Annotated in this window: 54 protein-coding genes and 1 pseudogene (1 of these 55 running past the window's edge); 25 read left to right on the forward strand and 30 right to left on the reverse strand. The window is 34.0% G+C overall.

What is annotated here, in order from left to right; translation table 11 throughout:
- Nucleotides 1-261 precede the first annotated feature (261 nt).
- The 13 genes and pseudogenes from B0I10_RS09825 to B0I10_RS09885 form a co-directional block, all read right to left on the reverse strand.
- Nucleotides 262-1,563, reverse strand: a complete 1,302-nt coding sequence (locus tag B0I10_RS09825; protein ID WP_146740338.1) for a hypothetical protein — start codon at nt 1,561-1,563, stop codon at nt 262-264.
- A 177-nt stretch (nt 1,564-1,740) separates the two neighbouring features.
- Nucleotides 1,741-2,535, reverse strand: coding sequence for a hypothetical protein (locus B0I10_RS09830; protein WP_146740339.1), 795 nt, complete (start codon nt 2,533-2,535; stop codon nt 1,741-1,743).
- A gap of 172 nt (nt 2,536-2,707) precedes the next feature.
- Nucleotides 2,708-3,283 (reverse strand): hypothetical protein, encoded by a 576-nt coding sequence (locus B0I10_RS09835; protein WP_112086342.1) that lies wholly within the window; start codon nt 3,281-3,283, stop codon nt 2,708-2,710.
- Nucleotides 3,284-3,375: 92 nt separating this feature from the next.
- The gene (locus tag B0I10_RS09840) at nt 3,376-5,103 is read right to left on the reverse strand and encodes a tyrosine-type recombinase/integrase (RefSeq protein WP_112086343.1); all 1,728 of its coding nucleotides are present in this window, start codon (nt 5,101-5,103) and stop codon (nt 3,376-3,378) included.
- 88 nt (nt 5,104-5,191) lie between these two features.
- Nucleotides 5,192-5,359: pseudogene (locus B0I10_RS15805) on the reverse strand (four helix bundle protein); the annotation flags it as partial.
- A 201-nt stretch (nt 5,360-5,560) separates the two neighbouring features.
- Complete coding sequence (locus B0I10_RS09850; protein ID WP_112086344.1) at nt 5,561-6,280, reverse strand: hypothetical protein; 720 nt, start codon at nt 6,278-6,280, stop codon at nt 5,561-5,563.
- Between the two features lie 490 nt (nt 6,281-6,770).
- Nucleotides 6,771-7,925 (reverse strand): sodium ion-translocating decarboxylase subunit beta, encoded by a 1,155-nt coding sequence (locus tag B0I10_RS09855; protein WP_112086345.1) that lies wholly within the window; start codon nt 7,923-7,925, stop codon nt 6,771-6,773.
- Nucleotides 7,926-7,931: 6 nt separating this feature from the next.
- The gene (locus tag B0I10_RS09860) at nt 7,932-8,372 is read right to left on the reverse strand and encodes a biotin/lipoyl-containing protein (RefSeq protein WP_112086346.1); all 441 of its coding nucleotides are present in this window, start codon (nt 8,370-8,372) and stop codon (nt 7,932-7,934) included.
- Nucleotides 8,373-8,378: 6 nt separating this feature from the next.
- Nucleotides 8,379-8,762, reverse strand: a complete 384-nt coding sequence (locus B0I10_RS09865) for an OadG family protein (RefSeq protein ID WP_112086347.1) — start codon at nt 8,760-8,762, stop codon at nt 8,379-8,381.
- A 1-nt stretch (nt 8,763) separates the two neighbouring features.
- The gene (locus B0I10_RS09870) at nt 8,764-10,323 is read right to left on the reverse strand and encodes an acyl-CoA carboxylase subunit beta (RefSeq protein ID WP_112086348.1); all 1,560 of its coding nucleotides are present in this window, start codon (nt 10,321-10,323) and stop codon (nt 8,764-8,766) included.
- Between the two features lie 10 nt (nt 10,324-10,333).
- Nucleotides 10,334-10,744 (reverse strand): methylmalonyl-CoA epimerase, encoded by a 411-nt coding sequence (gene mce, locus B0I10_RS09875; protein ID WP_112086349.1) that lies wholly within the window; start codon nt 10,742-10,744, stop codon nt 10,334-10,336.
- A 401-nt stretch (nt 10,745-11,145) separates the two neighbouring features.
- Nucleotides 11,146-11,766 (reverse strand): matrixin family metalloprotease, encoded by a 621-nt coding sequence (locus B0I10_RS09880; RefSeq protein WP_112086350.1) that lies wholly within the window; start codon nt 11,764-11,766, stop codon nt 11,146-11,148.
- A 30-nt stretch (nt 11,767-11,796) separates the two neighbouring features.
- On the reverse strand, nt 11,797-13,773 hold the full coding sequence (locus B0I10_RS09885; protein WP_112086351.1) for an alpha-ketoacid dehydrogenase subunit alpha/beta: 1,977 nt from the start codon (nt 13,771-13,773) through the stop codon (nt 11,797-11,799).
- Nucleotides 13,774-13,962: 189 nt separating this feature from the next.
- On the opposite strand from B0I10_RS09885, the gene B0I10_RS09890 reads away from it, so the two are divergent.
- From B0I10_RS09890 to B0I10_RS09940, 11 genes are all read left to right on the forward strand, one after another.
- A complete protein-coding gene (locus B0I10_RS09890; protein WP_112086352.1) occupies nt 13,963-14,913 on the forward strand; it encodes an isopenicillin N synthase family dioxygenase in 951 nt (316 codons plus the stop codon).
- Nucleotides 14,914-15,104: 191 nt separating this feature from the next.
- Nucleotides 15,105-15,512 carry a GxxExxY protein gene (locus B0I10_RS09895; protein WP_112086353.1) on the forward strand — a complete coding sequence of 136 codons (408 nt, stop codon included), beginning with the start codon at nt 15,105-15,107 and terminating at the stop codon, nt 15,510-15,512.
- Nucleotides 15,513-16,389: 877 nt separating this feature from the next.
- Nucleotides 16,390-16,725, forward strand: a complete 336-nt coding sequence (locus tag B0I10_RS09900) for a translation initiation factor (RefSeq protein ID WP_112086354.1) — start codon at nt 16,390-16,392, stop codon at nt 16,723-16,725.
- 108 nt (nt 16,726-16,833) lie between these two features.
- Nucleotides 16,834-17,706 (forward strand): nucleoside phosphorylase, encoded by an 873-nt coding sequence (locus B0I10_RS09905; protein ID WP_112086355.1) that lies wholly within the window; start codon nt 16,834-16,836, stop codon nt 17,704-17,706.
- Between the two features lie 82 nt (nt 17,707-17,788).
- Nucleotides 17,789-18,325: a GNAT family N-acetyltransferase gene (locus B0I10_RS09910; protein WP_112086356.1), complete on the forward strand. Its 537-nt coding sequence runs from the start codon at nt 17,789-17,791 to the stop codon at nt 18,323-18,325.
- Nucleotides 18,326-18,404: 79 nt separating this feature from the next.
- On the forward strand, nt 18,405-20,081 hold the full coding sequence (locus tag B0I10_RS09915) for a S41 family peptidase (RefSeq protein ID WP_112086357.1): 1,677 nt from the start codon (nt 18,405-18,407) through the stop codon (nt 20,079-20,081).
- Between the two features lie 2 nt (nt 20,082-20,083).
- Nucleotides 20,084-20,725, forward strand: a complete 642-nt coding sequence (locus B0I10_RS09920; RefSeq protein ID WP_112086358.1) for a hypothetical protein — start codon at nt 20,084-20,086, stop codon at nt 20,723-20,725.
- 39 nt (nt 20,726-20,764) lie between these two features.
- Nucleotides 20,765-21,616, forward strand: coding sequence for a substrate-binding domain-containing protein (locus tag B0I10_RS09925; RefSeq protein ID WP_112086359.1), 852 nt, complete (start codon nt 20,765-20,767; stop codon nt 21,614-21,616).
- A 21-nt stretch (nt 21,617-21,637) separates the two neighbouring features.
- Nucleotides 21,638-22,570, forward strand: a complete 933-nt coding sequence (locus B0I10_RS09930) for a transglutaminase domain-containing protein (RefSeq protein WP_112086360.1) — start codon at nt 21,638-21,640, stop codon at nt 22,568-22,570.
- A 78-nt stretch (nt 22,571-22,648) separates the two neighbouring features.
- On the forward strand, nt 22,649-23,218 hold the full coding sequence (locus B0I10_RS09935) for a DUF3575 domain-containing protein (RefSeq protein WP_112086361.1): 570 nt from the start codon (nt 22,649-22,651) through the stop codon (nt 23,216-23,218).
- A 10-nt stretch (nt 23,219-23,228) separates the two neighbouring features.
- Nucleotides 23,229-23,804, forward strand: coding sequence for a hypothetical protein (locus tag B0I10_RS09940; protein ID WP_112086362.1), 576 nt, complete (start codon nt 23,229-23,231; stop codon nt 23,802-23,804).
- Here the strand turns inward: B0I10_RS09940 and corA are convergent.
- On the reverse strand, nt 23,801-24,877 hold the full coding sequence (gene corA / locus B0I10_RS09945; RefSeq protein WP_112086363.1) for a magnesium/cobalt transporter CorA: 1,077 nt from the start codon (nt 24,875-24,877) through the stop codon (nt 23,801-23,803). The genes B0I10_RS09940 and corA overlap by 4 nt on opposite strands.
- Nucleotides 24,878-24,945: 68 nt before the next feature.
- Here corA and hutI point away from each other — a divergent pair, with 68 nt between their 5' ends.
- Nucleotides 24,946-26,181, forward strand: coding sequence for an imidazolonepropionase (gene hutI / locus B0I10_RS09950; protein WP_112086364.1), 1,236 nt, complete (start codon nt 24,946-24,948; stop codon nt 26,179-26,181).
- A gap of 153 nt (nt 26,182-26,334) precedes the next feature.
- Here the strand turns inward: hutI and B0I10_RS09955 are convergent, their stop codons facing one another.
- Nucleotides 26,335-27,222 carry a hypothetical protein gene (locus B0I10_RS09955; RefSeq protein WP_112086365.1) on the reverse strand — a complete coding sequence of 296 codons (888 nt, stop codon included), beginning with the start codon at nt 27,220-27,222 and terminating at the stop codon, nt 26,335-26,337.
- A gap of 106 nt (nt 27,223-27,328) precedes the next feature.
- Between B0I10_RS09955 and B0I10_RS09960 the strand changes: the two genes are divergently transcribed.
- The 4 genes from B0I10_RS09960 to pepT all read left to right on the forward strand — a co-directional run bounded on the left by B0I10_RS09960 (nt 27,329) and on the right by pepT (nt 33,437).
- Nucleotides 27,329-28,369, forward strand: coding sequence for a formimidoylglutamase (locus B0I10_RS09960; RefSeq protein WP_112086366.1), 1,041 nt, complete (start codon nt 27,329-27,331; stop codon nt 28,367-28,369).
- Nucleotides 28,370-28,723: 354 nt separating this feature from the next.
- Nucleotides 28,724-29,104 (forward strand): PH domain-containing protein, encoded by a 381-nt coding sequence (locus B0I10_RS09965; RefSeq protein ID WP_112086367.1) that lies wholly within the window; start codon nt 28,724-28,726, stop codon nt 29,102-29,104.
- Between the two features lie 137 nt (nt 29,105-29,241).
- On the forward strand, nt 29,242-31,932 hold the full coding sequence (locus tag B0I10_RS09970) for a T9SS type A sorting domain-containing protein (RefSeq protein ID WP_112086368.1): 2,691 nt from the start codon (nt 29,242-29,244) through the stop codon (nt 31,930-31,932).
- A gap of 263 nt (nt 31,933-32,195) precedes the next feature.
- On the forward strand, nt 32,196-33,437 hold the full coding sequence (gene pepT / locus B0I10_RS09975) for a peptidase T (RefSeq protein WP_112086369.1): 1,242 nt from the start codon (nt 32,196-32,198) through the stop codon (nt 33,435-33,437).
- 249 nt (nt 33,438-33,686) lie between these two features.
- On the opposite strand, the gene yajC is transcribed toward pepT, so the two are convergent.
- The 4 genes from yajC to B0I10_RS09995 form a co-directional block, all read right to left on the reverse strand.
- Nucleotides 33,687-33,962: a preprotein translocase subunit YajC gene (gene yajC, locus B0I10_RS09980; RefSeq protein WP_112086370.1), complete on the reverse strand. Its 276-nt coding sequence runs from the start codon at nt 33,960-33,962 to the stop codon at nt 33,687-33,689.
- Between the two features lies 1 nt (nt 33,963).
- Nucleotides 33,964-34,524 (reverse strand): DUF1573 domain-containing protein, encoded by a 561-nt coding sequence (locus B0I10_RS09985; protein WP_112086371.1) that lies wholly within the window; start codon nt 34,522-34,524, stop codon nt 33,964-33,966.
- 18 nt (nt 34,525-34,542) lie between these two features.
- Nucleotides 34,543-35,487 (reverse strand): transcription antitermination protein NusB, encoded by a 945-nt coding sequence (locus tag B0I10_RS09990; protein ID WP_245942975.1) that lies wholly within the window; start codon nt 35,485-35,487, stop codon nt 34,543-34,545.
- A 75-nt stretch (nt 35,488-35,562) separates the two neighbouring features.
- Nucleotides 35,563-36,666 (reverse strand): Glu/Leu/Phe/Val family dehydrogenase, encoded by a 1,104-nt coding sequence (locus tag B0I10_RS09995; RefSeq protein ID WP_112086372.1) that lies wholly within the window; start codon nt 36,664-36,666, stop codon nt 35,563-35,565.
- A gap of 202 nt (nt 36,667-36,868) precedes the next feature.
- On the opposite strand from B0I10_RS09995, the gene B0I10_RS10000 reads away from it, so the two are divergent.
- Nucleotides 36,869-38,629 carry an ABC transporter ATP-binding protein gene (locus tag B0I10_RS10000; protein WP_112086373.1) on the forward strand — a complete coding sequence of 587 codons (1,761 nt, stop codon included), beginning with the start codon at nt 36,869-36,871 and terminating at the stop codon, nt 38,627-38,629.
- A 68-nt stretch (nt 38,630-38,697) separates the two neighbouring features.
- Nucleotides 38,698-39,075, forward strand: a complete 378-nt coding sequence (locus tag B0I10_RS10005) for a PUR family DNA/RNA-binding protein (RefSeq protein ID WP_112086374.1) — start codon at nt 38,698-38,700, stop codon at nt 39,073-39,075.
- 56 nt (nt 39,076-39,131) lie between these two features.
- On the opposite strand, the gene B0I10_RS10010 is transcribed toward B0I10_RS10005, so the two are convergent.
- Nucleotides 39,132-40,172, reverse strand: a complete 1,041-nt coding sequence (locus tag B0I10_RS10010; RefSeq protein ID WP_112086375.1) for an RluA family pseudouridine synthase — start codon at nt 40,170-40,172, stop codon at nt 39,132-39,134.
- The gene (locus tag B0I10_RS10015; RefSeq protein ID WP_112086376.1) at nt 40,165-40,779 is read right to left on the reverse strand and encodes a PASTA domain-containing protein; all 615 of its coding nucleotides are present in this window, start codon (nt 40,777-40,779) and stop codon (nt 40,165-40,167) included. The genes B0I10_RS10010 and B0I10_RS10015 overlap by 8 nt, the downstream gene beginning before the upstream one ends.
- A 105-nt stretch (nt 40,780-40,884) precedes the next feature.
- On the opposite strand from B0I10_RS10015, the gene B0I10_RS10020 reads away from it, so the two are divergent.
- Both B0I10_RS10020 and coaD read left to right on the forward strand, forming a co-directional pair.
- Nucleotides 40,885-41,859: a D-alanine--D-alanine ligase gene (locus B0I10_RS10020; RefSeq protein ID WP_112086377.1), complete on the forward strand. Its 975-nt coding sequence runs from the start codon at nt 40,885-40,887 to the stop codon at nt 41,857-41,859.
- Nucleotides 41,860-41,866: 7 nt separating this feature from the next.
- Nucleotides 41,867-42,319, forward strand: coding sequence for a pantetheine-phosphate adenylyltransferase (coaD, locus tag B0I10_RS10025; protein WP_112086378.1), 453 nt, complete (start codon nt 41,867-41,869; stop codon nt 42,317-42,319).
- Between the two features lie 63 nt (nt 42,320-42,382).
- Here the strand turns inward: coaD and B0I10_RS10030 are convergent, their stop codons facing one another.
- Nucleotides 42,383-43,729, reverse strand: a complete 1,347-nt coding sequence (locus B0I10_RS10030) for a DEAD/DEAH box helicase (RefSeq protein ID WP_112086379.1) — start codon at nt 43,727-43,729, stop codon at nt 42,383-42,385.
- Nucleotides 43,730-43,978: 249 nt separating this feature from the next.
- Here B0I10_RS10030 and B0I10_RS10035 point away from each other — a divergent pair, with 249 nt between their 5' ends.
- On the forward strand, nt 43,979-45,706 hold the full coding sequence (locus B0I10_RS10035; RefSeq protein ID WP_112086380.1) for a M14 family metallopeptidase: 1,728 nt from the start codon (nt 43,979-43,981) through the stop codon (nt 45,704-45,706).
- Here the strand turns inward: B0I10_RS10035 and B0I10_RS10040 are convergent, their stop codons facing one another.
- Entirely contained in the window at nt 45,707-46,303 is a 597-nt protein-coding gene (locus tag B0I10_RS10040; protein WP_112086381.1) for an NUDIX hydrolase, read from the reverse strand. It abuts the gene before it with no gap.
- 7 nt (nt 46,304-46,310) lie between these two features.
- Between B0I10_RS10040 and pyrE the strand changes: the two genes are divergently transcribed.
- The 3 genes from pyrE to B0I10_RS10055 all read left to right on the forward strand — a co-directional run bounded on the left by pyrE (nt 46,311) and on the right by B0I10_RS10055 (nt 48,878).
- Nucleotides 46,311-46,958: an orotate phosphoribosyltransferase gene (pyrE, locus tag B0I10_RS10045; protein WP_112086382.1), complete on the forward strand. Its 648-nt coding sequence runs from the start codon at nt 46,311-46,313 to the stop codon at nt 46,956-46,958.
- Nucleotides 46,959-47,057: 99 nt separating this feature from the next.
- A complete protein-coding gene (locus tag B0I10_RS10050) occupies nt 47,058-47,450 on the forward strand; it encodes an SRPBCC family protein (RefSeq protein ID WP_112086383.1) in 393 nt (130 codons plus the stop codon).
- A 72-nt stretch (nt 47,451-47,522) separates the two neighbouring features.
- Entirely contained in the window at nt 47,523-48,878 is a 1,356-nt protein-coding gene (locus tag B0I10_RS10055; RefSeq protein WP_112086384.1) for a M28 family peptidase, read from the forward strand.
- Here B0I10_RS10055 and B0I10_RS10060 read toward each other — a convergent pair.
- The 7 genes from B0I10_RS10060 to B0I10_RS10090 all read right to left on the reverse strand — a co-directional run bounded on the left by B0I10_RS10060 (nt 48,875) and on the right by B0I10_RS10090 (nt 57,459).
- Nucleotides 48,875-51,880: a glycoside hydrolase family 3 N-terminal domain-containing protein gene (locus B0I10_RS10060; RefSeq protein ID WP_112086385.1), complete on the reverse strand. Its 3,006-nt coding sequence runs from the start codon at nt 51,878-51,880 to the stop codon at nt 48,875-48,877. The two genes, B0I10_RS10055 and B0I10_RS10060, sit on opposite strands and share 4 nt — an antisense overlap.
- A 127-nt stretch (nt 51,881-52,007) precedes the next feature.
- Nucleotides 52,008-52,490 (reverse strand): ABC transporter ATPase, encoded by a 483-nt coding sequence (locus tag B0I10_RS10065; RefSeq protein WP_112086386.1) that lies wholly within the window; start codon nt 52,488-52,490, stop codon nt 52,008-52,010.
- 85 nt (nt 52,491-52,575) lie between these two features.
- The gene (locus B0I10_RS10070) at nt 52,576-53,367 is read right to left on the reverse strand and encodes a (Fe-S)-binding protein (protein ID WP_112086387.1); all 792 of its coding nucleotides are present in this window, start codon (nt 53,365-53,367) and stop codon (nt 52,576-52,578) included.
- A gap of 93 nt (nt 53,368-53,460) precedes the next feature.
- Nucleotides 53,461-53,907: an LNS2 domain-containing protein gene (locus tag B0I10_RS10075; RefSeq protein WP_112086388.1), complete on the reverse strand. Its 447-nt coding sequence runs from the start codon at nt 53,905-53,907 to the stop codon at nt 53,461-53,463.
- Nucleotides 53,908-53,987: 80 nt separating this feature from the next.
- Nucleotides 53,988-55,313 (reverse strand): (Fe-S)-binding protein, encoded by a 1,326-nt coding sequence (locus B0I10_RS10080; RefSeq protein WP_112086389.1) that lies wholly within the window; start codon nt 55,311-55,313, stop codon nt 53,988-53,990.
- 5 nt (nt 55,314-55,318) lie between these two features.
- Nucleotides 55,319-56,284 carry an MlaD family protein gene (locus B0I10_RS10085; protein ID WP_112086390.1) on the reverse strand — a complete coding sequence of 322 codons (966 nt, stop codon included), beginning with the start codon at nt 56,282-56,284 and terminating at the stop codon, nt 55,319-55,321.
- A 41-nt stretch (nt 56,285-56,325) separates the two neighbouring features.
- Nucleotides 56,326-57,459, reverse strand: a complete 1,134-nt coding sequence (locus tag B0I10_RS10090) for an N-acetylmuramoyl-L-alanine amidase family protein (protein ID WP_112086391.1) — start codon at nt 57,457-57,459, stop codon at nt 56,326-56,328.
- Between the two features lie 83 nt (nt 57,460-57,542).
- Between B0I10_RS10090 and B0I10_RS10095 the strand changes: the two genes are divergently transcribed.
- Nucleotides 57,543-57,671, forward strand: partial view of a putative LPS assembly protein LptD gene (locus tag B0I10_RS10095; RefSeq protein ID WP_112086392.1) — the beginning only. The gene runs 2,595 nt beyond the window's last position; 129 of the gene's 2,724 nt are visible here — the first part of the coding sequence; the start codon lies at nt 57,543-57,545; its stop codon lies beyond the right edge, outside the window.

The following is a 57,671-nucleotide window of genomic DNA, read 5'->3' on the forward strand; positions in this document are numbered from 1 at the left end:
CTGAGCTTTAAGAATTTAAAAAGAAAAAACTATGAAATAAAAGAGTAATAGACACGTGGCATTATTGAAAAAGTTAGAACAACTTTTTCATGTCCCATGCCTTCGGCGGACAAAAAGTTGTTACCAACTTTTCCAACAAGCCATTGGAACGGATAACCTTACTCGAAAAAAAACCAATATATAACCCTTATTCAAAGTTGTTGAAAACTTTATGATGCTTTACATAGGAACCTGTGTTAGCAGATGGTTTTATTATTTAAGTTATCTATAATATTTTATACTTTCACCATTATAGTATCCAATTCCATCATTTTTGGTTAGAAATAGAATTTCTTTTTCACTTATAAATTCAAACTTAATCACATTTAAATGTAAACAATAGTCTTTCTCATATTGTGAATTACAAGTTAGTTTTGGACTAAAAAATAGTTTTTTTGAAAAAGAACAATCTAAATTGTTTAAAGTATAAAAACCTTTAGAGCTAAAGAAGTAAAGTTTATTATCAAATTTATTAAATGTAATTGGTCCTAATTTATTAATTTCATTTTCGGTCAATATTTTTTCTCTCAATTCTCTGTCATCATTTTTAAATCCCATAAAGTTTCTTGCAAAAGCAAACTTATATTTTTCATCTTCAAGAATTTCCTGATCAAAGCATGATTTATAATAATCTTTTTCTTTTTTTGAAATTTTCACGATTGTACCATCAACATAATAATGAAAGTCTTTTTCGGCAGCATAAATCATTGTATGACCACCTCCACTTGAAGTTATGAATAAGTCGTCGGTATTATTATAAGCAACTCCTTTGGCTACACTTGAAATACTTAAATTATATGGATATTTATAAATTGTATCTCTTTCTGTTACTTTAATTATTTTTGGATATTTTTCCTTTAGTTTTGTGAAATAGTCATTTCTGTCTTTATATTTAATCGCATCATCAAGTCTTAACCAATCATCGTAAATGAATTCTTTTTTATTTAAATCAAAAAAGCAAACATTTCCTCCCCATTCTCCTTCATCATAGGCAAACCAAATAAAATTCATTTTATCTAAATAAATGTAATCAGGTTCAATTAATATTGTTCCTGTGTATTTTGCTCTAACTTTTCCATAAAAATTGGTTTCCCTTTTAGGTATATAATCTTTTTTGTTGTAGTAAATAGATTTGTTGGAATATATTATATATTCATCTTTTGTATTTATTAATACAGAAAATATTTCTGCATCGATTTTATCAATCTGTTTTACTTTATGTTTGTTATTTAGTATAAATATTTTTCCATCTTTACTTCCAAATACTAATTCGTCATTTGATTTTTTCGCTATTGCAGTAATGTTATTTTTAATTAATTTGAAATTATCTTTTTGTAAATCAATTTCAATTAAATCATTATTTTGAGATATAGCATATAATTTATTTTTTACTGACACAAAATCTTTATATTCGGAATTCAATAATTTTATTTGAGTTATTGAAACGCTATCATTTTGAAAATTACTTTGTGCAATTCCCAAAAAGCTGAAGAGACAAAAAAGATATTTAATATAGAATTTCATTGGGGATATTTTTTACGCTTTTTTGGGGAAACTATCTGCTAACGTTAGGTCGCTTGGCGATGTGGCGGATTAAGGAAGCCTAAACTTTCGGTTAATGACTAATTTTACAAGTACAAAACCAACTTCAAATTAAGCCTAAACCCGCCATATTGCCAAACGGCGGTTGGGCGATGTTTTTTATATTTTCCAATTATTTTTCAAGGCTTCTAATTTCGGAACAAGACAAGATTTTGTTTCGTCATTTTCAGAGACAAATACTTTAATTTTATCTTCTACTTTTTTCTCAACCATTATTGAGAAATCTGTTGTTTTAGATTTACCGAATATTTTTTGTCCATTTCTATTTTCGTAATAATAATTAATTAAAATACTTTGTCCAATACCTGAAATTGGCAAACCTGAATTTGGAACCATTGAGATTAATGTTGCTTCTTTAACAACACCATTTTTGTAAAGATTATAATCTCGTAAAGCAGGAATTAAACCAATAAATGAAAATATAGAACCCAGAATAAAAAAGATTAAAGGTAAAATATAGAACACATAAAATGGAAAAGTAAATGATTCCAAATTTTGAATTTTTGATTGATTCTCAAAAGTTTTAATTTTTATTTCGCTTCCAATTTTCATTGCATTAGTTTTCTCTAAATCCATAGTTTGGAATTTATCAGATTTAGTTAAACCGTTCTCTAAATATTCATAACTAATTCTCAATGGATGTTCACCATTTATTGTAACATTATTTACTGGTCTTAAATCTGTGATTTTTGCATTTATTTCTGTTCCATTTTGTTCAATTTTTTCAAAATCATATTTTTCATAAGGTTCAATAAATGATTTTGTCATAAACAAAATACTTGGCAGAATAATAAATAATGATGAAAATACAAATACAATTCCAAGAATTGAAAACGGTCTTCTACTTTTAATAAGCGTAATTAAATTCGAAAAAGTTACTTCTCTTTTGTTCATTTTTATCTATGGTTTAATTTTTACGTTTTTTCTCGGGCAAAATATCGCCCAACGTTTTGCCGCTTTGCGAAGGCGGGGATTTTCAGCACTAAACCTCATTAAATGCACAAAGCTTGAATTTAACACTTCACTGTCATAGAAGCACGAAACCCCCGCTTTTGCAAAACGGCTGTTAGCAAATCGGTTTAATTATATATTTCTTTAAAAATCTTTCAACTTCAGTAATTTCAGAAGTATTTAATTCCAAGTGTTGTAAAGTAATATTTTTTTCATCTTCAGTTGTAAATTTAATTTTCTCTTCATTAATTTCAAACGTTCTAATTTTATTAACATCAATATTTTGTTTAATCTTTCCGTTTTCAAAATTCAGATTTTCATTTTCAACTTTTATGAATGAATTTGGAATAAAATTTAATCCTTGAAGAATTTGTGTAACACCAAAAATGAAAAAAATTATTACTCCAATTTTTTCGGTTTCAGTTACAAAATAAAAAAATACTGAAAATAAGCAAAAAATTGAACCAAGAATAAATGGTATTAAGTTGTAATAACTATCATTTTTAGTTCTAATTCTTATTTCATTTTTAGGTTTTTCCTTTAAATATTTTTTAGTTTTATAAATGTCATAAATACTTGCAATTATCCATATTAAAGGGAAGAAATAGTAACCTACAAAATCGGTTGAAACATACAAAATAATAAGTAATACACCTGTAATTTCAAATATTGAATATTTTCCAAATTTCATATGTGATTTTGTTTTTTTACGGTTTTTCAAAAACTGTTTGCTAACTAGTAAATATCATCAAATATATACAACTTTTTTAACCTTTTCAAAAATTAATCAAGTTTTTTCTTATAACTATCAGCCGTTAAACGATCCAACGGACTTTCAATCTTATTAACAGCACTAGCACTAATATGCGTGTAAATTGTGGTAGTCTTAATACTCGAATGACCCAAAAACTGCTGGATATACCGAATATCTGTCCCGTTTTCAAGTAAATGTGTCGCAAAACTGTGTCGCAACGTATGCACAGTAGCCCGCTTTTCTAAACCCGACTTCTTCAACGCGTCACGCATTACTGCTTGAACACTTCCCACACTATAAGGCTCTCCGGCAAATTGACCCTCAAAAACGTACTTTTTCGTTTGATACAGACTGCGGTAATATTCCAACGAACTTACAATGGAATAAGGCAACATCACCATCCTATCCTTTTTGCCTTTTGCGTTGCGAATGTGAATTTTATGCTCAGAAAATAAAATATCCCGCCATTCTAACGTTACAATCTCACTCACTCGCAATCCTGCCCCATAGCCAATCAATAAAAGCAGTTTGTGTTTTGGGTTATCCACAACCCTAAAAATCTGTAAACACTCCTCCATCGTCAAAACCGACGGAAGTTTCTTCTCTTTCTTTGGTCGTGGTAATTTTAATTCGTAGCCTGGAATATGTAAAACTTGCTGATAATAAAATAACAAGGCGTTCACCATTGAATGCCCCGAGGCCGCACTCAACCCCCGCTCCATTAACGATGATAAATACTTTACCGTTTCCTGATAACTAATTTCTTTCGGGTTTCGATAGCCATGATCACGCAAAAACTGCAAAAAACTGTGTGAATACGTCCGCAAAGTAGAACTGCTGTAATTTAAGGCCAACAACATATCAACCATGCCCGAAACATACACATGAGCTGCTTCAGGAACCTGTTCAAACAAGCGTGACTTCGTCTGACTCAAGTCGAGCTGCTTCCGATTCACCACGTTTCGCTTGTGCAAATAACCCTCGGGCAACTCAGAGCTAATTAGTATGCGATTGGGCTCAAAATGCAATAACAAAGCATCATAAACCTGCGGTGTAGCCGGCAATAAATAACAAGATCTAACCTTGCTGTAACGAGCCATCGACAAACGCTTTACCTTCTCTCGAATCACCAAAATAGCCGGAACATAAACCTCCATCCATTTTGAATCCTCCTGATGAACTCGCAAAACAATCGACTTTCCCTCAAAAACAACTTCTTTTTCTAAATAATCTTCCGGAAAAAAAGCAGTTACTTCCAAAATGCGTTCCAACGCTTCCTTCACTTTTGGATTTCGCATAGCCATGTACACTTTATAAGTCGAATGCCAATAAACCCCTTTAACTAATTTTAATTGATTCACAACCGCTTGAACATAGCGGATTTTAAAAACCCAATATTTCCCTAAATTAGGCAATAATTCTAACCGCAACTTCTGGGCTAACGAAGTTTCATTCGTGCTATGTTCAGGTTTGTTTAAAGAGGTTGTTAAACCTAACTGAAGTTCGCTTTTGGCTATGGGTGGAAGGTCACGGCTACTTATTTCGCCGGCCACCGGTTGGGCTATAATAAAATTGGGAAATACTGTTTTTAACGCTTTGTAGGCTTCCACCGTATAATCAATATACCAACATTTGAGTGTATTGCTGTAACAGGCTCCAATCGTTTTTACTTGTTGCTGAATGGCGTAATTCTTTTCAAAAAAGAGTCCGATACGAACTGCTCCCCGATGTTCTATTTTTCTGATAGTTAATGTCATATGGCGTATAAATAAATACAAATATAAAAAATAATTTGAATCCGAATAAAAAAAACTACCATGTTACTAAAAAGTAAGTCATTGATATTCAATGATGCTGAAAAAAATACGCGAACACTATTAAATCACTTTCGATGTGAAAAACAGTTTCTAAACAACTAGACCATGAATAGGTGGGAAATTTTATAAAATCTGCTTTATATCTTTTTCTACCATAAACTTCGACAATATTTGTTGTTACAGAATCAGAAGATCTTCTTAACTGACTTCCTTATTCATACATTTCATATTTAGGTAAAAGTAAAGAATAACAATGTGACAAATAAAACAATTCCAATCCCAAATTATATATATCTAAATCTTTATAACTCTTCGTTTAGCTCATTTTTGTTCAACCTACAACACACCTACAACCCACAACCTACAACCTACAACCCACAACCCACAACCCACAACATCAACCCAATCCACAAAACACCACTTCCACCGCCTTTTCCTTCCCCCGCACCGGCGTAAAAGTCCCATCCAACTCCTCAAACGACTGCAACTCCACAATAAAAAGTAACACCCCTTCCCCATTCGGCTCAACCGTCGGAAAAGGATACCGCAACAACCGCTTACGTGCCCTTTCTATATGCCAATCACCGGAATACAGTTGCCCGTTCATCTCCGTAAAGTCATAGTTGACCACATGCATGCGAATACCCACACATTGCAATCCCAAAGGCTTTTGAATAAGAGCCAACCGCAACTGCTTCTTTTTCACTTCCGAAGTAAACACAAAACCACTGTCAGGATTAAATCCATACCCTTGCATCTGTTGTAAAACATCCGCTTGCTCAAAAGCACTGGCTAATAAGCGTTCGCCTCGCTCGTGTTGTGTATCAAAAACCATCAACGACCGCATTTTCTTGGTGAGGGAGTTCACAACCGCTAAATTATTTTCCCTTGGCAAAATACCGTTCAATAAATCACGTAACCCTTTACAACTTTTCGAAACACGTCCAAATTCACTCGCATTGTGCCGACAGTTCGCATACTTGGGCGATTTTTTTAACGCCTTGCTCGTAAAGCCACTTTGGGTGCGAATGATGTAATCGTGTTCTAATTTATAAATCACTAATCCTCCTCCTATTCGCTTCGGGATTGGATAACCGGTAGGGATGATTTTAGCCATATTCGTAGGTATTGATTTTCCTAGGGTTTCTTCGGGTTTTGTTCGGGATTGGTTCGGTGTTGTGGTACCCTTGCAACAGAACTCGCGTCATTCCGCTACACAAAAATAGACCTATTTTCGAATTAACATGCTCTTTATCTGTACTTCATAATAACAAAGTTTTGAACAAATTTATTTCCATCATCGTCAAAAAATGAAATGAAACCCTAAAAAAATGAGGTAAATTCAACTGCGTCAGGGCTCTTAAAAAAGACGTTACGAATACCTTGAAAAGCAGCAATAGATTCTGCTAAAAGTCGGGCGAATTCATAAAAAACTTCAAAATAAAAAGAACAAGAAAAATACCTAGCTACCGCTAGCTCCATGTCATCCCCGGATCAAAGCCAGATCGAAGCCGTAGTTGTGGTACCCTTTGGTAAAATCCTATCCCTTACACCCGTGCCATTCCATCAACCTTTAATCAATAACTAGTGTACAGGTAATCCCGCACCTAACCCAAAAAACTCAACAACACCCCGGCTGCGATCGCACTACCAATTACTCCGGCAACATTGGGTCCCATAGCATGCATCAGTAAGTGATTAGTTTTATCATATTCTAAACCAACCACTTGCGAAACCCTCGCACTATCCGGCACAGCTGAAACACCTGAATTTCCAATCAAAGGGTTAATTTTATTGCCTTCTTTCAAGAATAAATTAAACAGTTTAGTAAACAAAACACCTGATGTAGTAGCAATGATAAAAGAAACGGCTCCAATAGCAAAAATACCCACTGAATTTCCGGTTAAAAAAGTGGTGGCTTGGGTAGAAGCCCCTACAGTTAATCCGATTAAAATAGTTACAATATCGATCAAAGAACCTTTGGCCGTATCGGCTAAACGTTTCGTTACGCCACTTTCTTTTAATAAATTACCAAAAAATAACATTCCTAACAACGGCAGACCACTCGGAACAATAAAAGTAGTAAGCAATAGGCCAAAAATGGGAAACATGACCTTCTCATTTCTTGAAACAACACGCGGCGGTTTCATCCGAATTAACCGTTCTTTTGGAGTAGTTAATAACCGCATGATTGGAGGTTGAATAACAGGCACCAAAGCCATGTATGAGTAAGCTGAAATAGCAATCGCTCCCATTAATTCGGGGGCCAATTTAGAAGATAAAAAGATAGCGGTCGGACCATCGGCACCGCCAATAATAGCAATAGCACCTGCTTGCTCCGGCAAGAACCCTAACGCCAAAGAAGCCATATATGCTCCAAAAATACCAAATTGAGCTGCCGCACCAATTAACATCAATTTCGGATTGGAAATTAAAGCCGAAAAGTCAGTCATCGCCCCAATTCCCAAGAATATCAGGGGCGGATAAATACCTTTCATCACCCCAAAATAAAGGTAATTCAACACACTGCCTTCTTCATAAATGCCAATTTGCAAACCGGGAAAAAAAGGAACGTTTCCAATTAAAATTCCAAATCCAATAGGAACCAATAACATGGGTTCATATTCTTTAAAAATAGCTAAGTAGATAAAGACCAACCCGATTACAATCATGACAGCATGACCAACCGTAAAATTAGCAAAAGCGGTATATGTGAAAAAAAGCTGTAAATGTTCTACTAAAAAACGCCAAAACTCGTTCATGATTACTTATTTTATGGTCATTAAAATATCGCCCTCCATAACAGCGTCGCCGGGAGTAAAATGAATGGCTTCCACTACTCCTGTCTTATCCGCTGGAATGCTGTTTTCCATTTTCATGGCTTCTAATGTGAGTAGTTCTTGTGATATCGACACTGTATCACCCACTTTCACGTGCAGTTTCAAAATAACTCCGGGCAGAGGTGATTTAATGGTTCCACCACCCTTAGGGGCTGCTGGATGACTTGTCTTTGCGATGGTTTCTGATGAATCGGTGGAAGGAACGGCTACAGAGCGAACTATTTTTGGGGTTTTAGTTACCGACGATTTCTTTTCTAACTCAACCGTATAGGCAGTTCCGTTTACTTGAACATGTGCTACATCCTCTTCCAAATTATCAATCACTACTTCGTAGCGGTTTCCATTTATTTTAAAATTAAATTTTTTCATCGCTTTTTATTTTAATTCTTTACGCATTCCATAGATTTTTGAACTCCAAGGAGAATAATTGCGGTTAATTTTTTTGATGGTTAATAAAGCCGTTTCATGGTCGTGCAATTCTTGTTGATACAAATGAATAGCCAATGCCACTGCTGCTCCCAATTCTAATGTAGCTGCACTGTTGTTAGCGATCGGATTATTTTCTTTGGATGCCTTACTTCTGAAATCATAGGCAAAAAGTTTGGCAATATTCTTAAAGGTAAAGTATAAAATTACCAACGAAAGAAACACAACTGACATCGCTACCAATGTCATTCCAATCCCATAAGGGTCTAATCGGGCAAACTCCGCAGCATCTTTGTGCGTACTTACTTGTACTAAAACGAATAATTGGTTCATACTACAATGGTAAATTAGAGTGTTTTTTGGGTGGATTCACCACTTTTTTAGTAGCCAACGATTGAAGAGCTCGAATGATTCGAAAACGTGTATTGCGTGGCTCAATTATATCATCAATGTAACCATAACTGGCTGCATTATAGGGGTTAGCAAACTTCAGTTTATATTCTTCTGTTTTATCAGCAATAAATTGAGCTCTTTCCTCTGAATTTTCAATTTGCATGTATTCCTTTTGGTAGAGAATTTCAATCGCTCCTTTTGGACCCATCACTGCAATTTCGGCATTGGGCCAAGCATAATTGATATCGCCACGCAAATGTTTAGAACTCATCACATCATAAGCTCCACCATAGGCTTTTCGGAGAATAATAGTGACTTTGGGAACTGTTGCTTCGCCATAAGCAAATAGTAGTTTTGCACCATGAATGATGATACCGCCGTATTCTTGCGTTGTTCCGGGTAAAAATCCAGGTACATCCACTAACGTTACGAGTGGAATATTAAATGCATCGCAAAAACGGACAAATCGAGCTGCTTTTCGGGAAGCGTTACTATCTAACACTCCCGCTAAATAACTCGGTTGATTCGCAACAATTCCAACCGGTTGTCCGTTAAATTTGGCATAACCCACCACGATATTTGGGGCATAATGACGGTGGACTTCAAAAAACTCATTCTCATCGGCAATGGCGTGAATAACATCTTTAACATCATAGGGTTTATTTGGATTTTCAGGGATTATTGTGTTCAAACTATCTTCAAATCGATCGATCGGATCTAAACAAACTGAAAGAGGCGGTTCTTCCAGATTATTCTGCGGAAGATAACTCAACAATTTCCGGATGAGTAATAACCCTTCTTGTTCGTCTTCGGCAATAAAATGTGTTACACCCGATTTGGTTCCGTGTACCATGGCTCCTCCTAATTCTTCATCGGTAACCACTTCTCCGGTAACGGTTTTCACTACTTTCGGACCCGTTACAAACATATAGCTGTTTTTCTTGGTCATCATAATAAAATCAGTTAACGCAGGCGAATAAACAGCACCGCCGGCACAAGGCCCGAAAACAGCTGAAATTTGCGGAATCACACCGGAAGCCATAATGTTGCGTTGAAAGACTTCGGCATAGCCGGCTAAACTAGTTACTCCTTCTTGAATTCTAGCTCCGCCACTATCGTTAATGCCGATGATTGGAGCTCCCATTTTGAGAGCCATGTCCATCACTTTACATATTTTTTGAGCAAATGTTTCTGATAATGAACCTCCAAAAACCGTAAAGTCTTGCGAAAAAACATAGACTAACCGAGCATCAATTGTTCCAAATCCAGTAACAACGCCATCGCCTAAATATTTTTGTTCTTCCAAACCAAAATTAGTACTACGGTGCGTGACAAACATATCAAACTCTTCAAAACTGTTTTCATCCAGCAAGAGTTCAATTCGCTCACGTGCGGTTAATTTTCCTTTGGCATGTTGCGTATCAATTCGTTTTTGACCACCGCCTAATTTAGCTTCTGCACGTTTGTCTAATAAGGTTTTAAGTTGGTTTGTACTTTCCATTAGTGTAGATTTACAAATTATTATTTTCGCAAAGTTCCAGCAACACACCATGCGTTGCTTTCGGATGCAAAAAGGCGATGTCTAATCCTTCTGCTCCTTTTCTCGGCGTTTTATCAATTAACTGAACGCCTTTCGTTTCTAACTCCGTTAAATTTTGTTGAATGTCTTTTACAGCAATGGCTAAATGATGGATGCCTTCACCTTTCTTTTCGATAAATTTTCCAATGGGACCTTCGGGGTCAGTAGATTCCAGTAATTCAATTTTAGATTGTCCGATTTGAAAGAAGGCCGTTTTTACTTTCTGTTCTTTCACTTCTTCAATGTTGTAGCATTTGAGTCCGAGCATGTTTTCCCAAAAAGGAATAGCTTCATCTAAGCTTTTAACAGCAATTCCAATATGTTCTATGTGTGATAAATTCATGACCTTATTTTATTTAAAATATACAACAAAGTTAGATTGATATAAGATGTTAAAATCTGATAATTGTCAGGTTTATGTAAGCAAGTAGTAAAATAAAACAATAAAGGCAAACTCAAACGTTTGCGGTTGAAAAAGGAAAATATTAATAAAAAAAAGAGACCAAAGTCTCTCTTTATTAATACGCCACCAACTCCACCAACTCTTTTTCAAATCGTTCTTTTGGTAAATATTGATCTTCCAATGCTTTCACGAAAGGAATCGGCGATTCTAACCTACTCACTCTTCGCACAGGACCATCAAAATGTTCAAAATAATTTTACATTATCGAAAGATTGACGGTAATGGATGAATTTATCACAGTGAATAAAAAAAAATGACAACCTGAAATCTTATTGCCTTTCTTATTTGATTTGATTTGAACACTTTTTACATAAAGCAAGTTGGGCTTTATCTATCGTAGCAACACTTTCAACCGCATCAGTCATCACGCATTTTTTATCAGGACAATGTGGCAAACCTAAATTATGCCCGAATTCGTGAACAGTAACTTTTTTTAATCGCATAAAATGGACTGCTTTATTTTTATGTTGAATTCTAAAGGTAGAAACCACACAACTTTCCCCCGGACAATAAGCCAAACCCATAATTCCCCAATCTTGGTATTTGTGAATAGGTTCTTTTATTTTTCCATTTTCTTTCTTAGAAGTTGAAATGTCTTTTTCGGTTAAACCAATGATGTAATCTAATGAATCGGCAAGTTCAACCTTTTGAAGTTTAATAATTTTATCCGCTCTATAACGTGGCGATTTCACTTTAGTAAAGGTTGAAATGTGATGTGATTTTTTAGGTAAAATAATCGTTTCAACACTATAGAATGTATGAATAATTTTTGCGACAGTGTCTGTTTTGGCTTTTGAAAAATCAGCATACGGTTGAATGCCAACTTTAATTTCATTTGTTGAACTTTTCTCGCATGCAACCCATAAAAAAGAAAAAATACAAAAATAAGCGATTGACCTCATTCCATTTTTTATTAAACATGCAAAAGAAAATTAATACGCCACCAACTCCAACAATTCTTTTTCAAATCGTTCTTTTGGTAAATATTGATCTTCCAATGCTTTCACGAACGGAATCGGTGATTCTAAACTTCCCACTCTTCGCACAGGTCCGTCTAAATGCTCAAAACAATTCTCCATAATCATCGACGAGATATCGCTTGAAATTCCACCAAAAATAGTATCTTCTTGCAAGATGATACATTTGTTTGTTTTCTTCACAGATGCGTAAATCGCTTCGGTATCCAAAGGTTGTAAGGTGCGTAAGTCTAATACATCGGCACTAATTTCAGGATGTTTCGCTAATGTTTCAAGAGCCCAATGCACACCGGCACCAAACGAAATAATGGTGACTTGCGTACCTTCTTTCAATAATGCTGCTTTTCCAAACGGAATGGTGTAATAATCCGTCGGTACCTCTTGATAAACACTTCTGTATAATTGTTTATGCTCAAAAAACATCACCGGATTCGGGTCGTTAATAGCCGTGTTCAATAAGCCTTTCACATCATAAGGAAAAGCGGGATAAACCACTTTTAAACCCGGTGTTTTAGTAAACCAAGCTTCGTTCGTTTGCGAGTGAAATGGTCCGGCTTGCGTTCCGCCGCCACAAGGCATACGAACCACAACATCGGCTTTTTCATTCCATCGGTAATGTTGTTTTGCCAATAAATTCACTATGGGATTGAACCCCGTCGACACGAAATCGGCAAACTGCATTTCTACAATGGCTTTGTGTCCGTTGATGGATAATCCCATTCCGGCAGAAACAACGGCACTTTCACAGATTGGCGTATTTCGCACACGCTCTTTTCCAAAAAGTTTTACAAAACCATCGGTCACTTTAAATGCTCCACCGTATTCGGCAATGTCTTGACCCATAATCACCAAGTTGGGATGACGTTCCATCGACTGCTTCAAACTTTGCGTAATGGCATCAATCACACGGACATTTTCAGTTTTATCCGAATGTGTAAATTCCTCAAAATCATATGGTTTGTAAACGTCATTTAATTCTTCACTTAAATCAGCTTCAAAATCCGGCTCATTAAAAACCAAACGGATGTGTTCATCCATTTCTTGTTTATAAGCTGTTCGAATGGCATCGTCATACGCATTGGTGAGTAAGCCAATTTCTTTTAAATATTCTTTATAATTCTCAATCGGATCTTTTTGAGCCCACTCATCCATTAAGTCTTGCGGAACATATTTGGTTCCACTCGCCTCTTCGTGACCTCGCATTCTAAACGTCAAAAACTCCAATAAAATCGGTCTTGGGTTTTCTAGCAATGAAGCCTTTAATTCCGCTACTTTTGTAAAAACTTCTAAAATATTATTTCCATCAATAATATGACTTTCCATGCCGTAGCCAATGCCTTTATCGGCCAAATTTGTACAACGGTATTGTTCATTAGTGGGTGTTGAAAGTCCGTAACCATTGTTTTCAATCACAAACAAAACAGGCAAGTCCCAAACGGCTGCAATGTTTAGTGCTTCGTGAAAATCGCCTTCACTAGTGGCACCTTCTCCCGTAAAAACCGCAGTAACTTTGCCATTCTTTTGAAGTTTATTGGCCAAGGCAATTCCGTCTGCCACACCTAATTGCGGCCCCAAATGCGAGATCATTCCGATGATTTTATATTCTTGTGTTCCAAAATGAAACGAACGGTCGCGACCTTTGGTAAAACCGCTTTTCTTTCCTTGCCATTGAGCAAAAAGACGTTGCAACGGAATATCTCTAGTGGTAAAAACACCTAAATTTCGATGCATTGGCAAAATGTATTCGTCTCTATCCAACGCGGAAGTAATTCCTACCGAAATCGCTTCCTGACCAATGCCGGAAAACCATTTGGAAATCTTACCTTGACGAAGCAAGATCAGCATTTTTTCTTCAATTAAACGCGGTTTCAGTAAACGAATATACAAATCTAGAAGCGTGGTGTCGGAAAGATTTTTTCTGTCGAAAAGCATAGTTTGGGTGTTTTAAAACGCTCCCAAAAGTACAAAAAATAACAAATCGCAATCATTTTGTGATACTTTTTTATAAAACGATTTCGTTACTGTTGATAACTTTCAATTTTGCAATCTAAAATATTTATTTACATTTGTATTTACAAGCATTCAACTCACTTTGAGTTATTAACAAATAATAATTTTAGTATGCAAAACATTCCTAGTGTTGACTTGCGTGATTTCCTGTCGGATGATCCGACACGTAAACAAAAATTTGTAAATGAAATCGGAAAAGCTTTCGAAGATATTGGCTTCGTAGCACTAAAAGGTCATTTTTTAGATGACAACTTGGTTGGTGAATTGTATGGAGAAATTAGAAATTTTTTCTCCTTACCATTAGAAACAAAATACAGCTATGAAATTCCGGGCATTGGCGGACAGCGTGGTTATGTTTCGTTTGGTAAAGAACATGCAAAAGGAAAAAAAGAAGGTGATTTAAAAGAGTTTTGGCATTTTGGTCAGTATGTGAGCAAAGATTCAAAATATGCCGCTGAATACCCTGATAATGTAGAAGTAAAAGAACTACCAAGATTTAACGAAGTGGGCAAAGAGGCCTATCAAATGCTCGAAAAAACAGGTATTTATGTATTGAGAGCTTTGGCGTTACACTTAGGTTTAGACGAATTTTATTTTGACAAGTACGGTAAAGAAGGAAACTCCATTTTGAGACCAATTCACTACCCGCCAATTACTTCAGAACCTGAAAATGCGATTCGTGCTGCTGCTCATGGTGATATCAATTTGATTACCTTATTAATGGGTGCTCAAGGTAAAGGTTTACAAGTGCAAAACCACAATGGCGACTGGATTGATGCCATGGCTGAGCCCGATGAACTAGTTATCAATGTGGGAGATATGTTATCGCGTCATACGAACAACAAATTAAAATCTACCATTCATCAAGTAGTAAATCCACCAAGAGAATTGTGGGGAACATCACGCTATTCCATTCCGTTCTTTATGCATCCGGTAAGCGATATGCGTTTGGATGTGTTGGAAAATTGTATTGATGAAAATAACCCAAAATTATACGAAGACATTTCTGCGGGAGAATTTCTGCACGAACGTTTGGTTGATTTGGGATTGATTAAGAAGTAATTTTATTTAAATACAAATAACCAAATTCCATTTATATGGGGTTTGGTTTTATTTTTGGAACACAGATTTTAAAAATCTGAGAAATTATAAAAAATAAAAAAATTATTATTCTAATTTTTTATATTTCTTATATCTGTGTTCAGAAAACGAATAACATTTTAAGCCATATTAACAATTAAAAGCCATACAAAATGAATTTAAAAAAATTTCCACACCAAGAATTAACAAGACAAATTATTGGTATCTATTATCACGTTTATAATGAATTAGGTTATGGATTTCTTGAAAAAGTTTACCATAATGCTTTTGCTATTGAACTTACAACTAGAGGATATAAAATAGAAAAACATAAAAAAGTAAGCGTTTTTTATAAGAATGAAATTGTTGGAGAATATATTCCTGACATTTTAGTTGACGATAAACTAATTATTGAATTAAAATGTGCTGAAAATTTGGTTGAAGCCCATGAATGTCAATTAATTAATTATCTCAGAGCAACAGATTGTGAAGTTGGATTAGTTTTAAATTTTGGAAAAGATCCTCAATTTATTAGAAAAATATTCACTAATGATTTGAAAAAGAATAAAAATCGATTTTAATTATCATTATTTCAGTTTTATCATAAAAATGAAAGAACACAGATTTAAATAATTTGAGAAATTTTAATAATTTTTTTTTATTAATTTTTAAAATCTGTGTTCAAAAACATAAAAGCAAAACAGATTCAAATAATTTGAGAAATTTTAATAATTATTTTTTATTTTATTAATTTTTAAAATCTGTGTTCAAAAAAATAAAAGTAAAATAGATTCAAATAATTTGAGAAATTTTAATAATTTTTTTTATTTTATTAATTTTTAAAATCTGTGTTCAAAAAAATAAAAGCAAAACAGATTCAAATAATTTGAGAAATTTTAATAATCATTTTTTATTTTATTAATTTTTAAAATCTGTGTTCAAAAACATAAAAGCAAAACAGATTCAAATAATTTGAGAAATTTTAATAATTTTTTTTATTTTATTAATTTTTAAAATCTGTGTTCAAAAACATAAAAGCAAAACAGATTCAAATAATTTGAGAAATTTTAATAATTTTTTTTATTTTATTAATTTTTAAAATCTGTGTTCAAAAACATAAAAGCAAAACAGATTCAAATAATTTGAGAAATTTTAATAATTTTTTTTATTTTATTAATTTTTAAAATCTGTGTTCAAAAAAATATAAGCAAAACAGATTCAAATAATTTGAGAAATTTTAATAATCATTTTTTATTTTATTAATTTTTAAAATCTGTGTTCAAAAAAATAAAAGCAAAACAGATTCAAATAATTTGAGAAATTTTAATAATTATTTTTTATTTTATTAATTTTTAAAATCTGTGTTCAAAAAAATAAAAGCAAAACAGATTCAAATAATTTGAGAAATTTTAATAATTATTTTAATTTTTCAAATCTGTGTTCTAAATAAATATAACCATGCACGATTTAAGTGAACAACTCAAAAAACTCTTCCCCCACCATCAACCCTCCAACGAACCGGAGCAAGTTGAGGAAATACCACACGAATTATACGTTCAAAAAGAACCTATGATTTGTCAATACGAAAAGCGAAAAGGTAAACCAACCACGATTATTTCTGGTTATGAAGGTGCTGATGAAGACTTCAAAATTTTAGCCAAAGAAATAAAGAGTAAATTTGCCGTAGGCGGAAGTTTCAAAGACGGTGAAATCATCATTCAAGGTGATTACCGTGATAAAATAATGAAATTTCTCCAAGAAAAAGGATTTAAAACCAAACGTGTTGGAGGATAGTTTTGTTTCAAGTTTCAGGTTTCAAGTTAATTTTTTACTCAACCCCAGAACCCCAGAACCCCAGAACCCCAGAACCTTAGTCCCTCAGCACCTTAGCACCTCAAAAAAATGATACAATCATCCGAATTAATACTAAACCCCGACGGCACTGTCTACCACATCAATTTATTGCCGGAACAAATTGCTCACGACATTATTTTCGTAGGTGATCAAAATCGGGTTGAAAAAATTACAAAACATTTTGATTCCATTGAATTTTCAACACAAAAAAGAGAATTCAAAACACAAACCGGAATCTACAAAGGCAAACGAATATCGGTCATGTCCACCGGAATTGGTCCCGATAACATTGATATTGTGATGAATGAATTGGATGCTTTAGTGAACATCGATTTAAAAACCAGAACCATAAAAGAGAAACTAACTTCGTTAAACATTGTTCGGATTGGAACATCCGGTTCGTTGCAAGCCGCTATTCCGGTGGATAGTTTTGTGATGAGTTCGTACGGACTAGGTTTAGACAACATGCTTCGCTCCTATTTAATCGATGCTGTTTCCGAAAAAGACATTGAAGAGGCGTTTATTCAACAAACCAATTGGGATTTACGAAAAGGCCGTCCGTATGTGATTAAAGGAAGTGAAATTTTAGCCAAAAAATTTGAAAGCACGCAAATTCACCAAGGTTTCACCGGAACGGCAGGCGGATTTTACGGACCACAAGGCCGCGTATTGCGTTTAAATATTCAAGATGCGGACTTAAATTCTAAGATGGATTCGTTTATTTACAACGGCATTCAAATGACGAATTTAGAAATGGAAACCGGAGCGATTTATGGTTTAGGAAAACTGTTAGGACACGAATGTTTATCGTTGAATGCAATTATTGCTAACCGAGCAAATGGAACGTTTAGTGAAGATCCTTACAAAGCGGTGGATGCGTTGATTGAATATGCGTTGGATAAATTGACTGAAAATAATTAATAAATTAAGAACACAGATTTTAAAAATTAAGGAAATTTTTAAAATTATTTTAATTTCTTAGATCTGTGTTCTAAAAAAATAAATGAATTTACAGATCCAAACCAAACGCCTCCTCCTTCGTCCACTTGAATTAAGCGATGCAAATGCTTTTTTTGAAATGGACAATAATCCTAGTGTTCACAAATACCTTTGGCAAAAACCAACTCAAGATATTATCGAAACAATTAAAACAATTGAGTACGTTCAACAACAATACCGAGAAAATAAAATTGGTCGTTTTGCTACAATACTGAAAGAAACAGGTGAATTCATTGGTTGGACAGGCATTAAATTCGTAAACGACCACGTAGAAAACGGCAATACCAATTTCTATGATTACGGCTACCGTTTAAATGAAAAATTTTGGAACAATGGTTATGCTACAGAAGCCTCCATTGCTTGGTTAGACTATGGTTTCAATCAAATGAATATTGAAAAAATGCACGCTTACACCCATGGTGAAAACAAAGCTTCCAATCATGTTTTACAAAAAGTAGGTTTTCAATTTAGGGACGATTATCCGGATAAAGAGGGTGTGATTTGGAAATGGTGGATGATGGAAAAAGTATTCAGTAAGTAGTTTTCAGTTAAAGTAAACTTAATCAATTTAAATAAACCAAGTAAATATTTAAATTGCATGGATTATACAATTTTCTACTATGAAAAAAATACTGTTATTGATTTTATTTTTTGTTTCTCAAATTGCCATTGCCAATACTAAAGTAAACACACAAAAAAAAGTAGAAAGCTTTATTCAAATTTGGGGCTTATTAAAATACCATCATCCGGAAGTTAGTAAAGGAAAATATGATTTTAATAATGAATTTTTATTAGAATTTGAAAAAATTCAATTAATTGATAATCAAGAAGAGTTAAATAATGAATTTTTAAATTGGATTAAAAAATTTGATGGTAGTAAAATAAGTTACAAATCAGATGATGACTTTTTTAAAAGAAAAAATTTACATTCAAAAAATACAGATTTTAAATGGATTAATAATTCAAACTTTACTAACCAATTAATTGAAATTTTAACTGGAATTAAAAACAATGCAGTATTTGGCGATTATTACGCTTCAATAAATAGCCTAAACAAAATGGTTGGTTTTAAAAATGAAACTGGTTTAAACAACTTTGATTCAACATTAAAATCGCATCGAATGCTTTTTTTGAGTTCATTTTGGAATAGTATGCGATATTGGAATGTCAATATTTATTTAACAGAACAACCTTGGTCTGAAATATTGACAGAAATGATTGATGAATTTGATAGTGCTGATCAACTTAAATTTGAACTTTCAAAAGAAAAACTATTCAGCAAACTAAACGATTCACATTCCAATTATCAATACAGTACAACTTTAAATTCTCTCACAAATTTTCCTGATTTTGGTGGACGAATCATCAATGACTCATTAGTAATTGATGTCATTTTCAACAAAAATAAGATTGAAAAAGATGCAATGGAAATTGGTGATATTATTTATGAAATAGAAGGTTTAAAACTCCGCGAATATTATTTATTGAAATATCAAAATGTTATCAGTGCTTCAAATGAAAATTATTTAAAATCGGCAATTGAAAAAACCTATTTACTAGCTTCCAATAAAGATTCTATACGAGTGGAACTACTTAAAAAAAATGGTGATAAACAAAATCGATACATTCATTTATCAAAATTAAAATATTTTGCTGAAAGATATGTTCGTCAAAGACCTACAATAGAAGTTAACTCGAAAATAATAGAAGAAAATATTGGTTATGTTAACTTATACAAAATAAACAAACAAGAATTAAAAACAGCATTTAAATCCTTCGAAAACACGAAAGGTTTAATCATCGATTTACGCAATTACCCCGAGTTTATTTCTGAAGCTGACATTGCAAATTATCTTTATCCAAACAAAAAAAAGTTCTTAAAAGCTTTGGCTCCCGTATTTCCTTCCTATGCTGCATACGATATTGAAGCACCTTTAAAAATTATAAAAGATCCATTTTCTTCCGGCAGAACTAATAAGAATTTCTATAAAGGAAAAGTTGTATTGTTAGTTGACAGAAAAACAGCCAGTAAAGCAGAATTTATTGGAATGGCTATCCAACAATCTCCAAATTGTATAACTGTTGGAGAGCAAACTTTTGGAGCCGTTATGAATAGAACTGAAGTAATTTTAATGGATAAAACAACAATTGATTTTACCGGAGTTGGTGCATTTTATCCAAATGATGAAAGAGTTCAAAGAAATGGTCTGAAAATTGATTACAAAATAAAAGAATCAGCGATAAATTTCCATTTAAATCATTACGTAGAAGAAGCAATCAAAATAATAAATCAGTAGTTATGAGAAATAGAATTTTAATAATTCTTTTTGTACTCTCTTTTATTTTTGCATCTTGCAAGAAGAAGAATGATAGTATTGAAATTTATTTAACAAAAGAAAAAATTGAAAGTTATGATGGTGTTCCTTTACGAACAGCAATTAAAGACACCACGATAATTAGGCAAGTTCTTGAAAGTTATAATGAAGAAATTAGAATTGATACCTTAAACAACAAACCAATTTATATGGGTCATTTTGTAGCTGAACTTAGTGATTTAGAAGAAAAGCCTTTTATAAATGATTCTGAAATTTTGGGTTTTGATTTTGAAAATTCAGAAATACATTTTAGTAAATCGGTAACTGAAAAAATATATAAATCAATACCTGAATGGAGAAAGAAAAGCCATTTCGGTAAACAATTTGTTTTATGTCATAATGGCAAAATTATACTAAACGGATATTTTATTGGTTCAATGTCTAAATACCATTCAAATACTTATCAAATTAAATATCATAGATATCCTGAACATAAAAGAAATGATGCTTTAACAAGTGTTGCTTTTTCAATAAGTGATAGTTTAAACTTTGAAAAAAACAATTTAAAGAAAAACAAAGAATTATACCATGCGTTTAAAAATAGATTAATAAATCAATCTGAATAGTCTTACTACTTAATACTCCCCATCTTAATACTAAAAAAAATGAAAACCATCAAAATAGCAGGCGTTCCCGAACATTTCAACTTACCTTGGCATTTATGCATTGAAAACGGTGAATTTGAAGAAGCCGGAATCGATTTACAATGGACGGATGTTCCCGAAGGAACCGGAAAAATGTGTCAAATGTTAAGAGATGGCGAAACGGATATTGCCGTTATTTTAACCGAAGGAATTGTAAAAGACATTACTGCCGGAAATCCATCTAAAATTGTACAGGTTTATGTGGAAAGTCCATTAATTTGGGGTATTCACGTAGATGCGAAATCAAACTATACTTCACTTTCCGATTTAGAAAACACGAAAGTAGCGATTAGTCGAATGGGCTCAGGTTCCCATTTAATGGCAATTGTGAATGCTCAAAATCAAGGTTGGAAAACAACTGATTTGCAGTTTGAAATTGTCAATACCATTGACGGAGCTGTTGAAGCCTTATCGAATGGAACTGCCGATTATTTTATGTGGGAAAAGTTCATGACAAAACCACTAGTTGACAACGGAACATTTCGAAGAATTGCCGACTGCCCAACTCCGTGGCCTTGTTTTGTAATTGCTGTTCGCAATGAAATGCTCGAAAAACACCCGCAAACCATCGCATTGATTTTAGAAATCATCAACACCACAACCGACGAATTTAAAGACATTCCGAGCATTAACCGAACACTGGCCAGCAGATTCAATCAAAAAACAGAAGATATCGATTCTTGGCTACTTCAAACCCGATGGTCGCAAAAAAATATAACGTCGGAAACGTTAAACAAAATTCAAAATCAGCTCTTTGAGCTAAGTCTTATCGATAAAAAAAGTACTTTTGCAGATAGCGTGCACGCCTTTTAGCATTTTGCCGTTTCTATGTAAATGAATCTATTCGGAACACTTAAGTATCAAGAATTAAAAACTAAATTCCAGGTCAAAAAACCATGGGATGATGTGATTATTTTTGTGCTAAATGTACTGATTGCGATTCCTGTTTTTATTATCCTACATCAAAATTTAAAAGACCCGGAATGGTATTTCAATATTGACAGAATACTCATCGCAATCATTCTCTTAATCATTATTCAACTCATTTTACGACTCATACGAACAATTTTGATTCTTGGAATAGCTACTTATTTTATTATTTTGATTTATGGAACGGTTTTTAGCGGATATGGATTTGAATCGGTTTTTCAAGATTATGGCTACATGATTTATTCCATGTCAGAAAATCCAAATCCACAAGATTTAATGATTTCAAAACTTCTACCGTTTCCCAATAAAACTCAAATCCTTAACGCAATTGAGTATGACCATCCGCAAGTTCGCAATTTTGCTTTAACGGCTACAACGTTGCATTTTAAAGAAATCAAAGGTCAGCAAGAACATCGAAAAATGATTCAGTGTTTTGCTGTTTTCAAAGAAATTAGAAACCGTTGGAATTATGTAAATGACCCAAAAGGTCAAGAATACATTGCTCACGCAACGGAAAGTTTAATCCATTTTTCCGGCGATTGTGACGACCATGCTATTTTGATGGCAGCTTGTATTCGAGCAATTGGTGGCACTCCGCGTTTAATCCATACAGGCGGACATATTTATCCGGAAATGTTAGTTGGTAAAAAAAGTGATTTAGAGGCCGCAGTTTACCTGATCAAAGAACTTTTGTTTGTATCAGAAAGTAAAAATAAAGAAATTCACTACCACATTGATGAACGAGGTCAAATCTGGCTGAATTTAGATTATACGGCTCGTTATCCGGGAGGACCTTTTATGTCGGAAGAAATCCTTGGAGCTTTAACACTAAACTAATCGTTTATCGAGATTTTGGTTATTTTTTTTCTTTCCAGCCAACCTTTTTATATATTTACACCACATAAACCCCAAAAAATGAAAAAATTTATTTTTATCTTTTTAGTTTTCACCCAGGTTTCGGTTGCTCAGGAAAATAATTCTTTTGACTTGGGAAAAAATGAAATCAAATTTGATATTGTTTCACTTGTCGCTTTGGGAAAAATTCATGTGAGTTATGAACGCTTTCTCAGCAATGATTTTTCAGTCGGAATCAGTGGTAACTTTAACCAAAGTAAATCGAGAGAAGAAGATTTTGAACTTGGCAAAAACCGCACTTTAGAGGAATATCAAATTATTCCGTTTGTCCGTTATTCGCTATCTAAAAGTCAGATTCGTTATTATTTTGTCGAGGTGTTTGTATCTGCCAACCAAGGAAAATACCGTGAATTAGAACGACTAGTTGACCAAAATAACAACGGTTACTACCAAGCACTGCAAAAAGAGTATTCCGATTACGCGGTTGGTGCAGCAGTTGGACACAAGTTTTATATCAAAGAAAAATTAGGTGTTGATATTTTTGTGGGAATGGGAAAAAACCTTTTCAGCAGTGGCGAAAGTCCGGATATCATTTCTCGTGTGGGAGTAAATTTAGGTTACCGATTTTAAAAATTAGACTATGAAAACATTAAAATATACACTACTGCTTGCTTTAATTGCTCTTTCAATCTCTTGTAGTCAGGAAGATGAAGAGTTTTATAATGCAGTTTATACTACTATTCCCGGATTGGTTTCTATTGAAGTACAATCTGACTACCAAGTAAACGACGTTCTTTGGTTAAATACAAATGACTTTTCGAGGTATTTAAACGAACCCAATCAAACTAGCCTTTTAGATGTTTACCAGACGACCAATTCGCAAAAATTTAGTTTTTTGTACCGTTTAGAAAGACAAGTTAACGGAGAATGGGAAAATGTTGCGGTGGGCACTAATTTTGTGGAAGATAACGGAACAATGAGCATTGGCAATTATGTGACAGCTAATGCTATATATAATTCAAACACAGAAATGTATGAATTTAGAGGAGGCTTACGATTAACACAAGCGGGACAATATCGAATTGGCTTTTTTAGCGGATATAACGGTTCTAATTTTGATGTTATTTCGGATAGTTCAAACAACTCCACCTTCTTAACTATTGCCACAACTGCCAATAATGTAACGAACGGATTTTATGCATTCACCGTAAATTAAAACCATTTTTTACGTCTGAAATAAAAGATCATTGCTAATACAATAACAAACATAACTCCCAATGTGATGAAATAGCCATTGGGAGCTTTTAATTCCGGGATGTTTTCAAAATTCATTCCATAAACCCCTACAATAAAAGTGAGCGGAATAAACACGACAGACACAATTGTGAGCGTTTTCATAATCTCATTCATGCGATGACTCTGAGCTGAGAAATAAAAACTCGAAGCACTTTCAAGCGAATTAATATCATAATCTACTTGATCTAAAAGCTCTAAACTTTTTTGATGTAATCGTGAGAAAAAGGAATAATTTGATTTTTCAATACCATTAAAATCATTATCATCTTGCATCGATTTTAAATTGAAAAGCGAATCTTTGAGCGGAATAATCGATCGTTTTAAATAGTTTAAATCTTCACTGCATTTTTCAATGCGAACCAAAACATCTTGACTTTCATTTACTTTTGCTTCAATTTGAAGCAATTCGATAATGTCTTCATACTTTTCTATGGTGATGTAGAAGTTTTCCATCACAGCATCCAACATTAGATACAGCAAAAAATCGTTTTTCTTTTTGCAGACCAGTCCGGTATTGGTTTTAATCCGCTCTCTAATGTGTGTAAAAAAATCACCTCTTTTTTCCTGAAAAGAGATGAGTAGATTATCTTTTAAAAGAAAACTAATCTGTTCTACCCGTACATTCGCATCCCCCTTTTCTGGTAAGATAGATTTAATACTGAAAAATAAAGCATTTTCCAATTCTTCCATTCGCGTACGTTTGGCCACGTTTAAAACATCTCCGGCGATGTATACGTCAATTCCAATGGTTTCAACAATGCGTTTAATTAGCTCCCCATCGTGTAAACCATGAACATTCAACCATTTAACATCTTCAGAAGTTAGTAATTCATCAATCTCTACTTTATCTAAACTCAGGTTTTTTGTTTCGGTATACGATTCAGAATTATAGACAAACAACTGCATTTCAATCGGTTGATCTTTGTGTTGTCCGGTATATTCAAAATGGTTCGGCTGTATTCGTCTCCCTTTTTTATATTTTAATCGTTTCACGGTATTATTTTTTATAAAAATAAGCGATTTAATTTTTTCATTCTATTTTTACAGAAAATATTTTTATCATGCAGACACTCATCATTCATATCAAAGAACTTATTCAAATCAGGGAAATTGGAATCCAAAAAGTTTCCGGAAGCGAAATGGCCGATTTACCACTATTAAAAAATGCTTTTTTATTGATTGAAAATAATTTGATAGCCGATTTTGGTTTGATGAACGATTGCCCTACTCTACCCGATGCAAAAGTTATCGATGCCACCGAAAAAGTGGTTTTACCCACTTGGTGCGATAGCCACACCCATTTGGTGTATGCCGGCAATCGTGTGCAAGAATTTGTAGACCGAATTAATGGATTGAGTTACAAAGAAATTGCCAATCGCGGTGGTGGAATTCTGAATTCGGCTCAACAACTCAATGAAACGGATGAAAATGAAATTTATGAACAATCGAAAGTTCGCCTAGAAGAAGTGATGAAATTGGGAACCGGAGCCATCGAAATCAAATCCGGATATGGTTTAACAGTGGAAGGCGAAATAAAAATGCTACGTGTAATTAAACGTTTGGCAGAAAATTACCCTATCAAAATAAAAGCTACTTTTTTAGGAGCTCATGCTTTTCCGAAAGAATTCAAAGAAAATCATTCCGGTTATATTGAGTTGATTATCAATGAAATGTTGCCTAAAATTGCTGAAGAAAATTTAGCCGATTATATTGACGCCTTTTTAGAAACCGGTTATTTTACCGTAGAAGAAACCGAACGAATTATGGAAGCCGGAAAAAAATACGGTTTAATTTCTAAAATTCATGTCAATCAGTTCACAGCTATCAACGGTATTGCTGCTTGCGTCAAGCACAATGCCTTAACGGTTGATCACTTAGAAATAGTGACTGAGGAAGACATTGAAGTGCTTAAAAACACTGAAACGATGCCGGTTGCATTACCTTCGTGCAGTTATTTCATTAGTATTCCGTATACTCCAGCCAGAAAAATGATAGCAGCCGGATTGCCATTGGCATTAGCAACCGACTATAACCCGGGAACAACACCTTCTGGCAATATGAACTTTGTGGTAGCAACCGCTTGCATCAAAATGAAAATGACTCCCGAAGAAGCTATTAATGCAGCAACCATTAACGGAGCCTATGCGATGGGAATCTCAGCTACGCACGGAAGCATTACCAAAGGTAAAAAAGCCAACTTAATTATTACCAAACCAATTCATTCGTTCTATCAATTGCCGTATGAATTTGGTAGTAATTTGATTGATGAGGTTATTATTGAAGGGAAAACAGTTTAATTTAATTTTTAATTTAAAACCAGTAAGAAATTAAGGTTCATTAAGTAATAAATCGTGTATTCAAAAATCCTTACTATTCTTAATTTCTTACTGGTTAACAAAAAAAAAGGAGCAACATTGCATTGCTCCTTTTATATTCTATTAAATTAATTCTTATTTCAAAGAGAAACTTGTTTTTCCAACTAATTCGCCTTTGTCAAAAATGTTAACAAAGTAAGTGCCTTTCTCAAAGTTTTCTCCCGGTAAGTTTTCAGAAACATTTACAGTACTGTTTTCATATTGAACCGTTGAAATAAAACTATACGTTAACGATTGATCGCCAAACTCAATTAGCTTTTTCTCACCTAACACATTATTTTTACTGTCAATGACTTGAATGTAATACGATTTGTCACCGGATTTAGCCACTCTATTTTCAGCAATGGTAAAGTTGATTTTTAAAATATCTGCTCTGCTTGCTCTTTCTGTTGCTACTTCTTTTCCGGAATTTTTCACTTTATAGGCTCCGGTTTTTAAATTCAAGATAGAAAGTTTAGATGCTTTTTCAACAGTTTTAGATAATTCTTCGTTTTGACCTGATAATACTTGATTGTACTGTTGTGCCTCAACTAAAATAGTTTTGGTACTGTCAATTTCAGTAGATAGATCTTGATTTAATTTCTTCAACGCATCATTTTCTTGAATCAAGGAATTCATTTTCGCTTGCAACTGTTGAACTTGCGTTTTGTATTTACTCATGGCTGCAACATCTCCTTTCGCTCTCTTAACCTCTTCCATCAATTTAACTACTTTATCACGCTCTGCAATTAACTCTTCAGACATCGAAGTGTTTTCTGCAATAGCCGCATCGTAAGTTGTTTTTAATTGAGCTAATTCTGCCAAAGCAGTTTCTTTTTCTGTAGATACAGAAGATAATTCCGTTTCTACTTTTTTAGCATCTGAACTCATTTTAAACATATAGCCCAAACTAGCTACCAGTAAAAGTGATAATATTAAAATTATCGCTTTCAGTTTTGAATTGTTGTTGTCTTGGTTTTCCATTGTTAAGTTGATTTTACAGCAAAGTTAAATTTATTTTAGATTCGTTTTGCATTACGATAACGTTATTTTGCATAAAAATAGTATTTTTGAATGCAATTATTTTTTTATGGAAAATCTGGTTCCGTTTACCTCCATTGATTTGGGAAAAATTACCCATCACAGAAGTGGTGAAATAAAATTTGGCGAAAAAATGCTCACAATTCCAAAAGGAGTTGATTCGGTAGCGTTTTTAACTGAAAGCAAAGCCAAATTTGTTTTATTCGGAATTCCGGAAGACATTGGCGTTCGAGCCAATTTTGGTCGACCCGGTGCGGCTTCGGCATGGGAAAGTGCCATCAAAAGCATTGCCAACATTCAACACAACCGTTTTTGCAAAGGAAGTCAACTTTTGATTTTAGGCTCTTTGGATATGAAAAATGATATGAAAATTGCCGAAAATCTAGATTTTCATAACGTAGACGATCGAAAGACTTTTTCCACTTTAGTTGAAAAAATTGATAAAGAAGTTTCACATATCATATTTACTATTGTAAAAGCGGGTAAAATCCCAATTATTATTGGTGGCGGACATAACAATGCCTATGGAAATATTAAAGGAACCGCATTAGCAAAAGGAAAACCTATCAATGCAGTAAACCTAGACGCTCATTCCGATTTTAGAATTCTGGAAGGACGACACAGCGGCAACGGATTTTCGTATGCTTTTGATGAAGGTTTCTTAAAGAAGTATTTTATTTATGGTTTACACGAAAGTTATACTTCTAAAAATGTTTTACTTCAATTAAAAGATTTAGAAGACAGAGTTCGTTTTAATACCTATGATGAAATTGCCATTCGAAAAGTAAAAAACTTTGAACAAGAACTCAATCAAGCACTTACATTTATTAAAAATGATTTTTTTGGGATAGAAATCGATTTAGATTCACTGCCTAATATTGCCAGTAGTGCCATGACGCCAAGCGGATTCTCGGTTGAACAAACCCGTCAATTTATCCATCATTTTGGGCAGCACGCTCATGCGGCTTACTTACATATCTGCGAAGGTGCTCCCGATTTATGCGATGAAAAAAATCCGCAATTAATTGGCAAATTAATTGGTTATTTAATCACGGATTTTATGAAGGCGAAAAGTGTGTTGGAGGTTTAAAAATTGATTTTAAATTTGACAAGATATTTCCATAACGTAAAGAGTGGTTTTTCCGAGGGCTCCGTATCCGAATGAGGTATAGCAACGAAACGCGATTTTTTGCAAAGGTGTCTGCTGGGCTTCACATTTTCAAATAATTGACTATCAACCCACTAAAACAAGGGTTGAAAGACCGAAAAGGATGAGAATTGAACTAAGAGGCTATTTTTCATCATTAGAAAATTTTTGTGGCGTTGAAAGAGAAAAATAGAATTATAAGAAAAATTGATAAGGTTTAGTACAACCTTGTGAACTTTCGCAAGATTTCAAATCATCAAGAGATTGGAAACGAAATAAAATAAGCATAACATAAAAATGGGATTATTTTCAGCCTTATTAGGCAACGCAGGAGCAGTGAGTCAGGACGAATTACTTAAAAAATACGGTCAACTCCTCACCGACTCCGAAGAAATTGAATTGGGTTTTAAGCTTATCCGTGATACATTTATCTTTACCAACAAACGGTTGATTTTTGTTGAAGTTCAGGGAATTACCGGCAGCAAAACCGAATATAAATCGATCACCTACAAAAGCATTACCCGGTTTAGTGTAGAAACCGCCGGAACATTTGACTTGGAAGCAGAACTAAAAATTTGGGTTTCCAGCGAAGCACAGCCAAGCATTAGAAAACAATTTAATAAATCGGTCAATGTGTATGAGGTACAAAAAGTACTCGCGCACCATGTGTTGAAGTAAATCTAAGTACACCAAAGAAATTTTCTGTTTTTTTTATTTAAAGGAGATTTTTTTTGTTTAGAATGGAAAATTTTTGAACAACTTTCTGATTTTAAAGCGAAAAAGACTACTTTTGGCAAATTTTAATTTAAAATTCAATGAACAAAAATTACTTTTTCGTAATTGCTTTTTTAAGCTTTATCATGAGCCACGCTCAACAAGCCGGTGATTTGGATACCGCTTTTGGTACCAACGGTATCGTAAAAACTAATTTGTGGAATGCCTCCTCTAACGTAAAAGGTCACGTGGTGCTCTCGGATGGAAAAACGATAGTAGCCGGAGAAATAGACAATGGAATCAACCCTAGGGGTTTTGTGATGCGGTTATTAGCCAATGGCGATATTGATACCGCTTTTGGTGACCAAGGAAGAGCCGTTCACCCTTTTATCAATGGAATTAATGTGGTGAAAGTGCAAGCAGACGGTAAAATTTTAGTTGGAAGTTCATATAACAACGATATTGCCATTGCCCGTTATTTAGCCAATGGTACCTTAGACACCGGTTTTGCCTTTGACGGAACGTATTACAATACAACCACCGATGAAAACTCTTTTCCTTCACACAAAGTGATTGACATGGAGCTTCAATCGGACAATAAAATTGTGGGGTTAACTACTTCTTACATCGCAAATGAAAATAAAATTCGTTTGTTCCGCTTGAACGCCAACGGTATTTTAGATAACACTTTAAACGTAAACGACAGTTTTGGAGAAACAGATTTTCCGGTAGCCTTAAGTATTCAAACAGATGGTCGTTTGCTTATCAATGGTTATTATTACAATGGTTCCAATCCTTCTGTGTTTATCGCACGTTATAATTCAAACGGAGCCATTGATACGACCTTTAACTCAAATGGTAGAAGAACGTTTACAATTACAAACACCACAGCGGTAACTGTCACTGATTTATTATTACAAACGGATGGAAAAATTCTATTAAGCGGAAAATATTTTTCTAACGCCGATGCCTTATTTATAATTCGTTTGAACGCGAACGGAACGTTCGATACTACATTTAGTGGTGATGGATTTCAAGGAGCTTCGATTGATGTGAATTTTAGTAGCTCGGGTAAAATTGCCTTGCAATCTGACGGAAAGATCATTCAAATGGATTCTTTTTACAACAACACAACAGATAACGAAGACATGTTATTGGTGCGTTACACAGCTAACGGCGACTTAGATAACACTTTTTTTAATGGAAGTGCAGGTTTTACATTAGCTTTCAATAGTTTCAATGACCGAGTTGGCTTTATGAGCATTACCAACAACAAATTGTTTATTTCCGGAAATGCTGAGACTACCGTGGTTGATAACAATATGGCGTTTGGACGTTACAATTTAAATACATTCACAGCCGATACTACATTTGGAACAAATGGGTTAAAACAATTGAATGTTGCCTTTCCAACGTATGAAGAAGTCATTCAATCCGTAGTTCAATCCGATAACAAAGTAGTAGTATTAACGAAAATATATGTCAACAATTTGTTTTTTAACGGACTTCAACGTTTCAATGAAAACGGAAGCTTAGATACGACTTTTGGTGCGAACGGAAAACTGGCGTTAGGTTTTTATTTTACTGAGTTTAATGCTTTGGCTGTAGATAATGCTAATAATATAATAATCTACGGTTATCAATCCTTATCCAGCGGATTCGTTTTACGCATTACTCCGGCAGGAGCATTTGATACCACTTTTGGTAATCAAGGGATTACCTATTTTGAAAATGATATAGACTTTCTTCCGAGAATCAATTCCATTAAAATAGCACCGAACAACAAAATTATTTTAGGCGGTGGAAATGTAGTGAACAACATCATTGATTATCTGTTGATTCGTATGAATGCGAATGGTACTATTGATACCACTTTTGGCGACAATGGAATTAGCTTAGTAGGATTAAACAATGTCTCTGAAATCATTACCGATTTAGAAGTTTTGAGTGACGGAAAAATTGTAGCCGTTGGAAGAACCAATGAAAATTTTGCGAATGATTTTCAAGCCGTGATTATGAAATTCAACTCGGTTGGTTTACTCGACCCTGCCTTTAACGGAAATGGAAAATACTTGACTGAAAGACCGGTTGACTTTTTTATGAAAGGTGATATTGCCGTTCAAAACAATGGCAAACTATTGGTAACGTTTGAATCGTTATTTGACAGTTTCCTACTTTATCGCTTAAATGCCAATGGTACACTTGATACTAACTTTGGTTCAAGTGGTGTAGTAACTACCTCAATCAATGGGGAAGATTATTCTGCTCAATTGCATTATAATACGGTGAACCAAAACATCACTTTAATTGGTACTACATTGGATGAAGAGGGAGGGAAATTTGCCTTAACCCGTTATGACACTGATGGAAACATGGACTTTTCTTTTGGTAATAACGGTGTGGTGATTACCGATAGTGGTTCTTCTTCACAAGTAATTTCTGCTGCTGCTACCAACAACGGAAAATTAGTTGTAAGCGGATGGATGTATAATGAAGTAACGATGGATTATGACCAAATTATGGCAAAATACTATTTGGAAGAATCATTGAGTTTGACTGAACAGGTGTTATCGTCCATTCAAGTATACCCAAATCCGGTGGCAGAAACATTGTATGTACGTTTAAAAAATGAAGTAACTGCAGAAAACTATACGGTTACAGACATGACCGGAAAAGTAGTTTTAAATGGTAAATTATCTGTCGAACAAGGTATACCGGTCTCCGCTTTGTCCCAAGGCATTTATCTAATCGCCCTTGATGATTTTGCACCGATTCGATTTGTAAAACAGTAATTCTGACTAAATATTAAAAAGCGGCTTGACTCTACTCAAGCCGCTTTTTTTAATTGTAATTGCAACCAAAACCTTCATTATTGAAGAAAATTTTAGAGGTTTTTTATAGTGCTTTAAATCGCATAGCTCCTTTTTGTTTTCAACAATAGGGAATCTATTAATCATATTTTTTTGCTTAAAAACTTACTTTTAGAAGTCACCGTCAATTCCTATCTTTGTGCATTAGTACTTTATATTTTCTTAATTTTACACAAACACATTTTATGCAACATATTATCGACCGATTCATCAGCTATGTAACGATTGACACCGAATCTGATCCCAATTCTGAAACTACTCCAAGTTCTAAAAAACAATTAGTACTAGCCCAAAATCTAGTCAACGAACTCGAAGCCATCGGCATGGATGACGTGACGATGGACGAAAAAGGCTATATCATGGCAACGTTACCCGGCAATGTAGAACACGAAGTTCCGGTGATTGGCTTTATTTCGCATTACGATACTACTCCCGATTTTACAGGAGCAAATGTAAAACCACAAATTATTGAAAACTATAATGGTAAAGACATCGTGCTGAATGCCGAACAAAACATTGTGCTCTCTCCCTCCTATTTTAAAGATTTATTACAATACAAAGGGCAAACTATAATCACCACGGATGGCACTACTCTTTTGGGAGCCGATGACAAAGCCGGAATTACCGAAATTGTCACGGCAATGGAATTTCTAATTAAGAATCCCGAGATCAAACACGGGAAAATTCGAGTTAGTTTTACTCCCGATGAAGAAATTGGTCGTGGTGCTCATCATTTTGATGTTGAAAAATTTGGAGCCGATTGGGCTTATACCATGGATGGTAGCCAACTTGGTGAATTGGAATATGAAAATTTTAATGCTGCCGGAGCAAAAATTACCTTTAAAGGAAAAAGCGTTCATCCAGGTTATGCCAAAGGAAAAATGATTAATTCAATGCTTTTAGCGTCAAAATTCATTTCTAAATTACCTAAAAAAGAAGTTCCAGAAGAAACCAAAGGGTATGAAGGATTTTTTCACGTAACCGGAATCACGGGAAGCATTGAAGAAAGTACCGTTTCTTTGATTGTTCGCGACCATGACAAAAAACTATTCAAAAAAAGAAAAGAGTTTTTACATGATTTAACCGCTAAATTCAATAAAAAATTTAAAAAGCAATTTGGGGAAGATATTGCCATTATTGAAATTAAAGACCAATATTACAATATGAAAGAAAAGGTAGAACCGGTTTTTCATATTGTAAAAATTGCCGAAAAAGCAATGAAGCAATTAGGCATAAAACCACTAATCAAACCTATTCGTGGCGGAACAGATGGTTGCCAACTTTCGTACAAAGGTTTGCCATGTCCGAATATTTTTGCGGGCGGACATAATTTTCATGGAAAATATGAATATGTTCCGGTGGAAAGTATGCAAAAAGCAGTGGAAGTGATTGTGAAAATTGCAGAATTAACTGCGGAGAAGAAATAAGATTTATACTTACATATTGCCGCTGATTTGTTGATATAAAAAATCTGCGAATCAGTGGCTATTTTTTTGCTACGGATTTACTTTGTCTGTTCGCTTTGCTCGGGTCACAAATTATCATGGATTATATTTTTTAACTGGCCGCTGATGCACTGATTTTGTTATTAACCGCAGAGTCTTTGATTTTAAGAAAAAAAAATAAAACCGATGCTTTTGGCAAACATCGGTTTAAATGATAAGTATCGAAAATAATTATTTCTTCTCCACTAATTTAGCACTCATTTCCATAGAAATTGCTGAGCGTTCCATTTTTAATTTTCCGGACATGGTTTCAATCACAACCGTACCTTCCGATACTTCTGCTATTTTTCCGTGAAGTCCGCTTTTGGTGATAATTCTATCACCCACTTTTAAATTGCTTTCAAATTCTTTTTCTTGTTTGGCACGTTTTTGTTGCGGTCTGATCATAAAAAAATAAATGACCACAAACATTAATAAAAACGGTAATAACGACTGAATATTTTCCATATTATTGATTAGTTATTGCAGGGGTTTCTGCTTTTGGTTTTGGTGTTACGTTTGCTTTGATGGTTAACACATCTTTTCCGGACGCTGTATTGGCTGTGATATTGACGGATTTTTGTTGCATTCCCGGTTTTCCGTTACTGTCGAAAGACACTTTCATTTTTCCGGTTTTTCCCGGTTTAATTGGTTCTTTAGGAAATTCAGGAACAGTACAACCGCAGGATCCTGCTGCATTGGCAATAATTAAGTCGGCTTGACCCGTGTTGGTAAAAGTAAAGGTTGTTTCTACAGTAGCACCTTCGTTAATAACTCCAAAATCATGTTCTTTTTTATTGAATGTCATGGCTGGGTATTTTCCATCTGCCGGTGGTGGCGTAACTTGGTTTGCCTCCTGATTAACGTTTGGTTTTCCTTTATTTTCAGCAGGTTGTGTTTGAGGATTCCCAACATATTCATTAATTGGAATGTCTTTACTGTTGGGATCGATTTTAGAAAGTGCATCTTCTTTTTTACATGAAACTACTGATGCAAAAACGAATAGAGTAAAAATTGATTTTCTTAACATAGTTAGTTTATTTAATTATTACATTAAACCTCTTCCGGTTTTCTTTAATTTATCTGCTTTTTGAAAGTCTTTGACTAAGTTGTCTAGAACTCCATTTATAAAAATACTACTTTTTGGTGTGGCATATTCTTTAGCGATTTCCAGATACTCATTAATGGTTACTTTCACGGGAATGGACGGAAAACGCAAAAACTCACAAATCGCCATTTTTAACATGATGGTGTCCACTTCAGAAATACGATCCGGATCCCAGTTTGGTGTTCTATCAATGTATTCTTTGGCCAATTCGATTTCATTTAAAACTGTTTTACGAAACAAATCGCGAGCAAAATCTTTGTCTTCAGCATCTTTGTAGAGTGGTAAAACAGCAAACGATTTTTCAACACTTTCTTCTATGTGTTTCAATTGCTTAAGAATCATTGTGTTTACCAGCGGTATATCATCCACCCAAGTGAGTTTATAATCTTCTAAATAATCATATAATTTTTCGTTAGAAGCAACTAATTCAGCGAACAAATCGGCTATGAATTTTTTATCGTTTTCAAATGAATCGGTCGCGTCGGACAAATAATTTTGATACAGCGAACTCTTTTTGATCTCTTCTAATAATATCCAAATAAGGTCATCGTTTTGACTCCAATTGTTGATTTTTCTTTTTTCTAAAGCGATGGAAAGCGAATTATTCTCCTCTAAAGCGAGTAAAATTCGGTTAGAGATAAATTTTCTGTTAGGCTTTAAGTCTTTTTCAGTAGCTAAATGTTTCTTGGAAGCTTTTTCCAAAAAATCTTCTTCTTTTTTTCTGATTTCAACTAAGGCAGATAGTACAATCAAATATAAATCCTGAATACTTTCGATGCTTGAAAATAAGAATTTTTCTTCTTTTTCCAATTGGTCAGAACCGCTTTGATGCATTGCATAAATTGTTTGCAATACTTTTACCCGAATATGTCTTCTGTTTAACACGTTGTAAGAACTTTTTAAAAAAATTAGTGACGTCCCGTAAGACGTCACAAAAATAGTACTATTTATCGAAAAATATTATTTCCCGCTTTCTTTTTTACGTTGATTTATTCTATTTTGCGCAATTGTTAAAGCGGCTTGATGTGTTGTCATATTATTTTTTACCGCATAATCAAAAATTTCCAATGTTGTATTGTAGATATTTTCTGTTCTTCTCATTGCTTCTGCTTTGTCATAATGTTCAATTTCTGCATACACATTGATTATTCCACCGGCATTAATCAAGAAATCTGGAGCGTATAAAATTCCTCTCTCCTGAAGAATTTTACCGTGAATATTTTCATTTGCCAACTGATTATTAGCTGCTCCGGCTACAATGGAAGCATTCAGTTTGTAAACAGTATCATCATTGATAGTAGCACCTAATGCACACGGAGCATAAATGTCAACATCGGCACTGTATAGATCTGAACCAGAATATATTTTTGCCCCATAGAGAGCCCCTACTTCGTTTAAACGACTTTCATTAATATCAGAAATGGTTACCAGAGCTCCTTCTTTTGTTAGATAATCAACCAAGGTTTCTCCAACATGTCCAATTCCTTGCACTAAAACTTTGATACCGGCTAATGATTCTGAACCGAATTTATATTTCGCAGCGGCTTTCATTCCCATATACACTCCAAAAGCTGTTACCGGGGATGGGTTTCCTGAACCACCTCTTGTTTCTGAAATTCCGGTTACATAAGGTGTTACATCTCTCACAGTGTCCATGTCTTCGGTTTGCATTCCTACATCTTCGGCTGTGATATATTTTCCGCTTAATGAATGAACAAATTCACCAAACTTGCGCATTAATTCCGGTGTTTTTTGGGTTTTAGCATCACCAATAATAACTGCTTTTCCTCCACCAAGATTCAATCCTGTAATAGCCGATTTAAAAGTCATTCCTCGTGATAAACGTAAAACATCGTTCAAAGCTTCCCATTCATTGGTGTAGTTCCACATTCTAGTACCACCTAATGCTGGTCCTAAAACTGTGTTATGAATTCCAATTATTGCCTTTAAACCAGTATCTTTGTCGTTGCAAAAAACAATTTGCTCATGATTATCAAAGGATACTTGTCCAAAAACCGGATCCATTTTTTGAAGTTCTTTAGGAGTAGTTACTTCTGCTATCATAGTTGTATATTTTATTGGTGAAATTATGACTTTATCAAAAAGACAAAGCAAAAGTAGAACTAAAATCAAAAGAACGCAATAAAATTTGATAATTTTAGCAATCTGTTAATAACAAGCTGTGTTTACAGAATAATCCAAAATAACATTATTTATATATTTTTAACATTTTTTTACAGATAAATACCTGTCAGAATTAAATAACATGAAAGAACTACATTATTTAAATAAATATTTCATCAAATATAAATACCGTTTTTTGTTAGGTATTGTCATTACAATTGTTGCCCAAATATTCTCACTATTTATTCCAAAGCTTGTGGGTCAATCAATGAATATCATCGATACTTACATCAAGAATCCAATCAATGATACGAGTATGATCAAAAAAGAACTATTAGTTAGTTTAGGATTGATTATTGGGGCGACTATAATAGCTGGGTTTCTAACATTTTTAATGCGACAAACATTGATTGTAATGTCACGTCATGTTGAATTTGACCTAAAAAATGAAGTATTTCAACAATACGAACGATTATCGCAAAGTTTTTATAAAAGAAACCGAACTGGAGATTTAATGAATCGCATCTCGGAAGATGTGGGAAAAGTCCGAATGTATGTTGGTCCGGCTGTGATGTACACAATTAACACGATTATTCGTTTTGCCATCGTAATTGTATACATGTATAATGTATCGCCAACATTAACCTTATATACCATTCTTCCACTACCGCTACTCTCCTATTTTATTTTTAAATTGAGTGTTGAAATCAATAATAGAAGTCGAATTTATCAAGAAAATTTATCCTCACTGTCCAGTTTTTCACAAGAGATGTTTTCAGGTATTAGAGTCATAAAAGCCTATGCCTTAGAAGGCCAAAACAAGAAAGAATTCAATAATTTAGCACAAGAGAGCCGTGATAAAAATATGAGTTTAGCATTTGTGAATGCCTTGTTTGGTCCACTTATGATTTTACTGATTGGATTGAGCAACCTAGTTGTTATCTATTTTGGGGGGATGATGTACGTAAATGGAACCATTGAAAACATCGGAACTATTGCCGAGTTTATTTTGTATGTCAACATGCTCACTTGGCCGGTGGCTTCCATCGGTTGGGTTTCTTCATTGGTTCAGGAAGCTGAAGCCTCACAAAAACGAATCAACGAATTTTTAAAAATTGAACCGGATATTAAAAACCATAATCCCAATCATGATTCAATTCAAGGCTCTATCGCTTTTAAAAATGTAAGTTTTACGTATGAAGACACCAATATTCAAGCGTTAAAAAATATTTCTTTTGAAGTAAAAAAAGGAGAAACTTTAGCCATTTTAGGAAAAACCGGCTCAGGAAAATCAACCATTCTTTCCTTGATTTGCCGACTGTATGATGTAGAAAATGGTTCGATTACCATGGATGGAAAAAAATTGGCCGATTTAAACCTGCACGATTTGCGAAATAGTATTGGGATTGTTCCGCAGGATGCTTTTTTGTTTTCGGATAGCATCAAAAATAATATCAAGTTCGGAAAAGAGGAGGCTACAGACATGGAAGTGATTGAGGCCGCTAAACAGGCGATCGTTCATGATAATATTATCAACTTTAAAAATCAATACGAAACCGTTCTGGGTGAAAGAGGAATTACACTTTCCGGCGGACAAAAACAGCGGGTTTCTATTGCCAGAGCCATCATCAAAGATCCGGAAATTTTACTGTTCGATGATTGTTTATCTGCGGTTGATACTGAAACCGAAGAGCAAATTTTGAATAACTTATTTCAAATTTGTAAAAATAAAACTACATTAATTGTCAGTCATCGGGTATCATCTGCCAAAAATGCTGATAAAATTATCATCTTAGAGGAAGGAGAAATTATCCAACAAGGTACTCATTTCCAATTATTAAATCGAGAAGGCTATTACAAAGAATTGTATTTGAAACAACTTTCTGAAAAAGAATTGTCATAATTTTTTGATAATTCAATTATTTTTTAGATTTTTGGTTCACTTACAACACTAAATTTGAGCGAACGATTATGAGAGAAAACGACATGTTAGAAAAAGACGAAATTTTTTCTAAAGTTTTAAGAGCAGGCAGAAGAACCTATTTCTTCGATGTTAGAGCAACAAAAGCGGATGATTATTACATTACCATTACTGAGAGTAAAAAGTTTACAGAGGAAGATGGTTCTTTTCACTTTAAAAAGCACAAAATTTATTTGTACAAAGAAGATTTTGTAGCTTTTAAAGAAATTTTAGACGATATGACTTCGTATGTTTTAGACCATAAAGGCGAAGAAGTAATTTCTGAAAGACATCAGAAAGATTTCAAAAAAGAATATTCTACCGAAACTGTTGAGAATCAAGAAGCTCCAAAAGCAAGTTTTACTGACATCGATTTTGATGACATTTAATAAATCAATACTTTTAATAAAGCTCCAAAAAAATATTTTGGGGCTTTTTTTTTGAATTAATCTTCTTCAAAGTTATTTGATTTTGAATAATTTCTCCACTTTTCAATACAATCAACCATGTCTTGCGGCATTTCAGAGTTAAAACGCATAAACTCTTTAGTGGTTGGGTGCTCAAATCCTAGGGTTTTGGCATGAAGTGCTTGACGAGGTAAAATTTTAAAACAATTTTCTACAAACTGTTTGTATTTTGTAAAGGTTGTTCCTTTGAGAATTTGATGTCCACCATACCGTTCATCGTTGAACAACGGATGACCAATGTGTTTCATGTGAGCTCTAATTTGATGCGTTCTACCGGTTTCTAATCTACAAGAAATTAACGTGACATACCCGAATCGTTCTAACACTTTATAATGGGTTACCGCTGATTTTCCAAAAGCATCTGTATCATAAACAGCCATTTGCATTCGGTCTTTTTGGTGTCTTCCGATAAAGCCACCAACTGTTCCTTCCTCTTCTGTAGGATTTCCCCAAACTAACGCAATGTATTCGCGTTCAGAAGTTTTGTCTGCAAATTGTTTTGCTAAAAACGACATCGCAAATTCCGTTTTGGCAATCACTAATAACCCTGAGGTATTTTTATCAATTCGATGCACCAATCCGGGTCGTTCAGAACTATTCATCGGTAGATTTTCAAAATGAAAAGCCAATGCATTCACTAAAGTTCCGCTATAATTCCCGTGTCCGGGATGAACGACCATACCGGCTTCTTTGTTCACAATCAACAATTGCTCATCTTCATACACAATATTGATTGGAATGTTTTCTGGCTCCAACAAATATTCATACGGTGGATGAGCCATTAAATAGCGAACTACATCATATGGTTTAACTTTATAATTTGATTTTACAGGAATATCATTAACTAAAATATTTCCGGCTGTTGCCGCTTGTTGAATTTTGTTACGGGTTGTGTTTTCTACAACCTGCATTAAGTATTTATCAATTCGAACCATCGATTGCCCTTTTGGGACATCGAAACGGTGGTGTTCAAATAATTCGTCGTCTGATTCTAATTCTACAGTAGGTACTTTATTCATCGGCTTGTTCTAAGTCTTCTCGTTGCATAAGACTGTCTATTTCTGTTTCGTCAAAAGCTATTTTTCCATCTCCCAAAACCAAATCAATTTTTGAAGTTTTCATGATTTTTGCACCTGGCTTCACAGGAATTCCATTCTGTTTCATTTCCAAAACCATGTCCTTTCCAAGGTAAGGTTTATAGGTAATAGTTCCTATTTCTAAACCAATTGATTTTAATGTTGGTTCGGCTTGTCGGTATGTTTTTTCAATTAAATCAGGTAAAGTAACATAAGCATAACCATCCGAATTTATTTTAATGTACACTTTTCGATTGGCTTTTACTTTAGAACCAGGTTTCGGATCTTGCTCAACCACGCCATATTTTGGAAATTCCTTTTTAAAATCCAACGTATCCAGCAAAACATAATCCAAATCTAAACTTTCCAGTTTTTCTTCCGCTTGCTCTACACTTAGTTTACTCAAATTGGGAACGGTGATTTCTTGACCGTGATTGGTTATATAGGAAAGCATATTAAAAAACACAAAAGCTAATACTGCTACAATTCCTAAAGCGACTAAAACTTGTCGAAAAAAGACTTTACTCGTAAGATATTTTCTTAAACTCATCCTATTTTATTTGTTGCAAAGATATAAAATTATAAACCGTTTTTTGTTTCGATAAATAAATGATAATTTTGTTTCACTTAAACCTGAACTTACAAACGCAATTCAATGAAAAATGTTGCCATTATTATGGGTGGATACTCTAGCGAATATCAAATTTCGCTTACTAGCGGTGGTGTTGTTTATCAGTATTTAGATAAAACAAAATATAATTTATTTAAAGTTCATATTTTTAAAAATAAGTGGGTTTATGTAGATGAATTAAACGAAGAATTCCCAATTAATAAAAATGATTTTTCTATTGAAGCAAATGGAAAAAAAATAACATTTGATGTCGTTTTTAATGCTATTCACGGAACTCCGGGCGAAGATGGTTTGATGCAAGCTTATTTTGAATTACTAGGAATTCCGCAAACGAGTTGTGACTATTATCAATCCGCTTTAACGTTTAATAAAAGAGATTTACTTTCGGTTTTAAAACCATATGGAATTAAAACAGCGACTTCTTTTTACTTAAATTTAGGTGATGAAATTGATTTGGATAAAATTATTGAAACAGTTCAATTGCCTTGTTTTGTCAAACCAAACAAATCCGGTTCCAGTTTCGGAATTTCGAAAGTAAAAACAAAAGATGAATTGCTTCCGGCAATTGAAAATGCATATAAAGAAGACAATGAAATTATCATCGAAAGTTTTTTAGATGGTGTAGAAGTTTCGGTTGGAGTAATAAATTATAAAGGAAAAGTAACTGTTCTTCCTATTACAGAAATTGTTTCTGAAAATGATTTTTTTGATTACGAAGCCAAATATTTAGGAAAATCACAGGAAATTACGCCCGCCAGAATTAGTGAGGAATTGAAATTAAAAGTAGAAACGGTAGCCAAAAAAGCGTATGAAGTGTTGAAAATGAAAGGATTCTCCAGAAGTGAATTCATCATCGTAAACAACGAACCGTATATGTTGGAAATGAATACCATACCGGGTATGACCACCGAAAGTATTTTGCCACAACAAGCTGCAGCAGCAGGAATTTCGCTTACAGAATTATTTGACAACGCAATTGAATTGGCTTTAGCTAAATAAAAAAACTATGAAAAAAGCAATATTCCCAGGCTCATTTGACCCAATAACAAATGGACATTTCGACATTATCAAACGTGGAATTTCACTTTTTGATGAAGTTATTGTGGCAATTGGCGTGAATGCCGAAAAAAAATACATGTTTTCACTCGAACAACGAAAACAATTTATTGAAGACGCTTTTAAAGATTCTCCAAAAGTCCGCATAATCACTTATGAAGGACTAACCATCGATTTATGCAAAAAAGAAAAAGCTGAATTTATTCTAAGAGGTTTACGAAATCCAGCCGATTTTGAATTTGAAAAAGCAATCGCTCATACCAACCGAAAATTATCTAAAATTGAAACGGTATTTTTATTAACTGCTGCTAACACTTCTTATATCAGTTCAAGTATTGTTCGTGACGTAATTAGAAATGGTGGTGATTATAGCGTTTTGGTGCCAAATTCAGTGAAATTATAGTTTACAGTCGCAGTTTGCTAGTTAGATCTTCTGAAAAGTGAGACTGAGACTGCGACTGAAAACTCATTCCTCCTCTTTCTTAATCACTTTTCTCGCAATTTCGATTTTGAACTTTTTCCCTTTCATTTTTTCGTCGCGGATGTTGGCTAGAAATTCTTTCACTTTCTTCGATTTTACGGCGGCAAACGAAATAAAATCTTTTACTTCAATCAAACCTAAATCACTTTTGTCAAGTTTTCCTTTTTGAGAAAAGAAACCAACAATATCAATTTTATTCAATTTGTTTTTCTTTCCACCGCTAATGTAAATGGTTTGAAATTCAGGTGGTTTTGGCAAAGTTGATGCGTTTTCAACATTCAAAACAGGCATTCCATAATCTAAATACTCCATTTTTTTCTCACTCTCATGAGCAATAATATAAGCCGTACCGGAAGCTAACATCCGTGCCGTCCGACCGTTTCTATGTGTAAACTCATCTTCTTTTGATGGCAAATGATAGTGAATGACGTGCTTCATTTCCGGAATGTCCAACCCACGAGCGGCTAAATCGGTGGTGATTAAATAACTCACACTTCCATTTCTAAACTGAATCAACGCTCGTTCTCGTTCGTCTTGATCCATTCCTCCGTGATAATAGGTGGCGTAAATTCCTTTTTCGCATAATGTATCACTGATTCGTTCGGCTGCATCGCGATGGTTGCAAAAAACAATGGCAGATTGCGATTTTAGGGAGCAAATTAATTTAAAAAGCGAATTGATTTTATCCTTTTCCTTAGAAATAACCATTTTCATCGAAAGATTTGAATTTTCTTCCTCTGTGGGAATAAAATCTAAAACCGTTGGATGGAAAACCCCTGTATATTTTGGAATTTCAATATCCGAAGTTGCCGAAACAAGGACACGTTTATTCAATTTTGATAACTTCGAAATGATAAACTTCATTTGTTCATGAAAACCCAATTGCAACGATTTATCAAATTCGTCTAAAATTAACATCTGAATAGTATTGACTTTAAACGTTTCCCGTTCCAAATGATCGGCTATTCTACCGGGAGTTCCGATTAATACAGCCGGCGGATTGGATAAATTCTTAATTTCAGTATCGATGGAATGACCACCATAACAAGTATTGACTTTGTAATCAGTTCCCATTTTTTTCCAAACTTGTTCAATTTGCAGACCTAATTCGCGTGAAGGAACCAGAATTAAACATTGAACACTTTTAATTTCAGGTTGCAATAATTGAAAAATAGGCAATAAAAATGCTAGTGTTTTTCCCGAACCTGTTGGCGAAAGCAACAAAACATTGGCATCATTTAAAATAGTTTCCTGAGCTATTTCTTGCATTTCATTCAAGCTTTCAATGCCTAAATTCAAGAGTAAATTGTTGGAATGAGGATTTGTATACATTTTGCAAAGATAGTGTGAAATATTGTTTTTTTATGTTCAGTTGTAATATTGAGTATACTCGACTCGTTGAAAGTTTTAAATTGATTTTTATATTTTAAAAGGAAAACCGATAAAAAAAATTTGATAAATGAAAATAATACACACAATTTCAATTCTATAAATTTTTATAATCTGTGTTCAAAAATTAACAATAAGCGGATTTGGAATTAGAACATAAAGTCAATAGATTTGAAAACATAAAAATATACTATGCGATTTCTGATATTATTTTTGTTTTTTAGTAATTTGACATCTTTTAGTCAAACTATTACACCATTTTTAACTCCTTACGAAAAAGGAAATAAAAACCAAACTGCAACGTATCAAGAAGCGATTGAATTCTATACTTCATTAAGCCAGAAATATGAAACTGTCAAATTGATGGAAATGGGTCTAACCGATTCAGGTGAACCACTTCAATTGCTCATTTTCAATCCTGAGAAAGATTTTGATTTGAAGAAAAATCAGAATAAAGCAATGCTGTTAATAAATAACAACATTCATCCCGGCGAACCCGATGGTGTTGATGCCACCATGATGTTAATTCGAGACTTAGCAATCGGAAAAATTAGCGTTCCAAAAAACACAATTATTGCTGTAATTCCTTTTTATAATATTGGTGGAACCTTAAATAGAAATTCATTTTCCAGAGCGAATCAAAACGGACCGGAATCCTATGGTTTTCGCGGAAATGATAGAAATTTCGATTTAAATCGCGATTTTATAAAGTCCGACACAAAAAATGCAAGAAGCTTCGCTGAGATTTTTCATTTGGTAAATCCGGATGTTTTTATTGACAACCACGTGAGCAATGGTGCTGATTATCAATATGTGTTGACCTACATTCAAACCCAACATCAAAAATTAGGAACCGATTTAGGGAATTATTTAAAAGATCAAATGACTCCAAAAATCAGAACACAATTATTGAAAAAGAAAATTGAAAGCATCCCGTACGTTACCGTTTATGGTGCAACTCCTGAAAAAGGTTTTACACAAATGATGGATTTGCCACGCTATTCCACCGGATATGCTTCACTTTTTCATACCATTGGCTATATGCCGGAAACACATATGTTGAAAAAATACGAAGACCGTGTGAAAGTTACTTATGAATTTATGTTAGAAACTATAGCACATACCGATGCTAATTATCTAAAAATAAAAGAATTAAGAAATAAAAATCAATTTGAATTTAAAGCCGGGAATCAATATACTTTACAATGGAAAATTGATAGTACAAAGGTGGAACAAATTGATTTTTTAGGTTTTGAATCAGGTTATAAAAAAAGTGAAATTTCAGGAAAAGACCGATTATTTTACGATCAAAAGAAACCTTTTAAAAAGCAAATTCCATATTATCATTATTATAAACCTCAAAAACAAGTTGAAATACCTTCAGCTTATATCATTCCAAAATCATGGTGGAATGTCATTGATTTGCTAAAATTGAATAAAGTGGAAATGGTTCAATTAGATAAAGATACGTTGATTGAAGTTGAAAAATATAAAATTGCAGATTACAAAACTTCAACTTCTGCTTACGAAGGACATTATCAACATTCAAATACAACCGTGAACAAAATGATTGAAAAAATAGTATTTAAAAAAGGTGATTACTATATTCCAACCCAACAATTCGCTGTTAAATATTTAATGGAAACCTTAGAACCCGAAGCACCCGATTCATTTTTTAATTGGAACTTTTTTGATGCTATTTTACAACAAAAAGAAGGCTATTCGACGTATGTCTTTGAAGATTTGGCAGTTGAAATTTTAGCTAAAATTACAACTTTAAAGGAAAAATTTGAAAAGAAAAAAGCAGAAGATAAAGCATTTTCAGACAACGGCTCTGCTCAATTGGATTGGATTTATAAAAACTCAGATTATTATGAATCTTCACACCTCACTTATCCAGTTTATCGTGTGATGAACTAATTAAATCAATTCTTTTTCGAAAAGTAATTTAATATTTTCATACGAATTGGTTAAACAAGTTGCAATATCATCTTGTTTGATCCATTCTACTTTTTCAATTCCTTCATCGGCTTGACCAACCATTTTTCCGGTATAACTCGTTTTCATTTCAAACCAATGCGTTATTTTTAGTTTATAACGACCGTTTCGTTTAAAGATGTGATACGTTTTGCTTAGTTTTCGTGTAATTTTTAAACCTTTTACACCGGTTTCTTCTTCTACTTCACGTATCGCGGTATCTTCAATTTCTTCGCCTTTTTCGATTCCGCCTTTGGGTAAATCCCATTTTTTATTTCTAAAAATGAATAAAACTTCATTCTCATCGTTTAAAACTAAACCTCCTCCTGCTTTTTCCACCGGAATTTTTGACTTCAGTTTTTTAAGAATTTCCTTTTCATTCGGATGATATAAAAAAGCCTTATCAACTTTATTTTTAAAGATTTTGATAATAAGTTGCTTTATATCAACACTATCCAACAAAAAAAGCTGAAAATCAGTTTCCTTTTGAATTTGATTTGTCAAAAAAAGTGGCTTGTCGTTCACAAAAACTTTATACATTTGTACTATGATTTTTAATAAAGATACAGCAAAAAAAACGTCCGAATTGCTTTTACAAATAAACGCAATTAAATTAAATCCCAAAAATCCTTTTACATGGGCTTCGGGATGGAAATCACCTATTTATTGTGATAATCGGATAACACTCTCATTTCCACCGATTCGTAATTACATCCGTGAAGAATTTTCTAAAAACATTGAAAAACAGTACGGAAAACCTGACGTAATTGCCGGAGTTGCCACCGGAGCAATTGGTATTGGTATGCTTGTTGCAGAGTATATGGGACTTCCTTTTGTTTATGTTCGACCGGAACCCAAAAAGCACGGTCGTTTAAATCAAGTGGAAGGATTTTTACAAAAAGGTCAGAGTGTTGTTGTCGTAGAAGATTTAATTAGCACCGGCGGAAGTAGTTTGCTCGCCGTGGAAGCTTTAAAAGCAGCAGGTGCGAATGTCAAAGGAATGGTGGCGATTTTTACCTACGGCTTTGATGTTTCTGTTCAAAACTTTAAAAATGCGAATGTTGAATTGCATACACTTTCTAATTATGACAATTTATTAGAATTAGCTGTAGCAAAAAAATACATCACCGAAGAAGAACAGCACACTTTGCAAGAATGGCGAGTGAGTCCTTCTACTTGGGGTGTGGAAGTTTAGATTTAAGAAAATAGAGAAAAGAAAATATAAATCCAGTCTAGGAATAACAGAATACAGCTAACTGAAAACCGACAACTGACAACCGATAACAGAAAAAAAATGAATTTAGAAAGTCCAAAAGTTACTGTAGAAAAATCAGCTCAGTATTTATTTGAGTCGTTGAGCGATGTTCGCAATTTTGAAAAATTAATGCCGGAAAGCATCGCAAAATTTGAAGTAACCGGAGCAGATTCGTTTATTTTCGGTTTAAAAGGAATGCCGGAAATTAAATTGAAAATGAAAGAAAAAAATGCTCCAAGCCAAGTCGTACTAGGAGCTGCTTCAGATAAATTACCTTTTACCTTAACGGGAAATATCAATTCACTATCCGAAAATAGTTCGGAAGTTCAATTGTCGTTTGATGGTGATTTTAACCCGATGATGGCGATGATGATCAAAGGTCCAATTTCAAAATTTATTGAAACGTTGGCAGCAAATATGCACAAACTATAAGTATATCAGTTCTATTTATTCTGTCCTTTTCTTTTTAAAAATACATATTTTGTATCTTTGAAAGAAAAGGACATGAAATTCTACCTTCTTCCATTATTTTTATTGTTTTCAACTGTTACTTTTTCTCAAACGGACATTCGAATTTATGACATCATAGAAGCTGTTTCAGCTAACCGTTTACAAAAAGACATCACTACACTCGCCAATTTTGGCACTCGCAACACTTTTAGTGATACCATTTCAAACACAAGAGGCATTGGAGCTGCTCGCAGATGGATAAAATCGGAATTTGAAACAATTTCTAAAGATTGCAAAAATTGTCTTCAAGTTTATTATCAAAAAGATTTTGTTACGACAAATGTGGGTGAACGCGTCCCAAAAGACAGTTGGGTTGTGAATGTAGTTGCCATTCAAAAAGGAACAAAATACCCCAATCGCTATATTATTATGACCGGTGATATTGACTCTAGAAATTCAGATACAATGGACTATGAAGGCGATGCTCCCGGTGCAAATGATAACGCAAGCGGAATGGCCGGAACGATTGAAGCCGCTCGGGTTTTATCCAAATATACTTTTGAAAATAGCATCATTTATTTAGGACTTTCCGGTGAAGAACAGGGTTTATTTGGTGGAAAAGGTTTTGCCGATTTTGCCAAGAAAAATAATTGGGAAATTATTGGTGTGTTGAATAATGATATGATTGGCAACATTGAAGGTGTTGACGGTGTGATTGATAACCGCAGTTTTCGAATATTCTCTGAACCTACGCCACCTACAGAAACAGAAAAAGAAAGAAATTCGAGAAGATTTTATGGTGGCGAAGTGGATGGAATTTCGCGTCAATTGGCACGTTACACCCACAAACAAATTCAAACCTATATGCCGGAAATGAATCCAATGCTAATTTACAGGTTGGATCGTTTTGGCCGAGGTGGACATCACCGTCCGTTTAATGATTTGGGTTATGCCGGAATCAGAATTATGGAAGCACACGAAAATTATAATCGTCAACATCAAAATTTACGAACCGAAAACGGAATTGCTTTTGGCGATGTTTTGGAAGGTGTCAACTTTGATTACGTAGCCAAATTAACTGCCGTGAATGCGGTTGTTTTGGCCAATTTAGCCTGGGCACCACCAGCTCCGACGAAAGTACTGATTGGCGGAATTGTTGAACCCAATACAAAATTACGTTGGGATAAATCGAATGAGGAAACAGTTGCAGGTTATAAAATTTACTGGCGAAACACTACAGCTCCGCAATGGGAATTCAGTCGCTACGTTGGCAATGTTGATAATTTTGAATTGAAAGGAATTGTAATCGACAATTTCTATTTTGGTGTTGCAGCTGTTGGAAAAAATGGGCACGAAAGTATCGTCGTATTTCCGAGTGATATTATTCGAAAAACATTCAGAACCAATTAATTTTCGTGAATTATCGCATCATAAATTACTTGTTGAATGTCTTCTCTAATATTTTTTTGGGATAAGAGGTTTTTATCGGCATTTGGATATGTTCTATTCGATAAGAAAATATAAACCAACTCTTGCTCCGGATCAGCCCACGCCATTGTTCCTGTAAACCCCGTGTGACCAAAACTCGTCATCGACGCACAACCGCATGTTGGTCCTGATTTTCCTAATTGCGGTTTATCAAATCCGATTCCGCGACGATTTCCATCCGGACAATAATAGCACGTATTAAAAACATCGAACGTTTCTTCGCTAAAAAAACGTTGACCGCCATAAGTACCTTTTTGAAGAAAAAGTTGCATAATTTTAGCCATATCCATCGAATTCGAGAAGATACCGGCATGACCTCCTACTCCACCTTCCATAGCCGCTGTCATGTCGTGCACATAGCCTTGAATGGTTTTGTAACGGTAATAATTATCATCTTCGGTTGGTGGAATAATGCTCATATCAAACTTTTGCAACGGATTGTAAAGCGTGTTATTGGCTCCTATTTTTGAATAAAAATTCTTCTCACTCAATTCATCTAATGATTTTCCGGTAGCTCTTTCAATATAATTTTTCAGAATAATAAACGTGAAATCGCTGTATTTATACTCTTTTTTAGGCAACAATTTACTGTTTGCTACAAGTGTTAAAATGGTGTCTTGGTAATCTTTTCTCAAATATAAATTTTCGGCCACTTGAAAAGGGAAATCTTCACTAAATGTTTTTCTATAATATTTGTCCGATGGTTTGTTGTTTTTATCTAGTGTTTTTTTGTAAAAAGGAATCCACGCCTGCAAACGAGCATAATGCGAAAGTAAATCTTTAAAGTTGATATTTTCTTTATCAGTTCCTTTGAAAACCGGCAGCATTTCACCTAATTTTGAATCTAGATTGATCGTTTTTTTATCATACAATTGCATCACATTGGGTAATGTAGAAACAATCTTTGTTAACGAAGCTACGTCATAAATATCTGAATTTTTAACTTCAACCTGCTTGTCATACCCATGAAACCCAAACGATTTTTGATAGATAACTTTACCTTTTCTGGCCACTAAAATTTGTCCGCCCGGTGTCATTTTTTCGTTGATAGCTTTTTGCATAATTAAATCAATATTGGTTAAAATGAACGGATTCATTCCCACATTTTGTGGATGTGTAAAACCTAGTCGATTAATTTTTTCGGTTGACAAACCATGATTTACTTTAAACTCATCATTAATGGTTACAGGCAATTTCCCTTTGGCTTGAATGGCCCCAAAAATCAGTTGAGCAGTTACATTATGAGCAATTTCATTATTCTGATAGGCAACGATTACACCATCTATATTTTCAAAAGAAGGAATAGCACTCAACGCATACGGTTTTACAAAACAGGTTAAAATAACTTTTTTACGCTTAGCAATTTCAGAAATCCACAAAATTTCTTTGGCCGTAAAATCATGTTTTTTCCAGGCTCCGTCTGCTTTATGAAATCCGATAATAACTTTATTAAAATCATTTAATTGAGCTAATAAAGAGTCAAGGTTTTCATTTGAAACCTCTGTTATTTCAGCATATTTTTTTAATGTTTCAAAAAAAGTTTCATGTGAATCGTCGCCAAATTTAACATAAGCAATTTTTTCTTGATCCAATTCTTTAATTGGTAAAATCGCCAGTTTATTTTTTATAACGGTGATACTATTTTCATATAGTTTATACAACAAAGCTTCATCTTCTTGTGTATTAATTTGCGTTGATAAATTTGTAAGTTCAATTGGTTTCTGATTTTTTAAACCTGCTTTAAATTTATACTGCAAAATCTTTTTAACAGAAGATGCCAATCGTTCTTCAGTGATTGAGGCAATATCATACGCTTCTTTTATTTTTTGAATGGCTACGGGAACATTTTCAGGAAATAAAAGAATATCATTTCCAGCCAAAAAAGCAGCTAAATCAATATCTCCCGGACTTTTGAAATTACTGGCTCCTTTCATATTAAGAGCGTCGGTGAAAATTAATCCTTTAAAGTTTAATTCTTCTTTCAATAAATTAGTAACAATCGGATAGGAAATGGAAGATGGAAATCCTTTTCGAGCTTCAAAACTGGGCACTTCCAGGTGAGCAACCATCACACTTGCTAGTCCTTTACTGATTAGTTTTTTATAGGGCAATAATTCCACTTCACGAATATGTTCTTGCGTAAAATTTACCACCGGCAGTGTATAATGCGAATCGGTTGAAGTGGCACCATGACCAGGAAAGTGTTTACCGGTGGCAAAAACACCATTTCTTTGTAAACCAGTCATTAACGCTAACGCTCGGTCGGAAACTTTTTCTTTATCTTCACCAAAAGAACGATTACCGATGATTGGATTTTTTGGATTGGTATTGATGTCTAACACCGGTGCAAAATTAAAATGCACACCAATTCGTTTAGACTGAAGTGCCATCTGTTTGCCCGTTTCTTCAATTAATTTTAAATCCTGCACGGCTCCTAATGTCATATTCCAAGGAAAACGATTGACAGAATCGAGTCGCATACTTAGCCCCCATTCCGCATCAATTCCAATAAATAAAGGAGTTTTAGCTAACTTTTGAAAACGATTTGTCATTTGAGCTTGACGAACGGGTCCGCCTTGAAAGAAAATTAATCCGCCAATTTTTTGTTCTAAAATTAATTTATCTAATGATTTGATATGAGCCGAATCTTTATTGGAATAGGCCGCAACCATAAAAAGTTGACCGATTCGTTCTTCAACTGTTAGCGAATTATAAATACTATCAACCCACTTTTTTTCTAAAGTCGTAGTTGAAACATAATCAAACTGAGGAATTTCTTTTTTTATTGGTTTAACTGAATTTGTTTTGATAGAATCATGTTCAGTTTTTACTACTGCTTTTTGTCTGACTTTGTTGGTGGCACAATTGACAACAACAATCAGAATAAGTAATAACGGAATGATTCGAACAAATTTGGATTTCATAAAAATGATTTTCTCTTTTGATAAATATCAAATTTGATGCCTAGGTTTATAGTTCCATCAAAAAATAGACTTATAACCAACAACAAATAATAAAGTAAAGGAAATTAAATTAAACTATCAAAAGTTTTTAGAAGAATCGGCTGTGCCAACTATCTTCTGCGGGGACTTCCCAACTTTCTTTCCATTCTTCAATAGTATTAACGAGATTATTAAAAACTATTGTGTTAGCAGAAACAGCTTTTTCTTTAGCCATTCGTTTAAAGTCTAAAAGCGACTTATGAGTGAGGAATTCACCTTGTTTATAGGTTACATTCATTTTATCCAACAAATCAACTTTATAATTTTGTTCTAATGATTGAATAAATTCAACGGATTTATCGATGGAACAACCAGTGGCTTGTTGCACTTCTTGATTAACCGCAAGAATAATAAAACGATTGTATTTTGTAATGAAGGAAGCTTCTAACGATGTCCCGTGAGCAGCCCACTCTTCCACAAAAGCCTGAAGATCAGTTTCTATTTCAACAACTTCTTCATCCGAAAATTTTCGGTTCGACTGATAAATCCAAATTCTGGATTCTTCGGGAAGATTTTCAAAGGGAATGTACATTTTTTTTAGGGTAAAGGGTGATGGGTAAAGGGTGATGGGTTAGAAAAAGTTTCTTTTACCCAAAACCTATCACCCATAACCTAATTTATAAATCTTGTGCGTTTGCGATTAATTCTGCTATATCCATGACTTTTATTGACGCTTCTTTTTCTTTGTTTTTTACTCCGTCAGTCATCATCGTATTACAAAACGGACAACCGGCAGCAATGATATCCGGCTTTGTTTCTATAGCATCTTCGGTTCGTTCGATGTTGACTTCTTTGTTTCCGGGTTCTGCATCTTTAAACATTTGTGCTCCACCTGCTCCACAGCATAGTCCGTTGGCACGGGAACGTTTCATCTCAACCAATTCGACATCTAATTTTTGGATTAATTCTCTTGGTGCTTCATATACATTATTAGCTCTTCCCAAATAGCAAGGATCGTGAAATGTGATTCGTTTTCCTTTGAATTGTCCACCTTCAATCGTTAATCGTCCATCATCTAACAATGATTTTAGAAATTGGGTATGATGCATTACTTCATACAAACCACCCAACTCCGGATATTCATTTTTGATGGTATTGAAGCAATGCGGACAAGCCGTTACAATCTTTTTCACTTCATACGCATTCATCACCTGAATGTTCATCATGGCTTGCATTTGAAATAAAAATTCGTTACCGGCTCTTTTGGCTGGATCTCCGGTACAACTTTCCTCTGTACCCAAAACCGCAAAAGGAACATTGGCACGATTTAGAATCTTGACGAATGCTTTTGTTATTTTTTTTGCTCTGTCATCAAAACTCCCTGCACAACCTACCCAAAATAAAACTTCGGGTTGTTTGCCTTGAGCCATCATTTCTGCCATGGTTGGCACTGTTAGATTTTCTGCCATTTTTTTTAGATTGTTGGATTGTTGAATTATTAGATTATTAGATTTTCGAAAAGATTAAAAAATCGAAAAATCTAATTACCGAAAAATCGCATACTACTCGTGATGTTCATCATCAAAAACTTGAATCGTTACTTCTTTTTCTACCAAATCGGTAAATTTTCCTCTGTATCGAGTCGCCTTCACTAAGTGATTGTCAATCCAGTGGTAGTTACCTCCTCTCGGTTTTCCCATCACCATTCCGTGGTATTTGAAACCGTGTTGTTTTAACCATGTTTCGGTATATTCTCGGTGAGCTTCGGTTCTTGAGGTAAAAAAGAAGATAATATGCCCTTCATCATACCATTTGTTCAACGTAATTAATGCATCAGGATACACTTCTGCTGTGAGCATTCTTTCCGGTTCTTCGTTAGGGATATCGTCACAAATGGTTCCGTCGATATCGATTAAATAATTCTTAATTCCCTCAGGTAAAATCGGGCTTAGATGTTGCCCGTTTTCGGTTACCATTTGTAACTTCTTGTCAATGTCTTCCGCTTTCATTTTTAAATTTTAAGTTAGTTTCACATTCATTAAACACGTTCCCAAGCCTCACATATATGGGAATTTGTTTGGATTATATATTAATTTTCGTCTTTCCAGTTCAAGCGATCCATTTGGTTGTATTGCCATGGAGCACCGTTATTTTCAATGTTTGTCATCATTGCATTAAGTGACATTGGAGCCGCACTTTGTTCCATTACTAAATACCTTCTCATATCCATAATGATTGATAATGGACTAATGTTGACCGGACATTCTTCTACACAAGCATTGCACGATGTACACGCCCACAATTCTTCCGGAGTGATGTAATCATTTAACAATGACTTATTATCGGGAACATAAACGCCTTTGTTTAGATCAATATTTTTACCCACTTCTTCCAAACGGTCTCTTGTATCCATCATGATTTTACGAGGAGACAATTTTTTTCCGGTTTGGTTTGCCGGACAAGCGGATGTACATCTTCCACATTCCGTGCACGTATAGGCATTAAGTAATTGTACCCAATCTAAATCCTGTACATCACTGGCTCCGAATTTGGCTGGCACTGCATCAGGATTTGCGGGAGCAGCAAAGGGATCTGCGGATGGATCAAGCATCAATTTTACTTCATTGGTTACACTTTCTAAATTATCAAATTTTCCTTGCGGATTCAAGTTGGCAAAATAGGTGTTTGGAAAAGCCAATAAAATATGCAAATGTTTAGAATAATAAAGGTAATTTAGAAACACTAAAATTCCGCAAATGTGTAACCACCAAGCGGTTCGTTCGATAATGATGACAACTCCTTCGGATAAACCATCAAAAACGGGTGCAATGAATTGACTTATTGGAAAACTTCCGGCTTCATTATAATGATGTACTTCCATCTGTTGTAACCATAAATCGGAAGCATTCATCAATAAGAATAGAGACATCAACACAATTTCGAAATATAAAATATAATTGGCGTCACTTTTTGGCCAAGTTTTCATATCAGAATTCACAAAACGGTTGATCTTGATACTATTTCTTCTTAGCCAGAAAATAATAACCGCTAAAATTACTAAAACGGCTAAAATTTCAAAAGAAGCAATTAGTACATTATAAAAACCTCCCATAAATGAAAAAACACGGTGCGTACCAAAAAGGCCGTCGATAATGATTTCCAATAGTTCTAAATTGATGATGATGAAACCTACATAAACAATAATATGGAGAATTCCGGCAATTGGACGCTTTATCATTTTTGATTGACCTAGTGCAATCATGGCCATATTTCTCCAACGTTCGGATGAATTATCTTTGCGATTAACATCTTGTCCAAGTTTAATATTGCGGATTACCTTTTTTACGTTTAATGCAAAATAGCCAAAACCTAAAACTAAAATTATCGCAAATAATATGTTGTCTAAATAACTCATAAAAGTTAATTTTTTGTAGTTGTTGAATCGCTAACTGTTGGAGCTACGTAGGGTTTATTTTTTTTTCCAAACAAAGAAACATTAACATACCGGGTTGGATTTAAACGTACATCTTCCAGCAAAAGCTCTAGTTCTTTGGATGCTTTGGTGAAATTGGTGTACATTTCATCATCTTTCAACAACTTACCCATTGTTCCGTTACCGGATTCTAAATTAGCCATGATTTTATCAACATTGGCTAGTGTTTTTTCTAAATTTTCAACCGTTTGCTTCAAGTTTGTTTGGGCCAAAGAATCTGACAATTTTTCAAAATTAGTTGAAACTTTCTCAAAATTAGACACTACATTATTTAGTTTACCTTTATTAGTGGCCAAGATTTCGTTTGCCGAACTGGAGGCTTCGCTCAAAGATAGTAGCGTTTTATTTAATTCTGCAAAACTATTTCGCAAATCTTTTTTTGCTTTTTCATCTAAAACATCATTAATGTTCATTAAAACACTATCAGCACTTACCATTACTCTTTCAATTTTTTCTTGCAATGGTGTTAATCGTTCTGATACTAAATCAGTTAAACCGGGTTTTACACCCCCTTTTAAAAAGTCACCATCAACTGCTAATGATGCATCATTTAAATCCAGCACAATCTGTACTTGTTTACCGCCAATGAGTCCTGGTTCGTAAATTCTGGCTATACTTGATTTTGATATTTTAAAATCAGTGTCAATTTGAAGTTCAACTTTAAGTTTTCCAGAATCATCTAAAAACTTAATTGATTTGACTTTACCAATTGTTAATCCGTTTATGGTTACCGGTGCAGAGGACATAAGTCCTTCAACATCATCATAAAGCACATAGAAAGTTTTATGTTTAGACAATATGTCTGTTCCTTTTAAAAAGCTATATCCCCAGATAAATAATAATATGGCTGAAATAACTAATATCGCTGTTTTAATTTCTCTTGATAATTTCAATGGATTGTATTTTTAAACAAATTTATAAAACTTAATTCATTTTACTGTTTTAAAGCTTCTTGAATGGTTATTTTTTTTCCGTTTTTAAAGGCAACAATAAAAGCTGAATCGTACCCTTTGCTTTTTGCTTCGGCCAAATATTGCCTCGCTTTTTCATAATCAGAGGTTTGATTAAAATAATATTTATACAATGCATTTTCAGCAATTACAGAAATTGGATCTAAACCTTTAAAATTTTTGGGCACTAATTCTAATTTTGTGCCACTCGCTGAAATTTGAACCTTAAACACAACCCCTTTGCTGTCAACTGCTTTAACTTCTTCCCTTGGTTTTGGTACATCTTGAACAACAGGAATTTCTGCGCTTGTTTTTTCTGGTTTTTCTTCCACCATTTGAGCTGAGCTTCCATAATATTCTTTTTTATAGGATAAAATCGCTTCGGCAATACCTTTAGCTAATTCATCTTGACCTCTTTCAGAGTTTAAATATTCTCCCTCCGGTCTGTACGAAAGAAAACCTAACTCGGTGAGTACGCTAGGCATGGCCGTTTGATTTAAAACTAAGAAAGGACCTTGCTTTACCCCTCTATTTTTTCGCTCTAATTTATTGGTATATTCATTTTGAATTTTCGTAGCAATAGTAATACTTTGATCGAGGTATTCTTCTTGCAGAAGTGTTATTCCGATTATACTTTCGGGGGATTTAGGATCATACCCTTCATATTTCATTTTATAATCACTTTCTAAGGTAATTACAGCATTTTCTTTCTTAGCTACTTCGAGGTTGGAGGCATTTTTAGTTAGACCCATCACAAACGTCTCTGTTCCATAGGCTTGTCCTTTGGGTGCTGCATTACAATGAATAGACAAAAACATATTTGCGTTGGCACGATTAGCTATCCTAGCCCGTTCTATTAATTCAACAAACACATCAGTTTTTCGGGTATAGACAACCTGAATTTCGGGATATTTTTCTAGATGTTTTCCTACTTTTAAAGCAACAGCTAAGGCGATATTTTTTTCGATAAATCCGTAGTAATTTGCTCCCAAATCTTTTCCGCCGTGTCCTGCATCTAAAACAACTTTAAATTTGTTATTAGACTGTGCTAAAACAGAAGTTATAGACATGAAAATCAGGAAAAAACCGAATAATTTGATTCTATTTAGGGTGTGCATTTTTTCAAAAGTTAATTTTAATTAAAACTCTACGTTTTAAATTTTATTATTTACTTATTTTTGACCAAAATTAATATGTAAGTTTGGCACTCCAAAAATCAAGCCATAATTTTACAAAAATAGCATTAAAACCTTTGCATACAAACTTATTTTATATCGTTTTATCAGCATTTTTCCTAACAATCGGAATTCAAAAAAATTACGGACAGGAT

This window comes from Flavobacterium lacus (assembly GCF_003268815.1).
Lineage (GTDB): Bacteria > Bacteroidota > Bacteroidia > Flavobacteriales > Flavobacteriaceae > Flavobacterium > Flavobacterium lacus.

Coding starts and splice junctions, on each gene's coding strand:
- B0I10_RS09955 (WP_112086365.1), bottom strand. CDS start 27,222: ATGGAAAACCAAGACAACAACAATTCAAAACTGAAAGCGATAATTTTA.
- B0I10_RS09830 (WP_146740339.1), bottom strand. CDS start 2,535: ATGAACAAAAGAGAAGTAACTTTTTCGAATTTAATTACGCTTATTAAA.
- B0I10_RS10050 (WP_112086383.1), top strand. CDS start 47,058: ATGAATTTAGAAAGTCCAAAAGTTACTGTAGAAAAATCAGCTCAGTAT.
- B0I10_RS09925 (WP_112086359.1), top strand. CDS start 20,765: ATGAAAACCATCAAAATAGCAGGCGTTCCCGAACATTTCAACTTACCT.
- B0I10_RS09910 (WP_112086356.1), top strand. CDS start 17,789: ATGAATTTACAGATCCAAACCAAACGCCTCCTCCTTCGTCCACTTGAA.
- B0I10_RS10035 (WP_112086380.1), top strand. CDS start 43,979: ATGCGATTTCTGATATTATTTTTGTTTTTTAGTAATTTGACATCTTTT.
- B0I10_RS09940 (WP_112086362.1), top strand. CDS start 23,229: ATGAAAACATTAAAATATACACTACTGCTTGCTTTAATTGCTCTTTCA.
- B0I10_RS10010 (WP_112086375.1), bottom strand. CDS start 40,172: ATGAATAAAGTACCTACTGTAGAATTAGAATCAGACGACGAATTATTT.
- B0I10_RS09840 (WP_112086343.1), bottom strand. CDS start 5,103: ATGACATTAACTATCAGAAAAATAGAACATCGGGGAGCAGTTCGTATC.
- B0I10_RS10040 (WP_112086381.1), bottom strand. CDS start 46,303: ATGTATAAAGTTTTTGTGAACGACAAGCCACTTTTTTTGACAAATCAA.
- B0I10_RS10005 (WP_112086374.1), top strand. CDS start 38,698: ATGAGAGAAAACGACATGTTAGAAAAAGACGAAATTTTTTCTAAAGTT.
- coaD (WP_112086378.1), top strand. CDS start 41,867: ATGAAAAAAGCAATATTCCCAGGCTCATTTGACCCAATAACAAATGGA.
- B0I10_RS09825 (WP_146740338.1), bottom strand. CDS start 1,563: ATGAAATTCTATATTAAATATCTTTTTTGTCTCTTCAGCTTTTTGGGA.
- B0I10_RS09920 (WP_112086358.1), top strand. CDS start 20,084: ATGAGAAATAGAATTTTAATAATTCTTTTTGTACTCTCTTTTATTTTT.
- pepT (WP_112086369.1), top strand. CDS start 32,196: ATGCAACATATTATCGACCGATTCATCAGCTATGTAACGATTGACACC.
- hutI (WP_112086364.1), top strand. CDS start 24,946: ATGCAGACACTCATCATTCATATCAAAGAACTTATTCAAATCAGGGAA.
- yajC (WP_112086370.1), bottom strand. CDS start 33,962: ATGGAAAATATTCAGTCGTTATTACCGTTTTTATTAATGTTTGTGGTC.
- B0I10_RS10015 (WP_112086376.1), bottom strand. CDS start 40,779: ATGAGTTTAAGAAAATATCTTACGAGTAAAGTCTTTTTTCGACAAGTT.
- B0I10_RS09905 (WP_112086355.1), top strand. CDS start 16,834: ATGATACAATCATCCGAATTAATACTAAACCCCGACGGCACTGTCTAC.
- B0I10_RS09865 (WP_112086347.1), bottom strand. CDS start 8,762: ATGAACCAATTATTCGTTTTAGTACAAGTAAGTACGCACAAAGATGCT.
- B0I10_RS10090 (WP_112086391.1), bottom strand. CDS start 57,459: ATGCACACCCTAAATAGAATCAAATTATTCGGTTTTTTCCTGATTTTC.
- B0I10_RS10055 (WP_112086384.1), top strand. CDS start 47,523: ATGAAATTCTACCTTCTTCCATTATTTTTATTGTTTTCAACTGTTACT.
- B0I10_RS10080 (WP_112086389.1), bottom strand. CDS start 55,313: ATGAGTTATTTAGACAACATATTATTTGCGATAATTTTAGTTTTAGGT.
- B0I10_RS10075 (WP_112086388.1), bottom strand. CDS start 53,907: ATGAAAGCGGAAGACATTGACAAGAAGTTACAAATGGTAACCGAAAAC.
- B0I10_RS10070 (WP_112086387.1), bottom strand. CDS start 53,367: ATGGCAGAAAATCTAACAGTGCCAACCATGGCAGAAATGATGGCTCAA.
- B0I10_RS10020 (WP_112086377.1), top strand. CDS start 40,885: ATGAAAAATGTTGCCATTATTATGGGTGGATACTCTAGCGAATATCAA.
- B0I10_RS09965 (WP_112086367.1), top strand. CDS start 28,724: ATGGGATTATTTTCAGCCTTATTAGGCAACGCAGGAGCAGTGAGTCAG.
- B0I10_RS10065 (WP_112086386.1), bottom strand. CDS start 52,490: ATGTACATTCCCTTTGAAAATCTTCCCGAAGAATCCAGAATTTGGATT.
- B0I10_RS09915 (WP_112086357.1), top strand. CDS start 18,405: ATGAAAAAAATACTGTTATTGATTTTATTTTTTGTTTCTCAAATTGCC.
- B0I10_RS09895 (WP_112086353.1), top strand. CDS start 15,105: ATGAATTTAAAAAAATTTCCACACCAAGAATTAACAAGACAAATTATT.
- B0I10_RS09985 (WP_112086371.1), bottom strand. CDS start 34,524: ATGTTAAGAAAATCAATTTTTACTCTATTCGTTTTTGCATCAGTAGTT.
- B0I10_RS09885 (WP_112086351.1), bottom strand. CDS start 13,773: ATGCTTTTCGACAGAAAAAATCTTTCCGACACCACGCTTCTAGATTTG.
- B0I10_RS09970 (WP_112086368.1), top strand. CDS start 29,242: ATGAACAAAAATTACTTTTTCGTAATTGCTTTTTTAAGCTTTATCATG.
- B0I10_RS10000 (WP_112086373.1), top strand. CDS start 36,869: ATGAAAGAACTACATTATTTAAATAAATATTTCATCAAATATAAATAC.
- B0I10_RS09935 (WP_112086361.1), top strand. CDS start 22,649: ATGAAAAAATTTATTTTTATCTTTTTAGTTTTCACCCAGGTTTCGGTT.
- B0I10_RS09930 (WP_112086360.1), top strand. CDS start 21,638: ATGAATCTATTCGGAACACTTAAGTATCAAGAATTAAAAACTAAATTC.
- B0I10_RS09880 (WP_112086350.1), bottom strand. CDS start 11,766: ATGAGGTCAATCGCTTATTTTTGTATTTTTTCTTTTTTATGGGTTGCA.
- B0I10_RS09870 (WP_112086348.1), bottom strand. CDS start 10,323: ATGGAAAGTACAAACCAACTTAAAACCTTATTAGACAAACGTGCAGAA.
- B0I10_RS09995 (WP_112086372.1), bottom strand. CDS start 36,666: ATGATAGCAGAAGTAACTACTCCTAAAGAACTTCAAAAAATGGATCCG.
- B0I10_RS09855 (WP_112086345.1), bottom strand. CDS start 7,925: ATGAACGAGTTTTGGCGTTTTTTAGTAGAACATTTACAGCTTTTTTTC.
- mce (WP_112086349.1), bottom strand. CDS start 10,744: ATGAATTTATCACACATAGAACATATTGGAATTGCTGTTAAAAGCTTA.
- B0I10_RS09900 (WP_112086354.1), top strand. CDS start 16,390: ATGCACGATTTAAGTGAACAACTCAAAAAACTCTTCCCCCACCATCAA.
- B0I10_RS09850 (WP_112086344.1), bottom strand. CDS start 6,280: ATGGCTAAAATCATCCCTACCGGTTATCCAATCCCGAAGCGAATAGGA.
- B0I10_RS10060 (WP_112086385.1), bottom strand. CDS start 51,880: ATGAAATCCAAATTTGTTCGAATCATTCCGTTATTACTTATTCTGATT.
- B0I10_RS10030 (WP_112086379.1), bottom strand. CDS start 43,729: ATGTATACAAATCCTCATTCCAACAATTTACTCTTGAATTTAGGCATT.
- pyrE (WP_112086382.1), top strand. CDS start 46,311: ATGATTTTTAATAAAGATACAGCAAAAAAAACGTCCGAATTGCTTTTA.
- B0I10_RS09860 (WP_112086346.1), bottom strand. CDS start 8,372: ATGAAAAAATTTAATTTTAAAATAAATGGAAACCGCTACGAAGTAGTG.
- B0I10_RS09890 (WP_112086352.1), top strand. CDS start 13,963: ATGCAAAACATTCCTAGTGTTGACTTGCGTGATTTCCTGTCGGATGAT.
- B0I10_RS09835 (WP_112086342.1), bottom strand. CDS start 3,283: ATGAAATTTGGAAAATATTCAATATTTGAAATTACAGGTGTATTACTT.
- B0I10_RS09960 (WP_112086366.1), top strand. CDS start 27,329: ATGGAAAATCTGGTTCCGTTTACCTCCATTGATTTGGGAAAAATTACC.